Origin of the sequence: Secundilactobacillus silagei JCM 19001 (assembly GCF_002217945.1) — a bacterium.
GTDB classification, from domain to species: domain Bacteria; phylum Bacillota; class Bacilli; order Lactobacillales; family Lactobacillaceae; genus Secundilactobacillus; species Secundilactobacillus silagei.
On record NZ_BCMG01000005.1, the window covers coordinates 115344 to 170102 of the forward strand.

The following is a 54759-nucleotide window of genomic DNA, read 5'->3' on the forward strand; positions in this document are numbered from 1 at the left end:
AAGCGGCTTTAACAACAACTTCCAAAATATCTTTACTATTCATTAAAAATCCTCCGTTAATCTTTCAGTCCGCTTTGGGGAACCCAAGCGTTGTAAGTATCAATCGTTTTCGGATAAATCCGTTGATTATTTTCTAATAGGTACATCAAGGTATGCTTGGTCTGATACGCAACTGCTAGTTCAAGGCTTTGTGACGTCAGTAAACGCGCCTGCTCAACCCCATCGAAGTCGCGAGCCGGCTCAATGTAATCCGCCATGTAAATAATCTGCGCTAACGTCGTCATGTAACGGTTACCAGTGGTATGATAACGCACCGCATCCAAAATTTCTTCATCGTAGATGCCCAGCTCGCTCTTGATCAGTTCAGCACCGACCAGGCCGTGCCAGATGGCATTGTTCCAATTCACCAAGTCGGGATCTAGCTGATAGTGACGAATGGCCGCAATAAAGTCTTCATCCGGACGCTGTTTGGCGTAATCGTGAACCAAACCGGCAATCGATGCCTTTTCAACGTTTGCACCATACTGTTTCGCCAACTTGACCGCGGTGTGTTCAACGCGCTGAACGTGGGCAAACCGCGCCGGCTTTAACTGTTTTTCAATTTTAGCCAATAGCTGGTCACGGCTATCAGCTGTGTACCGACCCGTATACGTTACTTCTTCACTCATGATATAACTGTCGCTCCTTAATGTACTTTGCGACTGAATCCTTCACAAAGTACCTGATAGATTGTCCCTGTCTGATCCGGCTGCGGATCATGGATGAACTAATATCAATTAAAGGAATATCAACCCACAGGATTGGGTATTTAGATGACACCGGGTAGTTGCCGCGTCGCACACCAACGAATTGTACCAATTTAACTAAATCGTCGATCCGGTGCCATTTTGGCAAATAATCGACCATGTCACCGCCAATAATAAAGTAGTATTCATTTTCAGGATGCTTACGTTTCAATTCCAGCATCGTGTCATACGTGTAGCTGATACCGCCGCGCTGAACCTCCGCTAGTTCGATGCCAAAATTAGGGTTGTCGGCAATACTAGCCGCTACCATTTTGACCCGGTCAGCAGCATCAATTGCCACTTTCCGATCAACGTGCGGCGGATTAGCGTCCGGCATGAACAGTACCCGATCAAGTCCCAACTGCGTCATGACTTGGTCGGCCATGATCAAATGACCCACGTGCGGTGGATTGAACGTCCCTCCTAAAATACCAATGCGTTTCTTACTGACAGAAGCGGCTAACTGTTGCACAACCTTAGTCGCCGTTTGCTCGACTACCTTAACCATCGTGATTTCCCCTTACTTCAAACTTCAAAATGATTACGCTAATTTTTTAACTTGTAATGAAAGATCCTGATACTTCTCTTCTGATGCTGGTTGGAACAAGACTAATACCCGGCCAATCGTTTGGACCACTTGGATCCGCGTGTTGTTTTCAATATAAGCTTGAACCTCTTCGACCGTTTCATCAGCACTCTGCTGTAAATTGATCTTGATGAGTTCCCGCTTTTGAAGGGCACCGTCTAACTGGGCCAGCCAAGTTTGGTTAAGCCCGTTCTTACCAACGGAAAAGATTGGGTTTAAATGGTGTGCCTGCGCACGCAAAAACCGTTTTTGTTTACCTTTTAAATTCAAATTGATTTCTCCTTATATCATTGCTCGACGAACCACAACACCCACGCCTTCAGGGGCGTAGCCGGCAACCACCGTCCCAGCCGGAACGGTGATCCAGCCTAAGCCTTCAAAGACCAGGTCACTTTTATCAGTAATCTTAAACTCGTGTCTCACCAGTGGCGGCAGGTCATTATCGGGACTTTCTGGCGGTGTCAGCAGATCACCGACGTGCTTGTCATAAAAGTTATCGGCATTCTCTAACTTAGTCCGGTGCAGCGGTAACGTATTTTCAACGTACACGGTAAAGCCGTGCTTGGGACCAGAAACATAGTCAAACCGCGCAACCCCCGCTAAAAAGACCGTTTGCTGAGCGTTTAACTGATAAACTTTCGGCTTGATCTGCTTTTGCGGTGTCACGATTTTAAGTTCTTTGCCTGATAAATAATGAGCCATTTGTGACGGATGGATGATCCCTGGTGTATCCACTAACTTGTGGTCATCACCCAGTGGGATTTCAATCTTATCCAAGGTCGTTCCTGGGAACCGTGACGTGGTGATCACGTCCTTGGCACCGGTGCTGCGACGGATAATTTGATTGATCAAAGTTGACTTTCCTACATTAGTAACACCCACGATGTAAACATCCCGGTTACCACGGTGCTTATCGACCTTTTCTAAAAATTGATCCACTGATTGATTGGTTTTAGCCGATAATAGGGAAACATCAATGGGCCGAATCCCCTGTTCATTGGCACGTTGCCGCAACCAGTCACGTAACTTTGACCGGCGTAATGAACTTGGCAATAGATCTTCTTTGTTGCCCACTAACATGACCGGATTATCACCGACAAACCGGTGCAGGCCAGGAATGATCGAGCCGTTAAAGTCAAAAATATCGACCACGTAAACGATCAAAGCGTTAGCATCGCGAATTTGCGTCAATAACCGCAGAAAATCATCGTCTGTCAGGCCAACCGGCACGATCTCATTGTAGTGCCGTAACCGAAAACAGCGCTGACAGTAAAGCTCACCGGTTTCAAGCCCTTTATCTAACGCCGACTTTGGGGTGTAACCAGGACGATTTTTCTCCGTAGTCTGAATCTGGGCGCCGCAACCGATACAATAAACGGTTTCGCCATCAACTAACACTTCATCTTTATTTGTTTCGCTCATGAATTAAGTCCTTTCGAAACTTGAGTTCTGGATGTTTTTTGCGCATTGCGTGCATCACAAATCGTTCAAAGAAGCGATTGATCTTCGTGTTCCACGCATCGCTTTCAATGATTGGTCTCACTAAAATACTTGGGATGCCGCTAAAATTAGCAGCAGCCACATCTGTGAGTAATTGATCGCCAACCATCACAACTTCATCTTTACTAACGTGGTAGCGGCGCATTGCCCGCCGAATACCACCGGAAAATGGTTTGAGTGCACGGGAAATGAAGGGTAACTGTAAAGCAGCCACCGCCTTTTTAACCCGGCGATGGGAATTGTTTGACACAACCACCAACTGAATGTTCTCACGTTCTAACGACGTCATCCAGTCTCTTAGCTCTTCAGTCCCATAAGGATTGTTCCATGCAATGAGGGTGTTATCAAGATCTGTCAGTACCACTTTGACCCCTAATCGCTTCAATTCCTTAGGGTTAATATCATAAGTCGCATTGATCATCCAAGTTGGTGTAAATTGTGCTAACATTTACAGACTCCTTTATCCTATTACTGAAAGTTTATTATACGAGATTTTTACCGACATTACTACGATTATGGCGTTTCTCTACCGAATAAAACAAAAAACGAGGTTGGAAGTCTTCATCCAGCCTCGTTTAGGTTTAAATTATAATGCCTTTTTTGCTTCGTCAGCTAATGCCTTGAAAGCATCAGCATCGTTAACAGCTAAGTCAGCTAGCATTTTACGGTTAACTTCGACGTTAGCTTGCTTCAAGCCAAACATCATCTTGCTGTAGCTTAAACCGTTGATACGGGCTGCAGCGTTGATCCGAGCAATCCAAAGACGACGGAAGTTACGCTTGTTGGCCTTCCGATCACGGAATGCGTATTGGCGACCCTTCATGACTTGATCCTTAGCAACCTTAAACAAACGGTGCTTTGAACCACGGTAGCCCTTAGCTAATTTAAGAATCTTTTTGTGACGTGCGCGTGTTACTGTTCCACCTTTTACTCGTGGCATATTGAATTCCTCCTAATACTTACGGTTATCATCGTTATAAACGATTAAATTGTGTTCCCTCTTATCAGAATTACTTTTGCAGTAATTGACGGTAAGTTTTCTTAATCGTGTTAGATTTCATCATTGAAGTCCCACGTAATTGACGACGTTGCTTCTTAGTCTTACCGTGGAAACGGTGACTCGTATAAGCATTCGCACTCTTAATGCCGCCCTTGGCGGTAACCTTAAAACGCTTGGCACTGGCGCGGTTTGTCTTCATCTTTGGCATAATCGAAAATCCTCCTCAAATACTAAACAACTAGTCTTCTTTTTTTGGTGCAAGCATCAAAAACATGCTCCGTCCGTCCATCTTAGGGCGTTGTTCAACAGAAGCTACATCGCTTGTTTCTTCAGCCATCCGGTTTAGAACTTGACGGCCAATATCCTTATGGGTAATGGCACGACCTTTAAACCGAATTGAAACCCGAACTTTTTCACCCTTACCCAAGAACTTCTTAGCGTTCTTAAGCTTAGTATTGAAATCGTTCGTATCAATTGATGGACTTAAGCGAACTTCCTTAACGCTAACGACCTTTTGCTTCTTGCGGGCTTCACGTGCTTTCTTTTGCATCTCGAAACGGTACTTCCCGTAATCCATGATCCGGGCAACCGGTGGCTTTGCTTTCGCTGCCACTAAAACAAGATCTAAGTCTGCATCTTCAGCCAGTTGAAGCGCATCACGCTTACTCTTAATGCCCAGTTGTTCGCCATCATTACCGATCAACCGTACTTCACGAGCGCGGATTCCTTCGTTAACCATCATATCGTTTGCTATGGTCATTCACCTCCGAGTGAGTTTAAAAACAATCAAATATAAGTCTTGCCCAAATAAATAACGGGCACGCAATTGCGCACCCGTTAAATACCCAAACCCTTTCAGGTCCGGTTTATTTACGTATCAGCCAGGCAGCGTGAGCCACGAGGCGAGAAGCGGGTGCTTCTACTTACATTTTTTCAACTCCACTAATATACCATGACAGGCAATATTAGTCAAATCACTTGACTTTAAGCTCACGAATAACAAGTATATCCTTATTATTTTGTGTGTCAAGCCACTTTTCAAAAATGTTTAGCCCTTGTAATTACTGTAATGGGCAATGTCATCCAAAACTTCGTCTCTGAACTTGTCAGCGCTCATGGTCTCACTGTTTTGTTCACCATACTTACGAACACTAACGGCCTCATCAGCCATTTCTTGATCACCAACAACCAAGGTGTATGGAATCTTATGCGTTTGAGCATCACGAATCAAGTAGTTCATCTTTTCACCACGGTGATCAACTTCAGCACGAACACCGGCAGCCAACAATTTCTTGCTGAGGCTTTCAGCGTATTTACCATGTTTGTTGTCACTAACAGGGATGATCTTAACTTGCTTAGGAGCTAACCAAGTTGGGAAAGCACCCTTATAGATTTCAGTTAAGTAAGCAATGAATCGTTCCATAGTACCAACGATCCCACGGTGAATCATAACTGGACGGTGGTCTTCGCCATCAGCACCAACATACTTCAAATCGAAGCGGTCTGGTAACATGAAGTCCAATTGAATGGTTGACATGGTTTCATCATTACCCAAAGCAGTCTTAGTTTGGATATCCAACTTAGGACCGTAGAAAGCAGCTTCACCTTCAGCTTCGTAGTAGTCCAGGCCAAGGTCATCCATGGCACCCTTCAACATGGTTTGGCTACGGTTCCACATTTCGTCATCATCGAAGTACTTTTCAGTGTTCTCAGGGTCACGGTATGAAAGCCGGAAGCTATAATCGTTAATGTTGAAGTCCTTGTAAACGTCCATGATCAAACGCAGAATCTTCTTGAATTCGTCTTGGACTTGGTCCAAAGCAACGAAGGTGTGGCCATCGTTTAAAGTCATTTCACGAACCCGTTGCAAACCTGATAAGGCACCAGACTTTTCGTAACGGTGCATCATACCTAGTTCAGCAATCCGTAATGGTAATTCACGGTATGAACGAATGTGGTGGTTATAAATTTGAATATGGCTTGGGCAGTTCATTGGCCGCAGTTCAAGCATTTCGCCATCACCCATGTCCATTGGTGGGAACATGTCTTCACGATAGTGGGCCCAGTGACCAGAAGTCTTGTACAGGTCAAGGTTGGCAAGCACTGGGGTGTAAACGTGTTGGTAGCCATCGGCAACTTCTTTATCGATGATGTAACGTTCGATGGTCCGACGAATGGTAGCACCGTTTGGCATCCAGTATGGTAAACCGGCACCGACTTTAGGATCAACGAAGAAGAGATCCAAATCATTACCAATGACACGGTGGTCATGTTCACGTGCTTCTTGACGGGCTTGCAAGTCAGCATCAAGATCAGCTTGCTTGTAGAATGCAGTCCCGTAGATCCGTTGGAGCATTGGGTTAGATGACTTACCTTCAAAGTAAGCACCAGCAACGGATAACAGACGGAAGAACTTGATGTCGCCAGTGTTGTCGAAACTAACACCGCTAGCTAAGACGGAAACACCATCGATTTCGTAAAATGGAAATTCAGTCTTGTCACTGTCTTCAACCAGCTTAGCTTCGTATGAAGTGCCTTCAAGCTTCTTCAAGGCATCCGCCTTGCTGACGATCACGTGCTTGATAGCTAATTTTTGATTGATGAAAGCTTGGACCTTGTCAGTAACGGCAGGCAATGAATCAACACTGACCTGACCATCCTGCTTATCAGTATCCACGTAAAAGCCGTCTGCATCGCCGACTTCTGAACCGAACTGAATCTCAGGGAAGGTTTCCTTCAAAGCAACCTTAGTGAGTAAGGCAACGGATTGACGTAAAACTGCCAAGCCGTCTGCGCTGTCCTTCGTCACGATTTCGATCTTACCGTCGCGCTTTAGAGGGGCGTTCAAATCGATCAATTGACCATCTAATTTACCGGCAACCGCCTTTTTAGCTAAACTGATAGCGATTGACTGTGCCACATCCTTGGTCGTTGCATTGGCATCAAACTGTCGTTGCTTGCCATCTGGGAACTGTAACGTAATATCTGCCATTCTACTCTTCTCCTTTTATCTACTTGCTTCAAATGCTGAAAACCACCGAACCCGTGAAACTAAAAAATCCCGGTATGCACATTACTGTACATACCGGGACGTCTCTACGCGGTTCCACCCGAAATTCATCTGATTCATACTGCGAACCAAACCTTCATTCAGTGATAACGGGACAGCCGATGCGGTATTTCCACCGCACATTCGAGAAAGTGGTAACTTAGAATCGCTCACAAAGCACTTCCAGAAGTGGTGCTTCTCTCTTGGAGAGTTCAGCTAAATCTTGTCTTTCAAACATTTAAATTTCTTTGAATTTGATTACAATTCACATTAAACCACTTTGAAAAATAAGTGTCAACTCTATTTTTGTCGACGGTTTTCACCAATCATTTCAATTTCCTGCGATAAGAAGCGAATTCGCTCCATCAGCCGTTTGGCCTTCAAGGGCTCTACGTCGCCCTTTTGCGTCTCAGCCAGGTGCTCCGTTTCTAACTGTTTCATTGAAAAATTCGATGAAAAGAAAGTTGGTAATTCGTTTTGCATCCGGTATTCCAAGATGACACCGAGAATATCGTCACGGACCCAAGCAGACATCGCGTCAGCCCCAATGTCGTCGATCATCAAAATCTGCGCCTGCTTAACATCATCCAGCCGGCCAGCAACCTGATTGCTGGCAATGGCATTCTTCATTTCAACCGCAAAACTGGGGAAATGCACCAGCGTGGTCTTGATGCCCATATCGGCCAGCTGATTAGCAATCGCACCCAGTAAATAAGTTTTACCGACACCAAAGCTGCCATACAGATAAAGGCCCTGATGGAAATGCTTTTGATCCTTCGAATAAGCTTCAATGAAAGCCACCGCTGCCTGTAAGGCCTGCGTCCGATCCGCATCGTTAATAAAATCATCAAACGTGGCGTTTTTGACCAGTTTAGGCATCATGATGGCATTGACCCGGCGCTTCAAAGCCGCCTGTTTTAACTTGTCTTTTTGCGCATCCGTGGGCTGATAAGACACTTCAACCAGATGGTCGCTTAGGACTAATTTGGGTTCATAGCCGGGCGCAAACGTGGTTTCTCCCGCAGCCAGCTTATTGCGCTCGTTAACGTATTCATAAAGCTTAGCTGACGAACGGTCGATCTGTTCAGCATTCAGCTGATCCGCATGCTGCTTCAAAAAGGCCTGCACGTCAGCGTCCTGATACACGGTATTCATCAATTTCTGGTAATTAGCATTGAGCTGGTGCTGATCCATGTAACGTTTCATCGACTCACTGATATTTTCCATCGCTAATCACCTCCATTTCGCAGTTTTTTGAGTTTATTCAGCTGCGCGTTAAATTGCTCTTTGTCAGACTGAGTCAACGGCTTTTTAGTGGTTGGCTGATAGTCGTTTTTCGCCCAGTCTGGCAAAGTTTCCTTGATATTTTTCTGATTATTTCGGCGCCGGCCCACTTTTGGCTTCGCCCGTTCCGCCTTGAACTTGCGGATGCTGGCTAACGCGTCCTCCGGTGTCTTAACACCGTCTTGGGCCCAACGGTTAGCAACCGTATCCGTCAACCGCTGAGTAATCGTTGGATTATTCAGGTCGATCAGCACTTCGTAAATTAAAATGTTGATTACCGGGCTAGAAAAGATCTGCTTGCTGGCGATCTGTTCAACGATCCGCTGTTCACCGCTGGCAACGTAGCCGCCCTGCTGCTGCCTGATCTGCGCTAAGAAAGCCATCGGTTCGTACTGCTTAGCTGCGGCGATCAAGGCCGTTTCTTCTTGGCTTTCACTGGCTTTTTTGGCAGTGACCGCCTTTTGCGATGCCACCACCGGCGTCGTTTCGCTCTGATAAGCTGCTGCGACCGTTCGCTTGAACTGTGTCGCATCCAGTTTATTGGTCGCCAAATTAGTGGCATCGCCAATATAGCGCGCCATCTCAGTTTCATCGATGCCGTACAGCAGGTGTTCATTGATAATCAGCTGGCGATACTGCTGCAAATCGGTTAAATCAATGTAGGATCGTTTCAGCAGCTCAGAGAGTAACCCAAAATCAAAGTCGGGTGCCGTGGGCTGTTCAGGCTCCACAGATGTTTGGCCTTGGTCAAAAGCCGCCTTAGTAGTTTCAATCAGCTTCGGCGGCGTGGCAATTAGCCGATTATCCAGCGAAAAAACGTCTAAGAACGATTTCGAGATCTCATGCCACTTATCCCGTTTCAGTTGGCGTGGCAAAAAAGCCTGCCGCAGACGTTCAAATTGCCGTTCACCAACGACTTCTAATAGCAGCAGGCTTAACAGATCATCCTTGAAAAACATCTCACCGCTAACCGGTTGCTGCAGTTCATAGATCAACTCCGGCATGCGGTCTGGCTGATTTTCATACGTGCGCAATAGACTAGCTGCTTCTAACCGCTGACGGGCCGATTCAAGGGCCGTCATACTGATATTTAACAGTGCTAAGAGGTCCGTATGGGTAACCTCAACTTTTAAATCAGCCGTCAAAGCGACCTGGCGCCACATCACGGTTGCCAGGCTATAGGCTGACACGCCTAAGATTGGCTGATAGAGGAGGTCTAATACCCGTCGACGTTCATCTTGAAGCCGCGTCGTGGCCACAATGGCAACCGTCGTTTTTGGCATGAGTGGCTGTTTTGGCTCCACCATGATTATGCCCCGTTTCATTTCGACTTGTCTGATTGATCGGATTTATCAGAAGAAGTCCCTTTTTGCTTATCTTTTTTCATCACATCTTTGAGCTCTTCCAAAAAGACGCTCATATCCTTGAACTGACGGTAGACACTCGCAAAACGGATGTAGGAAATCTCATCGATATCCGCTAACCGTTTCATGACATATTCGCCGATCAGTTGACTGGAAACTTCATTTTCACCCAGCGCACGGACTTCGTTTTCAACTTCGTCCACCAGTTTGGTCATGACATCCATGCCCACTGGCCGCTTTTCCGCCGAGCGAATAATGCCCCGTAAAATCTTTTCACGATTAAATTCTTCACGGGTTCCGTTTTTTTTGATCACTAATAATGGTGTGGCTTCGATGCGTTCAAAGGTCGTGAAGCGAAAGCCGCAGTTTTCGCATTCACGGCGCCGTCTGATTACTCGGCCTTCATCCGTTGGCCGGGAATCAACGACCCGTGACCCATTATGGTGACAGTGTGGACAGTGCATAGTCTCACCCCTTATTCCTTATCATTCATTTTAGTTTTCAACACGTTTAGTTTTTTCTTTAATTAATGAGCCGAATCCGGCTTCATTCAGCCATCTTACCACTTGCGCTTTCGTTTTATCAACCGCATGACTGTTATCAATCACCACATCGGCTCGATTGGCTTTTTCAGCCAGTGGTAACTGCGCGTTGATTCGTGCCAAGGCGTCTTTTTTAGTCAGCTGATCACGGGCCATCAAGCGCTTTAATTGCAGCTGTGCTGGAATGGTAACGACCATAATCTCGTTGACGCCCGAAGCGCCGTGCGCCTCAAATAACGTGGGGGCGTCATACACGACCAACGGCACTTTACGTCTGCGATAGCCCTGCAATTTACGGACCACCGCCGTCTTGATCAGCGGCCCCATAATCTCATTCAACTGGGCCAAAGCTTTCGGCTGGCTGAACACCAAGGTGCCTAGCGCGTGCCGGTCTAGCGTGCCATCTGGTTGGATCATCTGCCAGCCAAAGGTACTTTGAATGGCTTTTAACCCCTTAGTCCCCGGTTCAACTACCTTACGGGAAACGAGATCCGCGTCAATGATCGGCACACCGTATTCTTTGAACAGGTCGCTAACGGCTGATTTGCCCGTTGCGATCCCGCCAGTCAGGCCAAGAACCATCGTCACGCCAGGATGTTCACGTAAGGCCTGGCAATCTGGGCAAAAATGAGTACCACGTTGGGCCACCTTGATTTTTTCAATCGGGGTCCCGCAACGAAAACACGGTTCACCTTTACGGCCATAGACCATCAAATGATTCTGAAATTCACCGGCTTCACCATAGGCCGTCGAGAACGAATGCACAGTGGTCCCGTGACCGGCAATTGCCCGGTTAATTTCCGTAATAATATTTTGTCGCAGCTGACGAATTTGAAATTCCGGGATCGTGTTAGCCGGCTGCTCCGGATAAATACGGCTTAACCACAGCGTTTCATCCACGTAAATATTGCCTAGACCAGCAATGTTACTTTGATCCAGTAAAAAGGGCTTAATCGCCTTTTTACTTTTACCAAAGATTTGTTTCATGTAGTCAACCGTCAGTGTTTCCGCCGTTGGCTCCGGCCCCATTTTTTTCAGACCAGAGACTAATTGCGTCTCCTCGCCCGTCTTTAACAGGTGCATCCGCCCAAATTTACGGGTATCGGTGTACCGCAGATCACGGTCGTCATCAAGATGGAACACCACGTGAGTGTGCTTTGTGATGGGGTTGCCAGCTGGCTGCACGTCGTACTTGCCTTCCATACGCAAATGCGACACCATGGTCAGTTCATCATTGAAGCGAAATAAGAGGTACTTTCCTCGCCGGTCGATGCGTTCAATCGTTTTGCCAGCGAGCATTTTTTTAAATTGATCAGCCTCAGGTGAGACCATTTTTTCATAATAAACATCCACGGTTGAAATTTTAGCGTGGCCCACTAGTCGTGTTAACCCCCGTCGAACCGTTTCAACTTCTGGTAATTCAGGCATCCAAGACACTTCCTTGTTTGGTTACTTTGCTTCATACCAAGTATTGCCATAATGGGATTCCACTTTTAATGGAATTTCCAGTTTAACGGCTGAATCCATCACGCTTGGCACTAATTTTTCCAGTGTGGGGATCTCCTCAGCAGGTGCTTCAAAGATCAACTCATCGTGGACTTGCAGCAGCATGGTCGCCTGCAGATCCTTGATCGCATCTTCCATGTTGATCATGGCAATTTTAATGATGTCAGCTGCACTGCCTTGAATCGGCGTGTTCATGGCCGTCCGCTCGGCAAATGACCGTTGGTTAAAGTTGCGCGCGTTGATATCCGGTAAATAACGGCGTCGATGGGCAATCGTTTCAACGTAGCCCTTGTCCTTAGCGGAAGCCACGATATCAGTCATGTATTTTTTAACGCCGGGATATTCTTCAAAATAAGTATCGATGAATTGGCGCGCCTGCTTACGGGTGATCCCAATATTTTGAGACAGCCCAAAATCACTGATCCCGTACACGATTCCGAAGTTCACGGCCTTCGCTTGCCGCCGCATATTCGGATCAATTTCGGCATCCGGTCCTAAGTGGAAAATACGCCGCGCGGTAGACGCGTGAATATCTTCACCTTCTCTAAAGGCTTCTTGGAGGTTGGCATCGTGAGTAATGTGCGCCAATACCCGCAATTCAATTTGTGAATAGTCAGACGAGAAGATCTGCCAGCCCTTGTGACTGGGGATAAACGCCTGACGAATGCGCCGGCCCTCTTCTGTTCGAATCGGAATGTTTTGCAGGTTAGGATCCACGGAAGACAGACGCCCAGTTTGCGTTAACGTCTGCAAGTAACGGGTGTGCACCTTCTGGTCGGTACTGTGAACCACTTTTAATAGCCCTTCAACGTAGGTCGACTGAATCTTAGAAATTTGCCGATACTTCAAGATGTTTTCAACGATTGGCGCTTCAGCGGCCAGCTTTTCCAGCACATCTACGGAAGTTGAATAACCAGTCTTGGTCTTTTTTATGGGCGTTAAGCCTAATTTTTCAAATAAAATGTGCTGCAGCTGCTTGGGCGAGCCAATGTTAAATTCTTCGCCGGCTTCTTGAAAAATGGTCTGCTGAGTCTGCGCTAACAGTTCAGTAAACTCACTTTGCATGGCTGTCAACCGGTCAGTATCCACCATGATCCCCGCAATTTCCATGTGCGCAAGGACGTAAGCCATTGGTAGCTCAAGGTCTCGATACAACTGAGTTTGTTCATTATTGTCAAGTTGCTTAAAGAGTGACTTCTTCAACGCTTCGATCGTGATGCCCTTGCGCGTTAAATGCTCAAAGAAGATTTGGTCATCGTCTGGAATGGCGCGTTTAGCACCCTTCCCGTAGACTTCTTCATCCGATTGAATCTGATGGTAGCCGTGCTGAAACGCTAATCGGCCAAGATCATTGCTGTTTTCGTTAGTATCCAGCAGATACGATGCCAGTAAGAGGTCAAAGTCAACGTGAGCCAAATGGATCCCCAACCGGTTTAAGCCAACGTAAGTCCGTTTGACGTCAAAAACGTCTTTTTGAACTTGTTCGCCACTTAATAAGGCCTTCAATGGGGCCTGTTTTAACAGGTCCACATCACGGCTCACAAACCACTTGTCGCCTTCACCGATCACAAAGCCTGCAAAAGTCGACGTATGATAATTCGCTTCAGGCATTTCTAGGTAAAACGATACGTGGTCGTTAAACTGGTCCAGGTCACTTAAATGATCAGCGGTCAGCACCGTGAACTTGACTGGTTTTAACCCCAAAACATCTTCATCACCAGAATCAGCGTTCATTTTATTTAAAAATGACTGGAAGTTCATTTCTTGGTAGAATTCGACTAACTCATCACGCTGATCACCCTTGTAAGCCAGGTCACTCAGTTTAATTTCAATGGGCGCGTCCCGGCGAATGGTTGCTAAATCACGGGATTGAAAGGCAGAATTCTTGTCTTCAATCAGGTGTTCCTTCATTTTTTTAGCGGTGATCTTATCAAGATTATCGTAGACCCCATCAATGGTATCGTACTTCTGAATCAAGGAAACCGCGGTCTTAGGACCGACACCGGTGACCCCGGGATAGTTGTCGGAAGTATCCCCTTGCAGCCCCTTGATTTCAATAATCTGGTTGGGGCGCACGCCTAATTTTTCTTCCACGTGTTCTGGGGTATAAGTTTCGACTTCGGTGACCCCTTTTTTAGACACGGCCACACTGGTTTTGTCAGAGGTCAACTGGGTCAAATCACGATCGCCAGTAAAAATGGTCGTTTCATAACCGGCTTCTTCGGCCTGCTTCGCCATGGTACCGATAATATCATCGGCTTCGTAATTTTTTAATTCATAAGATTTAATGCCACGAGCGGTCAATAGTTGACGGATCACTGGCATCTGCTCTAAAAGTTCTGGCGGGGTCTTGGAACGACCGCCCTTGTAGTCAGCATATTTTTTAGTCCGAAAAGTCACCTTACCCGCATCAAACGCTACCAATGCTTCGGTGGGCTTAACTTGTTCCAGCATAATGTCGAGCATCCGGTTAAAGCCAAAAATCGCATTGGTATGCAAACCGTCTGCGTTCGTGAAACTATTCAATGACGTGTACAGCGCAAAGAAAGCTCGAAAAGCCACACTGTTGCCATCGATAAGTAATAATCGTTTTGATTCAGTCATCGTTAGCCTCCGCAATTTGTCATAACTCTAGTTTACCAGAGAATTTAAGCAATTAAAAATCAGTTCAGTGGTAAATTAACCCGCTGTTATCTTAGCTTTCCAAATCAGCAAAAAAAGTAGCGCACAATGTACGCTACTTTTTTAAATGGTTACTGTTTTATTCAAATTAATCCCGGTCACCCATGCCACCAAAAATCTGCAGTAACAGGATGAACAAGTTAACAAAGTCCAGATAAAGCTGCATGGCACCGATAATTGCCAGCCCAGTCGAAGTGGTGGCACCGCCATCACTTTGTAAATAAAACCGCTTCATCTTTTGGCTATCTGAGGCGGTCAAAGCCGTAAAGATCACCACTCCAATGATGGAGAAGACAAACGCAATCAAAGAACTCTTCAGCCAAATGTTAATTAAAAAGGCAACGATCAATGCAATTAAAGCAGAAGTTGCTTGCGCACCAATTCGAGATAAATCACGCTTGGTTGCAACACCATAAACCGCCATCGCAATGAAGATCGTCGAGCTAGAAACAAACGCGCTGGCAATCGTCGTACCGGTGTAAACTAACGCGTACATCGACAAAATTCCACCGGTCAATAACGCGTAAACCATTAATAACACAAAACTAACGGCGGGTCGCTTCATTGCTTGACCACTAACTAGGAATGGAAAGACAAACCAAACAATGATTGGCACGATTCGATATGAACCGGTAAAGAGCGACATCAAGGATGGCGTGGTGGTGACGTAAAGTGCAGCCACTGCTGACAGCAGCACGGCTACCGCCATCCACCCGTACATCTTGGTTAAAAATTTGTTCAAGCCAACATCCGCATTGATCACGCGCCGCGGCTGTTCATCGAAATTGTTCATCAAGGTTCCTCCTTCTATGATCCTCATTAACGATACATTCTAACAATCTTAGAATAAAAAGCAATCAAAAACGATCGTCTGGGTTAGAAATAAGTTATCCTTTAGAAAATATTAATCATTAGTTATTCTTTAAAGACAAGTGACTCAATAATTCTTCATAAGCCCGTTCATACTTCTGAACATCGCCGGCACCCATAAAGACCACAACGGCATCATGGTAATCCAGCAGTGGTGACATGTTATCCAACTTCAGAATCTCGCCGCCCTTATTGATCTTCTTAGCCAAATCCGCACTTGAAACCTTACCGTTGGATTCACGAGCTGAACTGAAGATGTCAGTCAAGTAAACTTGATCAGCGTTATTCAAAGCCTTAGCAAAGTCGTCCATCAACGCAATCACCCGGCTGAAAGTATGGGGCTGGAAGACCGCAATGACCTTCTTATCGGGATATTTTTGACGAGCAGCGTCTAAGGTTGCCCGAATCTCTGAAGGATGGTGGGCATAGTCATCAATGATGGTCATGTCAGCGACTTTACGTTCAGCAAAACGACGCTTAACACCCTTAAAGCTTAGAATTTCATCTTTAATGGCATCCAGGTCGACCTCTTCAAAGTAAGCCACCGCAATAACCGCTAAGGTGTTCAAAACGTTATGTTCACCAAACAGCGGCACGTGGTAGTTGCCTAAAAATTCATCGTGATAGTAAACATCAAACTGTGAACCCTTAGTGGTCCGCTTAATATTGCGGGCTTGGAAATCATCCTTGTCACCGGTACCGTAATAGTAAATCGGCACATCCGACTTCAGCCGACGTAGATTTTCATCGTCGCCCCAAGCAAAAATACCCTTGGTCACTTGGTTAGCAAACGTCTGGAAGGCAGTGAACACATCGTTGATATCCTTGTAATAATCAGGGTGATCAAAGTCGATGTTGGTCATGATGGCATAGTCCGGCTTAGTGGCTAAGAAATGGCGCCGGTACTCGTCAGCTTCGTAAACAAAGAAGCGGGCGTTAGGTGTCCCCTTACCAGTTCCATCACCGATCAAGTAGCTGGTTGGTGCAATTCCGGACAACACGTGTGAAAGCAAACCAGTGGTGCTGGTCTTACCGTGGGCACCGGCAACCCCAATACTGGTATAGCCTTCAATTAACTTACCCAGGAATTCATGGTACCGGTATACCGGCAGACCCATGTCCCGTGCTTTTTTGATTTCTGGATGATCATCCGTGAAGGAATTCCCAGCAATGACCGTTAAGCCTTCGTGAATATTCGCTTCGTCGAATGGATAAACCGGAATCTTGGCCTGTTCCAGTCCGCGTTGGGTAAACGTGTACTGAGTAATATCTGATCCGGCTACCTTATAACCCTTGTCGTGTAAAATGAGCGCTAATGAGCTCATCCCTGATCCTTTGATTCCAACAAAATAATACGTGGTTGTGTTGTCCATCAAAATCCTCTTTTCATCGTTTCAATGATTTAATTTAGGCCGACTATTGCTGGTTAATCAGCCATCATTGGTCCATATCAATATTTTAGCAGAGCGAACACTTCTTGAACAGTGCATTTTATGCAATGTAACATGAGTGGCTTTCACTCTTTAATCGGTTCTGGGAGCCCGCATTTCAGCCAGCTGCTTCTCAGTGAGAAACACATCACGGGGTTTGGAACCGTTTTGTGCCGAAATATACTGCTTGTCTTCCAAAGTATCAATTAAGTTAGCTGAACGGTTGTAACCAATGGAAAAGACCCGTTGCAACTTAGAAGTCGAAACCGTCTTTTCCTGAACAATATAGTCCAAGACTTCCGGCAGTAACTCGTCTTGGCTCTCAGCGACTTGCTGTTTTTCCAGTAGACCATCCGGATCAAACGCATAGTGCGGTTTACCTTGCGTCCGGACAAAGTCAGTGACCCGGTCAACTTCCTTATCAACGTAGGTGCCTTGCAGCCGAACTGGTTGCGAAGCGCCGTTGCCGAGGAAGAGCATATCGCCCTTCCCTAGCAGCCGCTCAGCACCGGACGTATCAATAATGGTCCGTGAATCAACTTGTGACGAGACCATGAAGGCCACCCGCGTTGGAATATTGTTCTTGATGGTGCCGGTCACAATATCCACGCTTGGCCGTTGCGTGGCAATCAATAAGTGAATCCCAGCTGCCCGTGCCTTTTGTGTAATCCGCACGATGTAGTCTTGGACCTCACTAGAAGCCATCATCATTAAATCGGCTAATTCATCGATGACGATCACGATATATGGTAATTTTTGCACATCATTGCCCGTTAGTTCAGCGCGCTCGTTGTACTGTTCAATATTGCGAACACCAGCCGCTGCTAAGCGGTCATAGCGGTCATCCATTTCTTTGACCGCCCATTTAAGTGCTGCCGCTGCCGCCTTGGAATCAGAGATCACTGGTGACAGTAAGTGTGGCAGCCCATCATAAGGCGCTAATTCAACCGCCTTCGGATCGATCAGCAGTAACCGCAGTTGAGCAGGTGTTGCTTTGTACAGTAACGAAATCAGCAGACTGTTAATGAAGACTGATTTCCCGGACCCTGTCGCCCCGGCAATCAGACCATGTGGCATCTTGCGCAGATCATAGACTCTAGGCTGACCAAATAAGTCGACCCCAAGGGCCACAGTCAACGGTGACTTGCTGTCTTTAAAGGCTTTTGAGCCCAATACTTCTGACAGCATGACCGGCCGCGTCTTCGGGTTAGGAATTTCGATACCAACGGTGGTCTTGCCGGGAATTGGTGCTTCAATCCGAATGTCTTTCGCCGCTAAAGCCAGCTTCAGATCATCCGTCAAATTGGTAATTTTATTCACTTTGACACCCAATGCTAAATGAACCTGGAACTGGGTCACCGTTGGCCCCACCGTCCAGTCCACCACGTGTGCATCTACGTGAAAAGCCTGCAGTGTTTCATCAAGGACTTCACCTTGATGTTCGATCCATTCGTCTAACGCGCTTTCATCCGCCACGACGGGTTTAGTCAATAGCGACGTTGAGGGGAATTGATACCCCCGTTCATCTGAATTGACCTCACTCACTGGCTTGACCGTTGGCTTATCGTGAAATAATGCCAGTTTATTCATTTGCGAACTGGTATTTTCCTCTTGTAAAATATCGCCTAAAGAATGGCCCAAACCGTGTTCAGGCTGTGATTCTGGCTTCGACGGTGTTTTTTTCGGTGCTGGTGTTTTTGGTGTTGATGCTTTCGATTCCGCTGGTTTAGGCTCTGGCTGCTTATCAGCCGTCTGCACTGGTATCGCCGGTTGAGGATCAGTGACCGGCTGTTCCTGCTTGGGTTCGGTAACCGGTTTGGCTGCCAAAGCTGCAGCATTGGTCGGTTCAATCTGCGGTTGAACCGACTGTGATGAAACAGGTTCTTGATCTTCTGCAGAACTAGCTGTCTGATCTGAGACCTCATCATTTTCGTGAACTACTGCATCACTTGTCGTTGAAGCTGCTGAATCAGTGGTTGATTGCGCTGGTTGTTCTGCATCAACGGGCTTATCGGGTGCTGTTTCATCAACTGACTGTGTGGTTTGAATTTTCGTTTTCGATTGTTCATTATCACTAGTCTGAACCGGTTTCTGATCCTGGGCATGATTTTCTGATGTCTGCTCAGGCGCTTCTGATTGTTTAGTAGTAGCTGCTGACGTAACAGTCGAACTTTCAGGATCGTGATACTGGTCAGTTTTCGACTGTGGCTGAGCCTGCTCTAAATTCTGGTTTAAAGGCTCGCTACCATCGTCAAACAGGATCACTGCACTATCCTCTTTTTGAAAATAGCGTTTAATGATCGCCGGATAATCAATTCTCGGTGGCCGGCTCACGCTTCGATTAAGCTGCTGAGGAATCTTAGTTGGCCGAAACGGTGTCGAATTCCGCCTTTCATCTGGGCCTTGCGATTGCCTCTTAGACTGTCGCGGCACTTCACGTACCGGTGGTGTTTCGCGCTGACGTCGTTCTTCACGCTGGCGCTGTTCTTCTTGTTGACGGCGCTCTTCGTGCTGCAGCAGTTCTTGCCGCTGCGCCTCAGTTCGACGCATAATTGCCGGTTCTTCAGACGCCTCGTGTGACTGTTTACCAGGATCTTTAAATTGTGGTGACGCGGATTCTTGATCCGACTTGTCTGGTCGGCGATATCTCCGGTAAAAAGCTGGTCCATCATAGTGATTCATATTTAGTCATCCATTCAATATTCAAGTTAGTTAAGTTATCAATTCAGGGCAAAATAAAAAGGAGCCAAGGCCCCTTTCGCGTCGTTCATCTAACTGAATAAAGTCTGTGCCTTGTTAAAGTCAAATGGCGTTCCAACTTCGTAATCATCAGGTAAAATCAACGCGCCCGGCCGATCGGGTGCCCCAGGAATCTTTAATTCTCTTCCTGATGAAATCATACCATCACTTTCAACGCCACGCAATTTACCAGGCCAAATAATCTCGCCATTTGGCATCATTGCACCAACTTCAGCAACCACCACTTTAATATCGGCTTGCATGTTCGGTGAACCGGAAACGATTTGCAGTGTCTGCCCATCTTGAACCCGGGTCTTCGTCACTAATAAGTGGTTAGATTTAGGGTGCGGTTCAGCTGATTCGACATAACCGACAATGAATCTGGCGTCTAAATCGACCTTTAATTCCGGTTCAAAACCAGCATCAGCCAGCGCCTCATTCAGCGTGGCAACTTGCTTGGCTGATAAAAACACTTGGCCATTCTGATCGATAGGTCCTAAGATAGCTGACACATGAGCCACGTTATAGCCCAAGGTCGTATCAGTTTTAGGATCAAAAATCCGGGTAAAATCACCCTTAGTAACAACGGATTGTTCTTTGGCATCTGGTGCAACGTAGATAATCATCACGTCACCCAGTGCTTTTTGATTATAACTAGAAATTAACATGGAGCATCCTTTCAAAAGCAGGAGAACTTACAGTGCGTTAATAAAGTCTTCTACTTGCTGTTTTGTTTTGCGGTCTTTGTTAACGAAGCGGCCGATTTCTTCACCATTATTATACGCAATAAAGCTGGGAATGCCTAACACATTTAAGTCAACGGCCAGATCAATGTTTTCATCACGGTCAACGGCCAGGAATTTAAAGTCGGGATATTCAGCTTCAATTGCCGGCATTGCGGGCTTGATAAAGGCGCAATCAGGGCACCAGGTGGCTGAGAAGAACAGCATGTATCTGCCGTCCTTAATTTTTTCAGATAGTTGATCCTTTGTCATTTGCGGTAATTTTTCCATTGTGTACGCTCCTTTACTTACTTTTAATTAGTAAATTGATTATACATCATTTTTCAAAAAAAGACATTAATGTGGTATCAAAACGTAATTTGAGCTACCATAATACTAAACAACAGCGCAGGAGGAAACGCCTATGGAACTCAATGTCAAAGATTATCAGCAACTCAGTCTGCTATCCCTGTTAAGTATCTTATTTGGTTTTCTAATGGGAAAAACCGTGTTTACCCGTCAGTATCTGACACCGGATGCCATCCTAGCTCAGGTCAAACAGGCCTTTCGCAAGGAATCAACGATCGAGGGTACTTGGATCGATGAACATCCGCACAAGCACGCGCAATTTGCAATTCACACCATGGTTTATAGTGGCGGTCTTTCACGTCTGGAAGATAATCAGCTCGTTTCTTACGAGTTCATTGCGGATGCTAAGACCGGCAGCATTTTAAAAATGCAGCGTCTTTAATCGATTCGCATACGTCGTCAAATTAACTGAGCTGTTGACGTCATTTAATCATTAAATAATGCCCCACTGTAAATTTACAGTGCGGGCATTTTTTATTTAGAAATGCGCAACCAACTTATAAATGGGCCCTTTAGCGCTGAACTTTTCTTCGTATTCAGTCTGCACGTTGCCAACGTTACCGTCACTGTTATGCAGATCGAGCCAAACTTCTTCAAAGGTCATGCCGAAGTTGTTGAAGCTCATCAGCGAATATTCAAATAAACCGCGGTTATCCGTTTTAAACTGAATTCGGCCGGCTTTTTTAAGCACTTTTTGATAGTGAACTAAAAAGTTGGGTGCGGTCAGGCGACGCTTAGTATGCCGCTTTTTAGGCCAGGGGTCTGAAAAGTTCAAGTACAGTTTATCGACTTCCCCTTCAGCAAACAAGGTATCGATATTGGCGCCATCCGTTTCAACCAGCTGCACGTTTGTCAGCCCGCTTTCAACTAATTTGCGCAATGCAGTGGCGATCACCGATTCCTGAATTTCAATGCCTAAAAAGTTGATCTCTGGATTTTGGCGAGCCATTTCAATAATAAATTGTCCCTTACCGATTCCAATTTCAACCTGAATGGGTTGCTGGCTTGGAAAACGTTCCTGCCAGTGACCCAGCTGCGATGCCGGATCCGTTACGATCAAATCTGCGTGATCCTTAATGTAGGGTGCTGCCCACGGTTTCTTACGTACCCGCATGATATTTTCCTCCGGTTTCCAAGATAAAACGGCGAACTTAAATCAAGCTCGCCGTTTAAGATTACTGTTCATTTTAGGCAAACAAGCCAGTTCAGTCAACTGGTTTTTGCGTTTCACTACTTTTTCCGTTTCAATCTTAGCGGCAGATAATATTGCACCATCAAGACCACTTCCACTAATTCAATCACTAATGTAATCAGCCCCATTTGCCAATCTAGGTTAGCGATGATGACCATGATCAGAAATAAAATGGCTGTTAATCCCGTTAAGGCAAACATTAACCGTCTGAAACCGTTCACTCGCTGAGATTCGGCAATCGGATACAGATGAGTAAACACAATATCGTCGAACTGCCAGTAAAACGGAATCAGCTGGAAGCCGATCAGGTACAGGAACAGCGCCGCTAAAGCGATGGGCAACCAGGTCCCGCGCACGAAGTACAGCAGGATCATCCCCAAAATTGTGAGCCGTAAATAAAGGCCGCTAAATTCGCCGCTGCGCACAATACCGCGGCTATAGAGATAAAGGTAAGTGTTTTTCGGTGTCGCTTTGACGCTGTTTAACAGCCAGTCCAAATAACGGCGACGCTTGGCCACCCCTTTTAACATCGGCACGTTAGTAAAGAGGTTAAAGAACCGGTAAACGCCTAACATTCGGTTATTTTCTAAGCCAATAGCATGCCACCAGTCAAACGGTACCGCATTGAAGCGGCGATCAGCTACGCGCAGCCCAACTGCTAGAATTAACGCTAACAGCAGTCCAATCAATGGCATCCCGTAAACGCTGACCAGTAAAATGATCAGCGGGACTAACCACTTGAACCAAAATGTTTGTTTTAACCAACTGGCCTTGACCTGAAAACGACTGACGATGGCTAAACTAAACAAGCTGTCCTTTAGCAGTAATTGCGCGACCGCTATCATGGCCAGATCAAAGACTGGCATGCTATCGGTCACCTGAATGAAGGGTAATAGGATAAACATCCCAAACAGTTCATAAATGAAGGCTAGCCCCTCACTATACAACCGGGCACCTTTTAAATACTGGCGAATATCGGCTTCTCGCGGTAACAGGAAAACCACATCAGCGTCTTGGAACAGCGTGGCAAACCGGCCCAGCTGAAGGACCAGCAGCAAAACCACCACGATCACGGGTCTCGCCCACCAAAGATGGGGTGAAAGTCCCTTTAGCCCATTAGAGTAAGCTAGTCCGAGACCGCCGATAAAGATCAGCAGCGCAAACACAAAGTGGTCATTGAAGACCAGCCGCAGGTACTTAAACATTTCTTTTAAATGACTGGCTAAACGTTTTCGATATAAGTTATTCATGCTGATCAGCCCTCGTCATTGACATGTAGATGTCATCTAAGGATTCCCCTGCATCCGGCAAAGCCTTGCGCAACTCTGGCAGCGTGCCTTCTGTCTTGACCGTGCCGTCGTGCAGCAACACGAAGCGGTCACAGTATTTTTCAGCGGTGTCGAGCACGTGCGTTGACATCAGCACACTGGCACCCTTTTGCTTTTGTTCATCGATCAGGTCCAGCAGATCATGCACTGCTAGCGGATCCAGTCCTAAGAAAGGCTCGTCAATGATGAATAACGGTGCTTCCGTAATGAAGGCGCACACGATCATCACCTTTTGCTTCATCCCCTTGGAGAAGTTGGCTGGAAACCAGTCCAACTTGTTATCTAAGCGAAAAATACTGAGCAAGTGATTGGCTTTCTTCCACGCCTTATCCCGATCTAAGCTATACGCCATCATGGTCATTTCCAGATGTTCTTTTAGGGTCAGTTCCTGGTAAAGAATCGGGGTTTCTGGAATGTAAGCAATCTGTTTTTTATACGCATTTTTATCTTGATTTAAAGTAATGCCGTTAATTTTGATTTCACCCTTAAAAGGTGTCAATAGTCCGATAATGTGGTTAATGGTGGTCGATTTACCAGCCCCATTCAGTCCAATTAAGCCCACAAGTTCACCATTTTGAACGTCAAATGTCACTTCTTTTAAAACTGGTATCTGCGAATAGCCACCGACAAGATTCGTCACCTGAAGCGTCATAAACATCCCTCATTTCTCTGTTATTTTTAGTCAATTGGTTTCATTATATCATACGCAACGGTGTATAGAATTTGGGAATAATGCGGTATACTTAACCTAGTTTTATGATTTTTAAAGGAGGAACTGAAATGATTCATAAATATGATGATGATTGTATTTTCTGCAAAATTATTAAGGGTGATGTTCCCAGTTACACCGTCTACGAAGATGACGATGTCAAAGCCTTTTTGGATATTTCACAGGGTACCCCGGGTCACACCTTAGTGGTCCCTAAGACCCACGTGCCAGATATTTACGCCTACGACGCCGACTTAGCCGCCGCCGTTTTTAGCAAGCTGCCACTGATTGCCAGAGCCATTAAAGCCTCTAACCCAGAGATCAAAGGCTTAAACATTTTAAACAATAACGGTAAAGTCGCTTATCAGTCCGTCTTTCACTCTCACATTCACCTGATTCCCCGCTACACCGACCACGATGATTTTGGCATGACCTTTAAGGATAACTCCAGCAAGTATGACGAAAAAGCCTATACCGATATTCAAAATGCCATCAAAGCACAATTTTAAGGTGAGGTGAAAGTATGAAACGATTTTTAACCAGTGCCCTGCTCACAGCGGGGGCCTCGTTAGCGGTTCACCTTTACCGCAAACAGCAGTCCCCAAAGGCGTTCGTCCAAGAAACCGTTGACCACGTTCAAGCCCGTAAGGAAGCTTTAACCAAGGTGAACCAGCAAGCAGCTGACGTTAAGACCCGCTTGGCCGATTTTCAGGATGAACTTAAAAAAGCGCAGCCGGCCATTAACGGCATCGAAGCCGCAGTTGGCCAATTTCAATTTAAAATTCAGCCCCACGTGGACGAGATCAATGACCGTTTGTCAAAATTAGGGGATCCCAAATCGAATGAATAGAAGTATTCAATTTTTATTAAGTTCCCTTTACAACTGAAAATTGTTTTCAGTTTATGTTATATTAAGTAAGATGTCCCAACGGGATGAAACTAATCTAGAAAGAAATGGATGTGTTTTCGAATATGAAAAAATGGCTCGTTGCTCTTGCAGGTGTCATGTTATGTTTGACTCTTGCAGCATGTGGCAGTAAAACAGTTGCTACCACTTCAGGCGGTAAAATTACGGAAGATCAATTTTACAGCAGCCTAAAGAATACTTCTAGTGGTAAGCAAGTCTTACAGCAAATGATCTTGAACAAGGTCTTGCAGAAGCAATTCGGCAGCAAAGTTAAGGATTCAGACGTTACTAAGCAGTACAACAATTACAAGAAACAGTACGGCTCATCATTCAACTCTGTGCTTCAGCAAAGTGGTATGACGGCTTCTCAATTGAAGCAGCAGATCCGCAGCAACTTACTTTTGAAGGAAGCTGTTAAGGCTGATACTAAGGTAACTGATGCGCAACTCAAGAATCAATTCAAGAGTTACCAACCAAAGGTTACGGTTTCTCACATCTTAGTTTCTAAGAAATCTACTGCCGAAACGGTTATCAAACAGTTGAAGGCTGGCAAGAGCTTTGCTTCACTTGCTAAGAAGTACTCAACTGACAGTGCGACTAAGAACAAGGGTGGCAAGTTAGATCCATTCGACAACACTGATACGCAACTGGATGGCACCTTTAAGAAGGCCGCTTTCAAGCTGAAGACTAACCAGTACACCACTACCCCAGTTAAGACTTCTTATGGCTACCACGTCATCAAGATGGACAGCAACCCTGGCAAGGGAACTTACAAGCAACATGAATCTGAGCTGAAGAGTCAGATCTATGACAAGCGGATGAACGACAGCGCTACTTTGAAGAGCGTCGTTTCTAAGGTCCTCAAGAAGGGTAATGTTTCCATCAAGGATAGTCAATTACAAAACGTCCTTGCTGACTACTTGACTTCAAGCAGTTCATCAAAGGTTTCTAAGTAATTTATCCTTTAAAATAAGCAAAACAAAAGGTCGATCACATTGTGGTCGACCTTTTGTTTTGCTTATTTTTGATCATCTTGACTGCCGGCTTCTGGTTCATTCGGCCGGTAGAACGAACGGCCATCCATGGCAAACAGCCGTTCACCAAATTCACCGGGGGTCGTATTTTCAACGGCGTTCGTCATCATCATGATGGAAGCGTCCAATTCATCGAGTTGATGCAGGACTTCCGCTTCTAACAAGCGGGGCCGTACTGGCGATCCATATTCCATTAGGCCATGATGCGCCAAGATCATGTGCCGCAACAGCACCACGTTTTCGTTATGCACGTCAAACTTGAGTTCGTTGCAGGCCGATACGATCTCGCCGTCCACAATACTGATGTGGCCTAAGAGGTTCCCTTCCACCGTATACTGCGTGGAAACCGGCCCGGATAATTCGATCACTTTTCCAAGGTCATGCAAGATGGCACCCGCGTAAAGCAACGGGGCATTAACGGCTGGATACTGCTTCACCACGCTGTGTGCCAGCCGTAGAATCGATAAGGTGTGAAAGGCCAAGCCACCTTCAAACGCATGGTGGTTGTGTTTGGCCGCCGGATAACTGAAAAAGGCATCCCGGTGCTTCGCAATCAAGAAACGGACGATCCGGTTCCAGACCTGATTAGTGATCTCAAAGACTACTTGATTCAGTTCATCTTCCATCTCACTGGCTTTCATCGGCGCGTGAACCACAAATTCACTGGGATCTTGCGGTTCATCGGCATTGGCTAGCCGTAAAGCGCTGATCTTAACCTGTGGCGAGCCCTGATACATTTCCCGCTTGCCGGTTAAATGCACCACTCGGCCAGCTTTAAACCGTTCAATATCAGCGGCACTGGCATCCCAAAACTTACCAGTGATCTCACCAGACTGATCTTCAAAGGTCAGATCAAGGTACTGTTTACCATTTTTGGCGACCCGGACGTTCACGTTCTTCAAAAGTGCCATCAGCTTCATCTGTTCACCCACTGCATGGGCCATTAATTGTTTTTCTGCCATGGTTAATCCCCCTCGTTTAAGCTAAGTTTACCGTTTTTCAAACCGACTTTCCAGCCAGCTGATAGACCTCATGCGCGTCAACCAAGGCTAAATTATCATGATTAGCCGTCAAATAAATGATCTGACTGGTCTGGGCTAACTGTTTGAGCATCGTCAGTGCCGCTTTTGTCCGCGAACGGTCAAAGTTCACGAAGGCGTCATCAATAATGATCGGCATGGCGATCACATCCGCCATGACTTTCGTAAACGCAAACCGTAACGCAACGTATAACTGTTCCGCAGTTCCACTGGACAATTCCCCCACGTCAAAGGTTAAATCATCTTCGCGAATCACCTGAACCGTGGCATCCGTAAAATTAATCTGCCGGTAACGATTACCCGTTAACGCTTGAAAATACCGTTCCGCCACCTTGATAATTTTCGGCTGCCGGCCTTGTGAAGCATTGATTAACGTCTGGTCGATCCAGTTGATCAGTAACTTTTTGGTCAGCCAGTCATCCGTTAACCCGTTGATCTCAGTCTGTAGATCCGCTTGGTGCTGCAGCAAAGCCTGATACTTATCACTGGAAGCCAGCTGCTGCAGCTGATAATGCTGCTGGCTGGACTGGGTCAGCAGTTCTGATTGCTGCTGCTGTTTTTCCAGGTACTGCACGTGAATTTTCTGGCTGGTTTGTTCCAGGACAGTCTGAGAGGCAGCAGCATCTAAAATTTGCCGATCAGCCTGAGACAATTGCGCATTTAACACTTTTAGCCGTTCGTTTTGCTGCGCAGTTGCCTGATCCTGCTGATAACGCGTTTCAAACGCCGTAAACGTGGTTAACCCATACTGATCTAATAGTTGTGTCAGCGCAGCTTGCTGCGTCTCTAATTGCTGCTGAAGCTGGTCTTGACGCTTGGTACTGGTGGTCAAGGATTCATTGGCCCAATGCAGGCGCTGACCTTCATCGCGTCTGTCTGACAGGAACTGGCTAAGCTGCTGCAACTGCTGGTCACTGCTGCCCGCTAGACCAATCACGTCAGCCGCAAACTGCCACTGAGCTAAGAAGGATTGGCTCTTTTGACTCGTCTGGTCATGCTGTGCTTGAAGGGCGTTTTGCTGGGCTGTCGCTGCCTGATACTGACTAATGTCAGTTTGCAGGTCCAGCCACCGTTCGGGCGCAAACCCCTGCAAATGATGGTCGGCACCGAACTGGGTAACCTGCGCATCCGCATCGATCAGCTGCTGGTCTAGGTTAGCTAGCTGCTGACGATCCTCATCTAGCTGCGATGACAGTAACGCCAACTGTGAATCAATGGCTGACTGCTGATTGCCAGAGATGATCGGCTTAAAGATGCCGTAAGCCGCGATACCGATTCCAAGAATGCCACCAATGGTTTTCAGTACCCCACTGAGGGCAAATAAGGCGACCAGCACAACACCCACGCCCGCAACCAGCCATTTTAAGCTCATTCCAGAAGACGTATCCGTATCCGCTTGCTGCTGCAATTGTGCAAACGTTTTTTGATGGGCCTGTCGCTGATCCGCCCGGGAATCCCGTTCAATACTTAAATGTTGCTGCTGATCAAACGCAGCTTCAATTTGCTGCTGCTCGCTAGGAGTTAATGGGTTTAAGTCAGTTAGTGCTGACCCATACTGTTGGTTCAATGCCGTTAGCTGCTGCTCTAATTGTGCTAACTGCGCCTCAGTTTGATGTTGCTGCTGTTGCGATTGCTGCATAGCAGGCAGTTGCCCTGCTAGTTGATCAATGGTTTGCTGATGTGCCGTGTAAAATTGCTGAGCGTCACTGGCAACTTGGGTCGCTTTTTGCTGTTTAACCGTTTCCGTCTGCGTTGCCAGATCAGACTGCAGCTGTTTGACCGTGGTCGTTAACCGGGTCGCTTTTTGCCAATCAGCGGTACTGATCGGTTTTGCCGTTTGCACAGGTGTGTCGTTTTTAAATTGCTGATACTGCGGATACAGTGAAATTAAGCGCTGATATTGATCTTGCTGGTGGGTCAACTGCGTGAGCTGCTTTTGAACCGCGGTTAAGTCGCTTGATGTCTGCTGAGCATCGATCTGCAGTGTCTGGTACTGCTGAAACTGCGCTTTAGCGGCGGTAATTTTGGCCGTCAGATCATCATATTCATGAAGTAAGCGAACCAGTGGCTGAACACGACCCCGTGGTTTGTAGATCTCACCAGCCGTCGCCGTGAGTTTTTGGGTCAAGCCGATCCAGTTTTCACTGCCAATCGCCCCAATGCGCTGAATCCGTTTCACGAGATCAAAGCGGGTCAAATTAAAGACCGCCTGTAATTCCCGTTCACCAAAGCAAAAGATTTGATAGAATAATTCCTTATTTAAGGGCTGTAATAATTGGGATAAGTCATCTTTGGTCAACAGCGTATCAGTTGTTAAATTACGAAAGGTCACCTTACCGCCGTGCGTACCACCCACCCGTTTAAGCCAGTACTTAGTTTGGTCATGGGTAAAATACAGTTCGCCACCGTATTGCGAACCGGCTTTTGGCCGGTACATGGCATAGCGGTGCTTAGCGGTTTCAAAGCCGAACAGCAGACTGGTGATGAAGGCTACCAGAGTGGATTTACCCGCTTCATTTTCACCATACAAGAGTGTGAATTGATCAGGCAATTCGATGGTTGTATCGTGAAATTTACCAAACCCATAGATTTTAATTGTCGTGATCTGCATCGTTGTCATCCTCCAAGCGCGATTGCGCTAACAGTTCGTTCTTAGCCCGATCAGTTAATCTGGCAGTGGTTTGAGGATCGCGTAAATGGTCTGCAATGAATGGATACTGCATTAATTTGCCGGCGGTCATCTCCACGTTATCGGCCGTAAAAACCGTTGCTTGCGCCCGTTGCCAAAAGGCAGCATCTAATTTGGCGTACTGCACCGGCTGATCAGTTGGCGCAACGGTCACTTCGTAGACCCAAGTGTGAGATTGCTGATAAGTTCTTTTTTGAGTCTGATCAAAGCGTTCCAGCCAAGTGCCGTCGTTTAACCGGCTCAGCATACTGGCCGAAAGTTTTTCGATTCCGGTTAGTTTAAGTTCGATCAGTTCAAACACGTCTGGTTTGACTGCCTTAAGAGCTGCCTGCACGGTCTCAATTAACTTAACATCCGTAGTCGTCTCATCCACCGTTAACGATAGCGACGACCAGCGCAGCGAATCTGCCGGGACAAATTGATGGTTTAACTGCTGTCCTTGACTGCTGACCAGCTGATAACCGTGTTCACCCGATTCCAGTTTATGACGTCCCTGAAGCGTGCCCGCGTAAATGATCGGTGGCTGTTCGGATAGCACACTGGGCTTATGAATGTGACCCAAGGCCCAGTAATCATAGTGGGTCGCAGCTAATTCACTGACTGCAAACGGGGCGTAGTGATTGACCGCGCCCTGCTTAACGGCACCATGCAGCATACCGATTTGAAAGTCAGCTGTGCCACGACTTGGAAACTGCGGCACCACGTCTTCTTCCAGCCAGCGGTCAGCATAGCTAAACCCACTGATGGCCACTCGGGTATGGTCGTGCGTGGTAAGCATTTCAGTTGTCACGTCACTGCCAAAGACGCGGACCCCCTCAGGTAAAGATAGCTGCTGATCATCAGTTATGTAATCATGATTGCCAAATGAAACTAATACCGCAATCTTGGCATCGATTAGCCGTTGCAGCTGTTCATTTAAGAAGACTTGGGCCTGAACACTCTGGGTCTCGCGGTCAAATAAATCCCCCACCAGTAAAACGAAGTCGACTTGTTGGCCGATCGCGTCTGTAACCATTTTTTCGGTCGCCTTGAACGGTGCCTCGTGAACTCGTTGCCAGAGGGTTTTAGGCAAATGCTGCAGCCCTTCAAACGGACTGTCTAAATGTAAATCCGCTGCATGAATAAACTTCACTCTTTGTCACTCCTAAAAAACGCCGAAGAAAATTCTTCGACGTTTTTGATCTATTTAATCACTGATAAGACTCTGTTTTAGCTTTGATACAGGTCTTGAATCGGTTTTGTAATGTCGTTATTCAGTCTTGCCAGCAGTTGATTGACGTCCTTTTCTTTTTCCATCAAATCTTTGATAACGTCCTTAGCACCAACTTTGGTTGCCATATCTTGAGCCTGCTTCATTTCGTCTTGATCAGGCTGTTGACCCTGCATCTGTTTTTGCTGCAGCTTCAACTGTAATTCCTGAAACTTCTTGAATAGATCATAGGCTTCAGAATCAGCCTTCATTGTGTTATAAGCACTTTGTAATGCCGTAAATTCATCGGAACTAGCTAGCTCCTCACGTAATTCACCAGCGGTTTTTTCAATGTCTGCCATAAAAAGCATCCTCCTGTCTTCAATACTTTCATATTGTATCATGAATTGAAAGTGGGCGAAAGCTGGGGCATGAAAGTGCTTCAATTTTACCTAGCTAAACGTGTTTCGTCAGGCAGCGATACCTGCATATAGTAAGCCCCACCACAAACCCAAAAACGGAGAGCTCTTTAATCTTACCTAGCTTAAACGTGTTTCGTCAGGCAGCGACCTGCATATAAGCCAGCCCGCCACAAACCCAAAACCGGGGTTTATGGCGGGCTGGCTTATACACCGGTCGCTAGACGCCTGACTACACACTCTACCCAAACGTATTCTGCCACCACTTTTTAACGGTGTTTGCAGCGTTATTAGCACCCTGCTGAATTTGATCACCCACGCTGCCAGCGCCCTGCTGCACGTTGTCCCATAAATTATTATCAGACTTCGACGCCTTTGCCAAGGTTGAAGCATCCTGCGTATCAAAATGAGTTTGTTTCGTATAGGGTAAGATTTCTTCCATTTCCGTCTTGAACAAGGGACCAACACCCGTACCACTCAAGTTTTCCAAATGGTGGCTGCTGTTAGTACTGTCAAAACCTTCCCAGGTCGTTAAGACCACGTCTGGTGTGTATCCCACGATCCATTTATCACGGGTCGCATCACCATCACCCGTGGCATCGGCCTCAGTACTCCCGGTTTTACCGGCGACTGAGTACCCGTATGGCTTAGCGTCAACACCAGTTCCGCTATTGAAGACGCCCAGCATCATACTGGTCATTTGCTTGGCAACCTTTGGTGACATGACTTTATGGGTTGTCACCTTCGGATTATCAACGACCACATTACCTGAAGCATCCACGATCTTACGGATGTAGTGGGTATCTGTCCGCGTCCCGTTATTGGCAAACGCCGTATAAGCTCCCGCTAATTCCTGTGGCGAGACCCCTTTGCTCAAGCCACCCAGCGCCAAGGCCAAGTTCTTATCAGACTTGTTAACTGGTAGCCCGAACTTTTTAACTGACTCATAGCCCTTATTAACACCGATTTTATTTAACAGCCAAACCGCGGGTGCGTTGACACTGTTGGCCAGTGCCTCGTACATTGGAATCTTGCCAGAATAAACGTTGTTATAATTTTTCGGCGTGTAGTGGTTAGTACCATACGACGTTTTTTTATTTTGTAATTGCGAATCATAGAAATAGCCGTTCTCAAGTGCTGGTGTATAGACCGCTAAGGGTTTAATCGTCGAGCCTGGCTGCCGTTTGATCTGAGTTGCCCGGTTATAGCCCCGGAACACGTGCTTGCCACGGCCACCGACCACGGCCATCACGCCGCCATTATTTGGATTGACCGCTACGGAAGCTGCTTGAACCTTGGTGCCGTCAGCAGCGTTTTGCGGGAACAGATAACCGTTCTTAAAGTTTTCCTGCAGCCGTGACTGGTAATTTTGATCCAAATACGTGTAAATTTTGTACCCATGATTCATGATGTCTGACTCCGTTAACCCATACTTAGAAATCGCCTCGTCGATCACGGCATCAAAGTAGTAAGGATAACGGTACGAATCCTTATACTGATACGTGTCCGCGGTGGTTAACGGTGTTTGTTGATAAGTAGTTGCCTGAGATTTAGTGATATCGCCCGTTTCAGCCATCAATCCCAGGACTACGTTACGCCGGTCCTTGGAGGCTTGCGGATGATCAATTGGGTTAAACCCGCTTGGTGAAGTCAGCATCCCGGCTAACACCGCTGACTGCGGTACGGTCAGATTTTCTGCATCCGTTCCAAAATACTTGTGTGCCGCATCCTGGACACCCCAGACACCGTTGCCAAAGTAAGCATTATTCAGGTACATGGACAAAATATCCTGCTTTGAATACACGTTTTCAACTTCAATGGCTAGAAAAATTTCCTTTAATTTACGCGTCATGGTCTGCTGCTGCGTCAAAAACGCATTCTTCACCAATTGTTGTGTCAGCGTACTGCCACCGCCGCTAATATAGTCGCGATGAAGTAACTTATTTTTAGCAAGCAGGAAAAAAGCCCGCGCAATCCCTTTAACCGAAAAACCGTGTTCGTGATAAAAATTACGGTCTTCAGTAGAAATCACCGCATGTTGCACGTTTGGTGAAATTTTTGCTAAGGGTACATACGTCCCTTTTTGAGCGTAAAGCGAGCCCGCCTTGTGACCACTTTTATCATAAATATAAGTAGTCTTTTCCAGTTGTGCCTTCAAATCGCCCACATTAGCCGTCTTAGCTTGAAATGTCAGCGTCGCACTGACGACAAAGATCAGCGCTAAAATGGCGACAATAATCCAGCGGGTCAGCTGATAACGATGCCAAAACTTACCAAAATGACTTTTAAACCGTTGATAATACGGCGACATCATCGCTTTAAACCCTTGATTTGATTGATTTCCCCGATTATTCTTCATTCGTTTCCCTCAAATAAGTAAAAGATTTGCTTCATCAATTCTATCATATTATGTAAATGCAGCTAAATTACGCTCCAAATTTTAACAGTCCTTAAACAAAAAACACGCCAATGGTGGCGTGTTTTATACCCGTAAGCGATTAATGAACAATATCTGGGTTCATATTTTCAGCGATTTCATCGTTTAGTTGCTGAGCAACTTCAGCATTTGGACTAATAACTAAAATCGTATCATGCCCCGCTAACGTCCCCACAACCTCAGGTAACTTTAAATCATCTAAAATTGCGGCTAACAAATTGCCATTACTGGGTAACGTTTTGATCACGTTCATAAATTCGATTCGTGTCAAACCGATAACCACTTCGTTAATAGTTTCGCGCAGGTGTTCTTCTTCAGATTTATTGCCGGGTTTAAAAATCGTGTAACGCAAGTGTCCATGGCCATCTTGGGCTTTGACAACCTGCATCTCGCGAATATCACGTGAGATTGTTGCTTGCGTCGCCTTAATCCCAATTTCATTTAGATGACGCATTAGGTCTTCTTGTGTACCGATCGGATACTGATTGATCAATTGTTCAATCCGTGATTGACGAATACTTTTTTTCATCCTAATGCAGCCCCCTTCAACTGAACTAAATACTGTGATTATTATAACAAAATGAAAAACGAAAAGAAAGCAAGATTTTAAATAAGTATTCAATGTTAGTATAATTTAGAATATAAATTAGTCACCTGAAAGTTAAAATTCGGTTTACTGTCCCCAATTTGTCTTCACAGTAACTAATATAAATGCAGGAATACTTGGGTTACTACTCGACCGATCACGACATCAGCCTAATCCGTTTCTAATATTGGCACAACCCAAAAATGCGACTGGAATTTCTTCCAGCCGCATCAGTATATATAAAGTTAATTACATTTCGTCCGGAGCTTCAACGCCTAATAGACGAAGGGCTTCTTTCAAAACAGTTGAGACACTCTTAACTAACGCCAAACGGGCAGGCTTTTCTGCGTCGTCAGCCAAAATCTTAGAGTGCGCGTAGTATTTGTTGAAGGCCTTAGCTAACCGAATCGCGTATTTGGCAACATCTGAAGGTTCAAATTCCTTTAGGGCTTCCACAATAACATCGGGGAAGTCGGCCAACGCCTTTATGGTTTCCCAAGCTTCTGGGTCAGAGATCTTAGCGTCACTGGTTGGAACGGTTACGTCACTTGCTTTACGCAAGATGCTTTCAGCACGGGCATGCGCATATTGAACGTAAGGACCAGTTTCGCCTTCAAACTTCAATTGTTCTGCCAGGTTAAAGTCAATGCTGTTCATCCGTTCGTTCTTCAGATCACCGAAGATAATGGCGCCAACACCGACCTGCTTAGCCACCTGATCCTTGTTAGGTAAGTCAGGGTTCTTCTCCGCAATCTGCTTTTGCGCCATTTCAATCGCATCATCCAGCACGGCATCCAGCAAAATAATCCGGCCAGAACGCGTTGACAGCTTCTTACCGTTAACGGTGATCAGACCAAACGGAATATGGTGCAGGTTCTTAGCGGATGGTAAGCCCATTTCAGTTAAAACGGCCTTTAACTGCTTAAAGTAGTACATTTGTTCAGAACCAACCACATAAAGGTTCATGGCTGGGTGATAGGTGTTTTCACGGTAAACCGCGGTCGCAATATCTCTGGTGATGTAAAGTGAGGCCCCGTCACTCTTTAAGATCAATGCGGGATTCAAATTATACTTTTCCAGGTCAACTACTTGGGCGCCTTGAGATTCTTTTAGCAGACCCTTTTGCTTTAAGTCATCAATGACGGCTTGCATCTTGTCATTGTAGAAAGCTTCACCATTGTAGGTGTCAAATTTAACACCCAACTTGTCATAGATGGTCTTGAAGGCCTTTAAGGATTCATCACGGAACCATGACCAGAGGTGACGCGCTTGTTCATCACCGTCTTCAAGCTTCTTGAACCATTCCCGGGCTTCATCGTCCAACTCTGGATGTTCAACGTCTTCTTTATGGAACTTCACGTAGTATTTAACCAGGTTAGTGATTGGGTCTTTCTTAACGTCGGCTTCGTTCCCCCACTTCAAGTAAGCGGTGATCAGCTTACCAAACTGAGTGCCCCAGTCGCCCAAGTGATTATCCTTGATCGGGTTGTAGCCGTTTTTCCGTAAAATTTCAGCAATCGAATTACCAATCACGGTTGAACGTAAGTGACCCATGGAAATTGGCTTGGCAATGTTAGGTGATGACATGTCGATCGGCACGTTACCGTTATTACCGGACTGATTTTGACCATAGTCTGCACCAGCCGTCAAAACTTCGCCTAGAATTTGCGCGCTAAAAGCGGCCTTATCCAAGAAGAAGTTCAGGTAAGGACCAGCAACTTCAACCTTCTCAAATTTACTGGTATCAATTTTTTCAACTAGGTCGCTAGCAATTTGCTGCGGGGCCTTCTTAAAGGTCTTAGCTAAGGTAAAGGCTGGAAAAGCGTAGTCCCCTTTGCTCGTATCCTTGGGCCGTTCAATTTTTTGGTAGATGTCTGCTGCTGAAAGCACATCCGTTAATGCTGGTGCTAACGTATCAGCAACGACTTGTTTGTAATCCATAATATTAACTCCTCACGTAATAAATTTTGACTGCGGTTAAACTCCTTGTAATATCGGGGCAATAAAAAAAGTCCCCCTCCTACACTTAAACATGTAAGAGACGAGACTACCCGCGGTACCACTCTTGTTGATATTACTATCCACTCAACTTATAACAATGTCATTCTAAAAAGCGCGCTTCATCAGCGTGATCATTCGGCTTCCATCATCCCGAACTCGCTGTCCATCACTAACCGACTACTCTTCTTTTATGATCGAACTGGGCTACCGTGGTAACCTCACTTGTTGCATTCTATAACATCTCGATATAAAGCACAAGAAAAATAGTGATTTTTTGTCATTATCGGTTTTAGAAAACGCTTTATTAAATCAATTCTCATTTAACATCTCTTTTTATTAAAATTTGATGTATAATAGGATATTATATTCATGTATTAATATTTTATTCATTTCATGAAAGGAGTTTGGAAATGGATCATAAAAAGAAAACTTCCACGCTCTTCCTTCGTAAAGACATCAAAACTGATCTTTATAAGAAGACTGGGCTGGAAAAGTCCCTTACAGCTTTTAGTCTGATTACAATGGGCGTCGGCGCAATCGTTGGTGCTGGGATTTTTATTACTCCCGGAATCATTGCCGCCAAGTATGCGGGGCCCGGTGCGTTTTTGTCGTTCGTTGTGGCCGCAATCGTTTGTTCGTTGGCCGCACTCTGCTATTCGGAATTTTCATCAACCATTCCACTAGCTGGTAGCGCATATACATACATATACGCTGTTTTCGGGGAATTTATCGCTTGGATATTAGGCTGGGCGTTAGTTTCGGAATACTTATTCTCCGTTTCAGCGGTTGCAGCAAGCTGGTCGTCGTATTTTCAAAACATCTTAGCTGGTTTTCACTGGTATCTGCCAGAGGCGTTTCGGGCAGCGTACGGCACCGCTGGTATGCCTCACGCCATCTTTGACCTGCCTGCCTTTATCATCATCATGTTGCTTTCGTTCCTATTGATTGGCGGGGTTCGTGAATCAGCACAGATCAACGCCATCATGGTAATTCTTAAAATTATCGTGATCATCTTGTTCATCGTTGTCGGGGTCTTCTACATCCGACCTGAAAACTATCATCCCTTCTTGCCATTTGGCATGAAAGGCGTGGTTTCAGGAGCTGCCGTTGCGTTTTACGCCTACATCGGGTTTGACGCGGTCTCTACCGCGGCCGAGGAAGTCAAGAATCCGCAAAAAAACGTCCCACTTGGCATCATTGGCTCCCTGTTGATTGCTACGGTGCTCTACATCGCCTTATCACTTGTCCTTGTGGGGATGGTCAAGTATACGCACTTAAACGTGGCTGATCCAGTGGCTTACGCACTGCACTTTATCCACCAAAACTGGGTCTCCGGTATCGTGTCCTTAGGGGCCGTGATTGGGATGACCACCGTGCTCATGGTGTTCTTATACGGGGGTACGCGACTGGTCTTCGCCATTAGCCGTGATGGCCTTCTGCCACGGGTCTTCAGTCGGTTAAGTACTAAAACTCACGTGCCAGTGACGAACACCTGGCTGTTTGGTATTTTGGGCAGTTTCTTCGCCTGTGTGATCCCAATCGATAAGATCACTGAACTGGTCAACATCGGGACGCTGTTTGCCTTTGCGATGGTCTCAATCGGAATCGTCTTTCTACGGCGGAACCCTGAATTTAAAGAACTTGATTCAGCCTTCAAAGTGCCCTTTTATCCCGTTCTACCAATCGTTTCGTTTATCCTGTGTGTCATTTTAATGTTTGAATTGAAATCATTCACTTGGATTGCCTTCTTCATTTGGCTGGTGATCGGTTTAATCTTCTACTTCAGTTATGGCTACCGCCACAGTGTAGTACGGAATCGATACCATTCAGAAAACAAATAAATCAAAAAGAACCTGGAAATTAAATTTTCAGGTTCTTTTTGATACAATCTTAGCGATTTGTTAACCGCTCAATCGGTAAGACTTTAAACACGATTGAGATCACAACCGTATAAATGGCAAACGAGAGTAATTCTTGCGGTACTCGAGTGGTGAACAGGACGTTCCAGGTCATTCCGTACATGATATGGAGCCAGAGACTATTCAGAAACAGGTTCCAACCGATCGTCACAATGAATGATGCTGTGATGATTCGCCATAATTTAACCGGCTTTTGGTAAAATAATTTGCCAAACGTGTAGCCTGTAAGCGCGGCGGTAATCAGAAAACCAAAGAAAAAACTAAATTTAGGAAATAATAGCATCCCAATCAAATTAGACATGGCCGTGGCAGTAGCCGTTAATTTCGGCGGAAATAACCGCGCCATAATGGCCGTGACAATAAATGAAAACGTAATCTTAGTGATCAAAAATTGAATCGATAAAAGACTGCCAAGCACGACTTGCATCGCCATTAAAACACTTATCGCAGCGACGGTGTACGCTGAATTAATCCTAAGCTCTTTCAACCCTAATCAACTTCTTCCCTCTTTTATAATAACCGCTATCCGAACGGTTATATCTATTATTTAACAATAGTTCGGCTAAATTGCCAACTATTTTTAAAATTTAAGACAAAAAAAGCGGCTTGCACCGCAATTAGTAAATAATTAAATTTCTGATTATAAGACTTACAACCCTATTCTTGCTTCTTCATCACCATCAGACTACCACCCACCACAACGGCGATAATCACAACGACCCCCGCAATTAGCAATGGCCCGCGAGAAGTTACTTGACTGTGATCTTTTTTGACCGCTGCAATTTTTTGGGTGTTAGCTGACGGTTGTTTAGTCTTGGTTGCAGGCGTTGTCTGACTTGAAGCTGACGACGAATGAATAGTTGATGGTTGGCTTGAAACAGCCTGTTTGCTGGCTGATTTACGCTGATCTAGCTGCTTAACCTGTCTGTCCTTGGGCCGACTGCTCTTAGACCGTTTATTGCCCGTTATCCGCTGACTCTTATTAACCGCAGTCGTACCCGTCACTTTTACTGTAGCGGCAGTGACAACCGCTTTACCTTTTAAACTCGGTAACCCTTTCGTATTGAATTTGAATGAGATCAAATGTTTGGCATGGTATAGCATTGGCACGTTAATCGCTAATTTGGCAGTGATTCGTTGCTTCAGATTAGTTGTCGTAAATGAATAATACAGGTTGGTGTTGCCTGCATGATCCTTCACTCGACGCACGTTTTTGGGTGCACCACCGTTAATGGATAATACTTTGACTGGATCCGTAGATAATTTTTTAGCGGTCTTAATTCGCATAGTGACCACGTATTTATGATGTACCACTTTAACACTAGCCGGTTTCACAAAATAACCGCTAGCCATTGACGTTTGATTCGTCTGATATTTTAAAGCCTGATAGTTGATTGCCTTGGCTTGAGCAGTTGTGCTGGCCACTGAAAACAGTAATCCCAAGGTGAGAAAAGCTAACCAGCCGATCACCCACTTTAGATGTTTCATGATCTTACCTCGCTTCCTAATGAACAAACCGTATTTCACTCTTAAAACCATCACACCAAAATAAGCTGGGATAGTATTTTGACTGAAACTATTGAGCTGATTTCTTTCTAATCATTGCCGTCGTCACCACTAAGACCAGACTGATAATGCCAACCACTGCTGTGCCACTTTGCACATCACTAGTTTGTGGTAATCTGCTGGACGAACGCGCTACTACGTGGGCTTTAGCCCCTGAATTGGCACTTCGACCTGAAACCGCACTAGTGTCGGGAACAGTTGTCTTTGCTGCACGAGTTGTATCAGTACCACCAGTAGCAGAAGCGCCAGTAAAATGATAGTAAACCTCAAAATCAGAACTAATGCTCATCATTGGCACTGACACATGAATCGTGCCTTTAACGGGGGCCTGAGTCAATGCGTCAAGTGTGGGAACAGTGAAGCTGAAGCTATCGGTATACGTTTTAGCCGTCGAGCCATAATTAACGTGAGAAACTTTTTGGCCATTCACTGTCAGTGGCGTAAATCCCTTAGCTGACATACCGGAATTTTTACCGTATTGCACGTGCATGGTGACTTGATAAGACCCATTGGCCAGCTTTTTCACATCCGCTTCATGGGTATAGAATTTATTAGCCTCAGAAGTTGATTTATCGTTGGCTTGAAGGACCGTGTAACGCATTTTGCTAACTTTATGCGTGTCGGTTACTGAAGTAGATCCTGATGATATGGAAGGACTACCAGTACCAGGAGTTGAAGAATCATTAGTACCGGAAGTAGTTGTCTTCGCCGCCTTGGTTGTACCAGTTCCACCAGCAGTAGAAGCATCAATAAAATGATAGTAAACATCAAAATCAGAACTCATACCCATCGTTGGCACTGATACATGAATCGTACTTTTAACGGATGCTTGGATTAGTGCATCAAGTGTCGGAGCGGTGAAACTAAAACTAGCAGTATACGCTTTAGCCGTTGACCCATAGTTAACGTTAGAAACCTTTTGATTATTCACTGTCAGTGGCACAAAGCCCTTAGCTGACATGCCGGAATTCTTATCATATTGCACGTGCATGGTGACCTGATAAGATCCATCAGCTAATTTTTCAACTTCTGCTTCATGAGTATAGAACTGATTGGCCGCAGAAGTTGATTTGTCGTCGGCTTGAAAAACCGTGTAATTCAATTTACTAACTTGAGCCGTATTGGGTCCTGATGGTAATGAATTGCTAACACTTGAAGATGAAAAACTACTCGATGATGAAGAACTGCTCGATAATGCAGAACTACTTGACGATGAAGATGAGAAAACGCTCGATGATGAAGAACTGCTAGCGCTTGAAAATGCAGAGTTACTTGACGCTGAAGAACCGCCTACATTGGTAGTTGAAGAATCCAAACTACCCGAACCCTTGACAGCCATCACCTTTGACCAATCAAACGCTTCATACGCAGAAGTTGTCTTATCAAGATGAAGCATCGCAACTACGATGTGGTAATCGACTTGGACTTTCGGTGTTTCATCAGACATCATAAACGTTAAGTTCGAACCATCTAAAACTGAACTTTGACCAACAGAGGCACTCTTTAAAGCGGCTTGCCCCATCGAAGTTATCGGCACTGATATCTTGTAGGTCCCATTATTTACAACAACGTTTGCTGTGTCCCCGAGAAAGGCCCCGGCTGCACTAGAACCCCCCGTATCCTTATTAATGGCTTCCGCTGGTACAGTATACGACCCATCCGCCAACGCAGCTGCCTTAACTTGACCTAAGGTACTTACACTTACTAGTGCAAAAATGAGCAATAGAGTGTCCCTAAATACCCTTTTAACCCAACTCTTCTTCATCAATAATTCCTCCCACGTGAGCATCATCAATTTATGGCTTAACCAGTCTGCTCACTTTATAAAAGCGATAATGCATTTTCTACGTTGAAAAGTATAACTCAAAATCATTAAAATATAAATCTAAATATTCCAAATAGATATATTTTTTTAAGCTGTGAGGATAGTAAATCAGCTTCTTATTGTTTGTTGTTTTCTAATGATAAGTTTCACTTAGGAAGAAATCATTAATTTTATCTATAAGTTTACAATTACTTCCACCTAACGATTCCTGGTATTAATCAGTCTATTTTCTACACCAAGGCAGTGCGTAAAAAAGGTCACAAAAAAAGCCCACCGAAATGAGCTTTATCAGTAACTATCCTAATTTAAACGGTGTGGAAATCGACACGTTGATTGCCTGATGGCCATTAGCCACACACGATTGGGCAACGTGACTGAGTAAGTGATGCGACTGGATATAGGTCCTAAACTCTGACAATTTTGGTACCTGTAACTGCAGCCGGTTAGCCGATTGATCAACTTCGATTCGATCAAGCTTGCACTCTTGATTAAGCCGCAAAATCACGGTTTCAATAATGCCTAACACAAACTGACTGTTCGTCAGATAGTTAACGTTGGCAGTTTCAAGATTGAATTTCATTGACCCCGTCGTTAAATCCTTCTGTTCATCATCCATTGTGGCGCGATATGAAACCACGATATCGCGTGAAGTTACCTTGTTGCGAATCTTCAACGTATAAGCAATCAAAAGACCATCTCCTATCGCACTACTTTAGAATAATTTATCACTATCAGCATTAGAACGTGCGCCAACAAAGATCACGCTACCTGCCATAAATACCAGCTGCAGGGCTGGGAAGAAGCGCAGGGCTAACACATCCAAAATGACTAACCCAACGATGTACCACCAATTGGTTAAACCTCGATACATCGGCATCGACTTAATCTTTTCCGCTGCCTCATCAGCATGAGCCAGATGGTTGGCCTGAATCAGCGAACGGCTCAGCAAAATATAAGAGATCGTCCAAATCACGTAAACAATCGTATAAAAAGCTTCTGGACCAAAGGCGTTCAGACCACGGCCAACCCAAGCAGTTGCGACTGGCAAAAATGACGTTGAAAATAACCAGAAGTTGTTCATCCAGTACACCTTTTTGGTGATCCGTTTAGAAACCGAAAACATGTAGTGATGATTGTACCAAGCAACACCCACAAAAATATAGCCCACAACATACGACGCAAAATAAGGCAGATTTTCGTAAACTGCTGAGAATTGAAGTGACTCTGGTGTTTTAAATTCCAAGATCATGATGGTCAAAATGATGGCCACGACAGCATCCGTAAATGCTTCAACTCTACCCTTATTCATGTAATCCCCCCAACAGGATTCATTTCATACCTATATGTTACTAATTTCACACAGCAAATTCAAACCTTTTTTATCGATACGATTCGCTATTTTGAATATAAGTAATTTCGTCAAAGGAAATCCGCTGCTGCAATTTTTCTGCGAGATCCGCGGAAATATCGCCCTTAGCGATTGCCCGCTGAATCAGTTCATATTCCGCATGGAAGGCACGCATGAAGAGCTGGTAGACCATGTTGGGATCGACATCCCCGCCACGAATTCGACGGTGGCGCGTCCGATAAAAGCGCCGAACAAGGTTAGTTTCAACCCCATTTTCACCGCTATTACGCTTCAGATAATCCATCACCGCTTCAAAACCGGCTTCTTCAATGGGTAAAATATCTTCGCCATGTTTTTCAAACGCCTCACGCCAATAAACTTCTTCCAGCGCCACCGGGGCAGTCAAAAAGGCTTCCTGTGCGCGGTGCAGGTCTTTGTAGAGCGTCCCAATATGGAGACTAAAGCGAATTCGCAGCCACACGTTCTTCCAGACTTTTTCATCTGCGGAAAAATGGTTTAGCTCTAAGAATTTATTGTAGTAAGTCATTTCATCTTCTGTGATTTGACCCTTTTCAAACATTTCCTGGATCTTTTGGCTTTCAACTTTGTGTACCTGTTTCATAATTTGCCGTTCGATCCGTAAATTCGGTGTCGCATCCAAGATCAAGGCCTGCTGAAGTGAATCAATGACGATCTGAGCCTCTGCTGGATGTTCCTTTTCCGCAACTAAATCACTGATACCGGCTTGAATCATCCGCCGAACCCACTTATACCGTGGCTGCGTTGACTTCTGACTTGGCAGTAGTAACGGTACAAAAATGGTTGGCAGCAGTAAACTGGTTAAAATCACGACGGCGGCCAGAAAGATCAACGGTCCCCGCAACAAGAACGCATGCCCGTTGACCATGGTTGGAATTGAAAAAGCCAAGGACAACGTAATCGTCCCGTTAGCTCCACTCAGTGCCATGACCAAACTATCACGCCAGATATGATCACTCTTCGTCCGCCGTTTGAGTAAAAAGCGGGTCCATAACAAGCGAATAATGCCCTTTAAAGCATACAAGAAAAGGCCTAATAATAATAACTTAGGAATCGTGATCTGCGTATCCGCGTGGGCGTTTAAAGCCCGAATCACGTCTGGTAGCGAAAGCCCTAAGAGCACGAACACCGTCCCGGATAAAACGCCACTGAGAATTTCCCAGACGTTGCTGGTCACGATCTGCATTCGCGATGACGTCAAGCGCAATTTATCCCGTTCGGATCCCTGAACCATTCCGGCTGCAACAACTGCCAAAATACCGGACAAAGCCAATTTTTCAGCTAACAAATACACCAGAAATGGTGTTAACAGCTGAATCAGTACCATGATCAACGGTGTGTCATCGTTATGCCGAATCAGAAATAGTCGCGAACTGACCACCATCACACCGATGAAGGCACCAAATAACAGGCCGCCAAGAAATTCCCAGGCAAACATGCCAACGGCCGTGCCAATTGAGAACTTGCCTGACATATAAGCCGCCAAGGCCATATCAAAAATAACGATCCCGGCAGCATCGTTAAACAGCGATTCATGCTGTAAAGTGGCCGCCTGTTCTTCCGCAATTGGGTTCGCTTCGAAAATCGAGTTCACCGCAGAAGCATCGGTAGGCGCCACGATGGCAACCAAAGCAAAACTTAAGCTCAGCGGCAAGATTACGTAAAGCGCATGAACACTCGTCCCAACAATGAGCACCGTGACCACTACCAGTCCAACGGCTAACGACAAGATATTAGTAATCGAGCGTCCGATCCAAAACCGGGAGCTGTTCTGCGCTTCATTGAATAGCATCGGGGCAATAATCGCAAACGCAAACGTTGATGGGTCTAAATGAAACCCCTTATAAGCTGGTAGTAATGCCAGCAGTAACCCCAATATAATTAGAAAAAATGGCAATGGAATAGCCGTGACGTGCCGCGACAAAATATTGGCGAGCACCACCACAGCTAAAATAATAATTAATAACAGTACTTGATCCATAACTTACCCTCACCCCACTCTTATAAAACCAGTATAACGGTGTTAATGGGATTTGCCACAAATTTTGTTTACTTTTGAAAAACTGTTTAGAGGACCTACTTATAGGTACTTAGCGTCTCTAACCGGATCCTGAGAAGTCAAGATTTTCGGTCCGTCCTGAGTAATCACTAAAGTATGCTCAAACTGAGCTGATGGTTTCCCGTCAGCAGTGACATAGTATTCCCAAGAATGGTCAGCCGTTTCCATTGACCGAATCTCACGGGTGCCTAAATTGACCATGGGTTCAATGGTAATGGTCATCCCCTCGCGCAATCGCAGGCCCTTACCCGCCACACCATAGGCTGGCACGTCCGGTTGTTCATGCATTGTGGGCTGAATCCCGTGACCAATTAATTCACGCACATCGCCCATGTGGTTTTCCGTTTCCACATATTGTTGAATGGCTGCACCAACATCGCCCAGGCGGTTACCGATCACGGCTTGATCAATACCGCGGTACAGTGATTCCCTAGTAACATCAAGCAGACGTTGGCTGTCTTTTGAGATTTCACCCACAGCGTAACTACGACAGGCATCACTCAAAAAGCCGTTCAGGTTCACAACCAGATCGACTGCAACCACGTCACCGGACTTCAACATCAAGGCCTTTCTAGGCGTTGCGTGGGCCACTTCATCGTTGACGTTCACGCAAGTCGCGTATTTATAACCTTCAAAGCCCTTTTCTTCCGCAGTAGCGCCGTGGCCTTCAATGTAAGAATTGGCAAATTTTTCAATTTCCCAGGTTGAAATGCCCGGTTTAATAACGGCTTCAAGACCATTTAAGACACCTGCTAAAACCGCGCCTGATGCGCGCATCTGTTTAATTTCACGTGCTGACTTTAATGTAATCATATGCTGCTCCTTTATTTTTACTTACAACTTTTAAGCTGACCTCATGCTTCATCTACCAGCAGACCATTATACGCCAACCTGCAACTAAAGGCGCTATTAACACCCCTACTAGATTGGCATTATGGTAGGACAATTTTAGCCACTGATTTACCCTGACCTACTGGCTGAACTTGAATCTGGTAAGGGATGGTTTCTTGTAACAGTGTCACGTGGCTGATAATACCAATCATGCGATTGCTGGACTCAACGTTTTCCAGGGCTTTCATCGCCGTTGACAGCGATTCTTGATCCAGTGAACCAAACCCTTCGTCAATAAATAAGGCGTCAATGCTGATGCCACCAGATTCATTTTGAATCGATTCACCAAGTGCCAGTGCCAAACTCAAGGCAGCAATGAAACTTTCACCGCCTGACAGCGTATGGACGCTCCGTACTTGACCGACATTGTCATCATAAACGTCAATTTCCAGGCCCGTATTCTTTTGATAGGCCCCGGCTTCCAAATGAAGCTGCATCGAATAACGGCCAGAACTCAATTGCTTCAAATGCTGATTAGCAATGACCAAAATTTCAGCTAACTGGGCTCTGAGGACATAACGTTCCAACCCCAGTTTATTATCACCGCCACCCGCGACGGTTTCAACTAATAGCTGAAGTTCATTCAATTCATCTAACTGAGCCGCAACTTGGTGCGTGGTAGTTTTTAATTGTGCCAAAATATCACCGTTTACGGTAACCTGCTGCTGTCTATCATCAGCCAGTTTCTGGGCTGTCTTCAACTGTGTCTTAGTCTCATTTAACTGTTGCTGAATAACGGTTAAATCAACGGTCTGCTTATCACCAACTAACTGCTCATAAGCCGCGACATCCGCCTTGGCAGCTGTCATCGCTTGCTGGAAATCTTGCAGCGTTTGTTTAAGTGCCGATATTTCGTCAAGCTGACCCATTAACCCTATAAATTGAGTCATTTGATCTGCACCTAGATGGACTTTTACGGCCTGTTCCAAAGTGCCGGTAAGCTTGGTCAGCCGTTGTTCGGTTACCTGCAACGTTGATTCTGTAGTATGCAAATTAGCTTGCGTTGTCGCTATTTGTTCCTTACATTGCTGTAAGGCTTGATGATTCGTTTGAACTTGTTGCTGGTAGTCAGCAACTCGCTGACGCTGTTGCGTCAAATAATCATCAAGCGCGGTCAAATCGGCAAATTGGGCCGGTAATTGCTTTTGAGCTGCGTCCAGTTTAGTCTGAGTGGTTTGCTGGGTTAATTTGGCCGACTGAACTCGTTGCTTCAGCGTTTGAATGGTTTGCTGCTGGCGTTCAATTTCAGCGGTTTTGGTTTGCCGTTCCGCAATTGCCTGGTCAATTTGCAAGAGCTGCTGTTTAACCGCACCAAGCTGCTGTTCAGTTTGGGCTTCTTGTTCAGTCACTTGTGAAAGCATATCGGTCACTGTCACACTAGCTTGAACTTTAAGCTGCGTCCGTAAGGCTTGAGCCTGCTGCTTAACGACCTGAGTTTGTTTTTCTAAGACCTGCTGCTGATTTGATAAATCAGCCAGCGCCTTTGTTTGCTGATCTTTTAATTGCTGGAGTGCCTGCTCAGCCGCCTTGATAGTTTCATTATCAACTAGCTTCGTTTCGGTGACGGCGTGGGGTGCTGGGTGGGCCACACTGCCGCAGACCGGACATGGCGTCCCGGGTTTCAGCTGACTGGCCAATACCGCAATTTGCCCCGCCAACCACTGATTTCTGAGATTCTCATAGTCAGCACTGGCGGTTTTAACTTTTTGACTGATGGCCGTCACTGCTGATTGGGCATCTGCCACCAACTTTTTTTTCTCAGCTAGTTGTGACTGCTGATCAAACAAATCGCTCACCCGTTTTTCCTGAGCCGTCTGATCAGCCTGCAGTGCTGTTAACTGCGCACTGGTTTTTAGCAGCTCTGACTGGTGATCAATTTGCGCATTCAATTGTTTGAGCCTGTCCTGCTGGGTCACCGTATCCGTCTGAGCCTTTGACAGCGCAGCCGTTGCTACTGTGTACTCGCTGGTTTCTTGATCCAACTGAACGTTGAACTGCCGGACCTGTTCGTACAGTGGCCGTTGCTCTGTGAGAACAGCTATTTCAGACTGAATACCCGTCATTTTTTTAGCGTTCGCGGTCAAATCTTTTTGCTGCCCGTCAAGTTTTTTCGAGTCTTGGGTTTGGGTGGTTAAATTATGAGTTAAAGTAACTTTTTGCCGTTTCAGTTGTTCTTGCTGCTTTGTTAATTCTTGTTGCTGTTCATAATCGTGCTGTTGCTCATGCACCCAGTTCAATGTGTCCAAGCGCTGCTGTTTCTGATCAATTTTGGACTGCTCAGCTTGAAGCTGCTGTTCTGCTTGCCGTTTTGCGGCCAATTTTTCAATGTTTTGGTTCATTTTTTGAGCCGTTTCAAGTTGCTGGTTCAACTGATTAACTTGCTGCTGGGTCTGGTCTAACACCTGTTTGGCAGTTGTTAACTCCGTCTGATCTTGCTGGTACTGACCTTCTAGCTGAGTAAGGTCATGGTCACCATCAGAATCAGTCCAGCGCACCCGTTTCAGCCCACTGTCAATCACCGACCGTGCCGATTTAATCTGTTCTCGTTGGGTATTCAGCTGCTGTTTGAGTACCGTTGCCCAACGTTGAAATAACTGGGTGCCAAACACTTTTCTGAGGATGGCTTCTTTGGCACTGGAATCCGAAACCAGAAAACGTCTAAATTCACCTTGCGGGAGCAGGACAATTTGAACAAACTGTTTGCGGCTGATCTGCAAAATATCGGTCAGTTTCAGGTTAATCTCCTGCATCCGGGTAATTTCATCAGTCTTAATCCCGTCTTTAAAAATCATCAATTTACCGCTGCTGGGATAGTCACGGGTACCCGTACCGCGCTTCTTAGCTAGGGTTTGCTTGGGTTGACGCGTGACCTCATACTCTAACCCCTTATGCTCAAACTTCAGCGTCACTGCCGTGGGTTCATCCGCTTCGGCGAAATCTGAGCGTAACGCTGAAGGATCACGGTCATCACTGGCACTTTCGCCGTATAGCGCAAACGTCATCGCGTCAAAGAGCGTGGTTTTCCCACTGCCAGTTGGACCAGCGATCAAAAAGATCGACGCCTCGTCCAACTGGGTAAAATCAATCGTTTGCTTGGCGTACGGGCCAAAGTTCGTCAGTTTAAGCTGCAGTGGTTTCATGCTTGATCACCGCCTTCATTTGCCTGCTTGAGTGCTGCTCTCGCCCATTTTTCCTGTTGCGAAGTTAAGTTCTCCTTAGCCACTTGTTCGTAAAAATCTCCCAGCAACGCCATTGGAGACTTTTGCTGAATCTGCTGACTCGTTTCCCCATGGTAGCGAACCTGTGATTCAAAACCAGCTGCCCGTCCTAAAGTGACGATTCGCGGAAAGACTGCTCGTAATCGTGCCATAACGTTAGGAATCGGCTGCCTATCCGTCAAAGTGATGCCAACATAGTCCTCGTGATTGATCGAATCATCATCGGCAGACGCGATCAGGTCATCAAAACTGCTGGTTATCTGTCTGACGTCATGGATCGGTGTAATTGGCTTAAACGTCACTTTGACTGGTGTCTCATCCGTATCCACGATCCAGACCCCCTTGTGCTGGTTAGCCTCCGACAGCGAAAACTTAACTGGCGAACCACTGTAGCGAGCATTGGGCAAGTGCAGCGCGTCCTTACCGTGCAAATGTCCCAAGGCAACGTAGTCAAAATCCGCTAATAGATCCGTTGGGACCGCGGCTAGACCACCAACCGTTAGATTCGTTTCCGAGTCAGTGGTTGAACTGCCAGCCACAAAAAAATGCGCCACTAAGAGGTGCTTCTTAGCTGGATCAAAGTGTGTCTTCATCTCCGTAACCACCCGTGCAAAAGCCTGGTCTAGGTGCTGGATAGACTCATCGTTAAAATATTGCTGCGCCGCGAAGGGTTCAAAATAAGGACATAGGAAAAGCTGCGTATCCGTTAATTCAATCGGGGTAAAAGCCTGACTCAAATCCGTGTGCAGGTACAAATGAGTAGCTTTAAACCAAGGTGTCCCCGTTGCTAATCGTGTCGCACTATCATGGTTACCGGAAATTGCGTAGAGGGGAATCTGGTCAGTTAGATTCAGTTGCTGCAACATTTGGTTAACCATTGCCACTGATGCTTCGCTGGGCAGCCGTCGGTCATAGACATCGCCGGCAATAATCAGGCCATCAACTTGTTCGGCCTGGGCAATTTGTTCGATTTGGTCAAAGGCATTTTGCTGCTCATCGGTCAGATCAAAACCATGAAGCCGTCGACCAATGTGCCAATCCGCTGTATGTAGCAATTTCACTATTATCGATCTCCGTTCGTATTAGATACTATTTATTTTAGCAAATTAACCGCCCTTGGAAAAGATAACGGGCGAACAGATTTTCGATTTATTTGCCATCACTTGCCAAATTCATCAAAATAGCCTAATCTTCAGATAAATTATAAAGGAGCTGATGACATGCTGCAGACAACTTATGCCTCACCATTAGGTCAACTGATCCTGTTGGCGGATACCTCACACTTGCTGGGTGTCTGGTATTTTGACCAGACGCATTTAGGCGCCAATTACCCGCTTGAAACGATCAAACATGGCACTTCCCCCGTGCTAAAACAAACGGCTGAGTGGTTGATCGCTTATTTTAATGGTCAAAAGCCAACCATTGATAAGCTCTCGTTGGCACCAGAGGCCACACCCTTTCGCCAACAGGTCTATCGTGTTTTGACAACGATCCCCTATGGTCAGACCATGACCTACCAGCAAATTACCGAGCGACTGTCTGAACTAAACGGCCACCCAACTGGCTCCGCTCGAGCAGTTGGTGGCGCCGTGGGTCATAACCCAATTTCAATTATCATTCCCTGCCACCGAGTCGTCGGGTCTAATGGCAGCTTGACCGGTTACGCTGGGGGATTAGCACGAAAAAAGGCGCTGTTAGCGCTGGAACGGGCTTAAATGCCGTTAATTGCAATATACAATGATACTTACAAAATGCTTGATAGCAACTTTTAGGAGGCAGTTGAAATGATCCAAAAAATTGCGGTTTACTGTGGTGCATCAACCGGAAATTTACCGATTTACCAACAAGCGGCTGCTGAACTTGGCGGATACCTGGCGAATCACCAGCTAGAATTAATCTATGGTGGTGGCAATGTCGGTCTAATGGCCGTATTGGCAACTGCCGTGATCGATGCTGGTGGAAAAGTCCACGGTGTCATGCCTCAAAACCTCGTCGACCGCGGTGCTGCAGCTCACAACCTCACAGATCTGACAGTGGTTGATAATATGGCGCTGCGTAAACAGCGGATGTTAGCCATGGCTGATGGCTGTATTGCCCTGCCAGGCGGTCCAGGAACCTTAGAAGAAATCGTGGAAGCCTATTCTTGGGCACGAATCGGCGATAACCCTAACCCCTGTGTTTTTTATAACGTCAATCACTACTACGATCCGTTAAAAACCTTTTTTGATCAAATGGTCCAGCAAGGCTTTTTGACTGCTGAGCATCGCAGTAAAGTTTTGTTTACCGATCAGCTCACCGAGATCTTTAACTTCATGGCGCATTACACCCCACCAACCGTTAGAACCAACTATCAACACTAAAAGTCCTGCCAGTTATCAATTGGCAGGGCTTTTTAGTGTTCAATTTGCTAGATTCTAGTTATAATCATGTAAAAGTAAAAAGTAGCTATATTATGAAAGGGGCTGTCCATCATGCTTTCCAATGTGCGCTACTCAACACAAGTACACACGGATGTTTTTCAGGGGCTCATTACGTTAGATAAGCAGGCAACACGTCATTTTTTAGCAACCTGCTCACAACTGGTCTGTTTGGTCGTCTTATTAGCATCGACACTTGGCATGGTGAGCGTGCAGCCACTTTCATCAATGAACTATACGGCTGTTAGTCTGCAAGCGGTTTGGGCCGCTCCGGCCGAACGCTTATTTATGTTCTTAATCCTAGGTTCATTTGGTATCTCATGGATCTTTTGGCTTCGCGACCTTAAATATCAAACTCTGGCTGCAAAATACGATCAGCTTTATCAGGAACACTTAGCCATGATCAAAGCTTCAGCTCCCCTAACGGAACTGAATGCCCACTATCGCTATCTGATGGCATTGGCCAATCATTTTACACTGACTAGCAATGTGATCTTACTAGCATACGCAGCAGCAATTATTATTTATCATCTTCAGCCCTGAAGCGATCAAAAGCGGGACGATCAAGCCAAATACTTGACCTTGTCCCGTTTTTTTGCCATACTCATCGTGAATTTAACCTTTGGAGGTGGGTAAGATGCAAGTGAAACATGATATTGTTTATGATGAAAATCGCCATTTAACACTGGACGCTTACCACGATGGCACTAAGCCGTTTTTAGGACTGATTATTGATATCCACGGTGGGGGCTGGTTCCGTGGCGACAAAAGTAAGGATGCGGATTGGGCATCTCGTTTAGCTGACCTCGGTTACATGGTATTAGTCCCCAATTATCGTATGACCCCAGATGTTTATTACCCAGAACCGTTATCTGATATGGCTTCCCTAATGGAGTGGATCTCGCGCAGTGAATACAACCAGATGCCAATTGGTGTAGTCGGCTCTTCCGCAGGGGGTAACATGGCGGTTGAAATGGCCATTCGATACGGCATTCCAGCGGTTTCGCTTTCCGGTATTTTGGATATTGATGACTGGTTGGCCAACCATAAAGATGTGGTCGCTGCTGAAGGCGACACCAGTGGCTTTAACCAGCAGGCCAGTTCAACAATTAATCAAAATGGTGCTAACGACGCCTTTTACAAGTGGTTTGTGATGAACTACTTTAACCAGCGCACAGATGAATTAACCGCCGCCACACCCGTTCACCGGGTAACCAGCGAAACTGGTCCAATGTATCTGGCCAATTCCTTAAATGAATTTGTCCCAACCAGCGGAATTTTATCAATGGCCGATGCCTTGACGGACGTTGGTGTCCCCTTTGAATTGAATATGGTACCAGGTACGCGTCACGCTAAGGGTTATTTAGATGATGTTTACGATGAAACCGTCGACTTTTTAAAACACCATGTCTTAGTTGAACACGTGGATGCTAAATGAAAAATTAACCCTGTTCAAACGCATCATTATCGTGTATGCTAACGTTAATTAATTCCGATAGCAGGTCAATACCTGTCATGTTACTAGCAGAGCACTTCTCTAGGCGGGAATCGTCTAAGGAGTGTTTTTTTATGTCTCACAAAAACGTTTTATTATTAATGGTGACTGCCGCTAATTTACGACTTTCAGTCACCGCCGTCACCCCGTTATTCGCACTTATCCGCCGTGGCTTACACGTAAACAGTGTTATCACCTCGTTACTGGTGACCCTGCCACTAATCTGTTTTGCACTGGGCGCACTTTTTGCACCCCAGTTAATTCATCAATTCGGTTTAAAGCACACGTTGATCAGCGTCGATAGTCTCCTGCTGCTGGGAAATATGCTTCGGCCGTTTGGTCAAGTTCAGTTAGTGCTTGGTACCCTCATGATTGGCATCGCAATTGCCATCCTAAACGTTGCTGTACCAACCCTCATTGCGCATTTTCCACTGTCGCAAGCCACCCATCTGACCAGCCAATATGCCGTCATGATGAACCTAGTAGCAGCCATCGCCACCGTGCTCGTAATGCCGCTCGCACAGCTATTCAACTGGCAAACCGTCCTTGGCGGTTTTGGGCTGCCCGCCTTGCTGGCACTGTTAGCCGCTTTATTGATCCCACAAGAACAGTCGCAACCCGTTAATGTCGTTAAATCACCTTCACAGTCCGTTTGGTCCGATCCTGTCAGCCTGCGCTTAGCCTTGTTTATGGGTTTGCAATCACTGATCTTTTACAGTTTGATTGCCTGGCTACCAACGTTATTTCAAGCACAGGGCGCTTCTGCAGCCGAGGCCGGTACACTGCTGTCAGTTTTCCAATTCGTAGGTATTCCTGCCGGTTTGCTGCTGAATCATTTTGTTAATTTTAAGCGACTGTTATTAATCCTATTACTGGGTTACCTCATCGGTGAATTGAACTTTGGCGGCGGGCAATTAGGTTGGTGGCTAGCAGCTATCAGTCTTGGCTTCACCTGCTCACTCATTTTTAGTCTCGCACTCACCTTGATTGCGACCAGTAGCGACGACCCTGAAATCGTCACAAAACGTTCTGGCTTCGCACAATCTGCGGGTTACGGACTAGCTGCAATTGGACCAGTGATTCTAGGAACGGTTCATCATCTCAGCGGTTCCTGGACGTTAGTACTCGGTTTAATTGCCAGCTTAATGCTGGTCACAATTTTAGTTGGCTGGGTCGTCATTGACCGCCAATGATTCCGTTTTTGGCCTTAATCCGTATTAAGTCAGTCGCCTGTCACATAACAAAAGAGTAGCGTTGGTAACCCCCATTCAGGTTGCCAACGCTACTCTTTAATTAAGCCTTTAGAGCTTCAACGATTGCTGGTTCGATTTTTTCTGGCTTAGTCACTGGTGCATACCGGCTGATCAGCTGCCCGTCTCGGCCAATCAAGAACTTCGTAAAGTTCCACTTGATTCGGCCATGGCCAGCAGTGTCTTTCAAGTAGGTAAACAACGGGTCTTCCCCGTCACCGTTAACTTGAACCTGCTTCGTCATTGGAAAAGTCACGCCATAGTGTAATTGACAATATTCCTCAGTGGCTTCGTCGGAATCGAGTTCCTGATGAAACTGGTTTGATGGCAGTCCCAATACTTCAAACCCCTGTTCATGATACTGCTGATAGAGTTTTTCAATGCCTTCAAGCTGCGGTGCCAGGCCACATTTACTAGCGGTATTCACGATCATCAAAACCTTACCGGCATAATCGCCAAAGTTGATTTCTTGTCCGCTCATTTCGGTTTCTTTAAAATCATATAGCTGACTCATATTTCATTAAACCTCCCTTAAATAAACAGATTGTGTACAATCAATATACTGCTTTTAGCTTCTTCTGGCAAGCCACTGTTAATTTAAAAATAACCTGCCAAACAGTCATCGCTGTTAGACAGGTTATTTATTGAAGTTTAAATGGTTCTATCATATCTGTTGTTGGTCATGTCACAAGACATGATCGACAACAGATTTTTCTTTCTGTAATCTATGTATGTTGACACGAAAAAAGGATATCGCCATTGCTTTATCCTTC

50 protein-coding genes, 1 pseudogene and 1 other annotated feature (1 of these 52 cut by a window edge) are annotated in these 54759 nt (G+C 45.8%); of the genes and pseudogenes, 10 read left to right on the forward strand and 41 right to left on the reverse strand.

Annotated elements, in window-relative coordinates; genetic code table 11:
- From rsfS to CES79_RS06260, 21 genes and pseudogenes are all read right to left on the reverse strand, one after another.
- On the reverse strand, positions 1 to 43 hold the start of the coding sequence (rsfS, locus tag CES79_RS06165) for a ribosome silencing factor (RefSeq protein ID WP_054655001.1). It extends 314 nt beyond the left edge of the window; the window shows 43 of its 357 coding nt (coding positions 1-43); its start codon is at positions 41 to 43; its stop codon lies beyond the left edge, outside the window.
- Between the two features lie 13 nt (positions 44 to 56).
- On the reverse strand, positions 57 to 668 hold the full coding sequence (yqeK, locus tag CES79_RS06170; RefSeq protein ID WP_089136630.1) for a bis(5'-nucleosyl)-tetraphosphatase (symmetrical) YqeK: 612 nt from the start codon (positions 666 to 668) through the stop codon (positions 57 to 59).
- The gene (locus tag CES79_RS06175) at positions 661 to 1293 is read right to left on the reverse strand and encodes a nicotinate-nucleotide adenylyltransferase (protein ID WP_089136631.1); all 633 of its coding nucleotides are present in this window, start codon (positions 1291 to 1293) and stop codon (positions 661 to 663) included. The genes yqeK and CES79_RS06175 overlap by 8 nt, the downstream gene beginning before the upstream one ends.
- Before the next feature lie 33 nt (positions 1294 to 1326).
- Entirely contained in the window at positions 1327 to 1641 is a 315-nt protein-coding gene (gene yhbY / locus CES79_RS06180; protein WP_089136632.1) for a ribosome assembly RNA-binding protein YhbY, read from the reverse strand.
- Positions 1642 to 1653: 12 nt separating this feature from the next.
- Positions 1654 to 2793 carry a ribosome biogenesis GTPase YqeH gene (yqeH, locus tag CES79_RS06185; protein ID WP_054654999.1) on the reverse strand — a complete coding sequence of 380 codons (1140 nt, stop codon included), beginning with the start codon at positions 2791 to 2793 and terminating at the stop codon, positions 1654 to 1656.
- Positions 2777 to 3319: a YqeG family HAD IIIA-type phosphatase gene (locus CES79_RS06190; protein WP_089136633.1), complete on the reverse strand. Its 543-nt coding sequence runs from the start codon at positions 3317 to 3319 to the stop codon at positions 2777 to 2779. The genes yqeH and CES79_RS06190 overlap by 17 nt, the downstream gene beginning before the upstream one ends.
- Positions 3320 to 3457: 138 nt before the next feature.
- Positions 3458 to 3811 (reverse strand): 50S ribosomal protein L20, encoded by a 354-nt coding sequence (rplT, locus tag CES79_RS06195; protein ID WP_089136634.1) that lies wholly within the window; start codon positions 3809 to 3811, stop codon positions 3458 to 3460.
- A gap of 70 nt (positions 3812 to 3881) precedes the next feature.
- On the reverse strand, positions 3882 to 4079 hold the full coding sequence (rpmI, locus tag CES79_RS06200) for a 50S ribosomal protein L35 (RefSeq protein ID WP_054654993.1): 198 nt from the start codon (positions 4077 to 4079) through the stop codon (positions 3882 to 3884).
- 30 nt (positions 4080 to 4109) lie between these two features.
- Positions 4110 to 4631 carry a translation initiation factor IF-3 gene (gene infC / locus CES79_RS06205; RefSeq protein ID WP_089136635.1) on the reverse strand — a complete coding sequence of 174 codons (522 nt, stop codon included), beginning with the start codon at positions 4629 to 4631 and terminating at the stop codon, positions 4110 to 4112.
- A 40-nt stretch (positions 4632 to 4671) separates the two neighbouring features.
- Positions 4672 to 4802 (reverse strand) — a sequence feature (ribosomal protein L20 leader region).
- A 117-nt stretch (positions 4803 to 4919) separates the two neighbouring features.
- Positions 4920 to 6863 (reverse strand): threonine--tRNA ligase, encoded by a 1944-nt coding sequence (thrS, locus tag CES79_RS06210; RefSeq protein ID WP_054654991.1) that lies wholly within the window; start codon positions 6861 to 6863, stop codon positions 4920 to 4922.
- Positions 6864 to 7220: 357 nt separating this feature from the next.
- Complete coding sequence (gene dnaI / locus CES79_RS06215) at positions 7221 to 8147, reverse strand: primosomal protein DnaI (protein WP_089136636.1); 927 nt, start codon at positions 8145 to 8147, stop codon at positions 7221 to 7223.
- 2 nt (positions 8148 to 8149) lie between these two features.
- Positions 8150 to 9511, reverse strand: a complete 1362-nt coding sequence (locus CES79_RS06220; RefSeq protein ID WP_159459468.1) for a DnaD domain protein — start codon at positions 9509 to 9511, stop codon at positions 8150 to 8152.
- Positions 9512 to 9525: 14 nt separating this feature from the next.
- Complete coding sequence (gene nrdR, locus CES79_RS06225) at positions 9526 to 10032, reverse strand: transcriptional regulator NrdR (RefSeq protein WP_089136638.1); 507 nt, start codon at positions 10030 to 10032, stop codon at positions 9526 to 9528.
- 30 nt (positions 10033 to 10062) lie between these two features.
- The gene (coaE, locus tag CES79_RS13080; RefSeq protein WP_225362334.1) at positions 10063 to 10692 is read right to left on the reverse strand and encodes a dephospho-CoA kinase; all 630 of its coding nucleotides are present in this window, start codon (positions 10690 to 10692) and stop codon (positions 10063 to 10065) included.
- Between the two features lie 36 nt (positions 10693 to 10728).
- Positions 10729 to 11538, reverse strand: a pseudogene (gene mutM, locus CES79_RS13085) (bifunctional DNA-formamidopyrimidine glycosylase/DNA-(apurinic or apyrimidinic site) lyase); the annotation flags it as partial.
- 21 nt (positions 11539 to 11559) lie between these two features.
- Entirely contained in the window at positions 11560 to 14220 is a 2661-nt protein-coding gene (polA, locus tag CES79_RS06235; protein ID WP_089136640.1) for a DNA polymerase I, read from the reverse strand.
- 166 nt (positions 14221 to 14386) lie between these two features.
- A complete protein-coding gene (locus CES79_RS06240) occupies positions 14387 to 15091 on the reverse strand; it encodes a Bax inhibitor-1/YccA family protein (RefSeq protein ID WP_054654983.1) in 705 nt (234 codons plus the stop codon).
- Between the two features lie 118 nt (positions 15092 to 15209).
- Positions 15210 to 16541, reverse strand: coding sequence for a UDP-N-acetylmuramate--L-alanine ligase (murC, locus tag CES79_RS06245; RefSeq protein WP_089136641.1), 1332 nt, complete (start codon positions 16539 to 16541; stop codon positions 15210 to 15212).
- A gap of 150 nt (positions 16542 to 16691) precedes the next feature.
- Positions 16692 to 19280, reverse strand: a complete 2589-nt coding sequence (locus CES79_RS13165) for a DNA translocase FtsK (RefSeq protein WP_089136642.1) — start codon at positions 19278 to 19280, stop codon at positions 16692 to 16694.
- Positions 19281 to 19369: 89 nt separating this feature from the next.
- A complete protein-coding gene (gene ytpR, locus CES79_RS06255) occupies positions 19370 to 20005 on the reverse strand; it encodes a YtpR family tRNA-binding protein (protein WP_089136643.1) in 636 nt (211 codons plus the stop codon).
- A gap of 27 nt (positions 20006 to 20032) precedes the next feature.
- Positions 20033 to 20350, reverse strand: coding sequence for a thioredoxin family protein (locus CES79_RS06260; protein ID WP_089136644.1), 318 nt, complete (start codon positions 20348 to 20350; stop codon positions 20033 to 20035).
- A 133-nt stretch (positions 20351 to 20483) separates the two neighbouring features.
- On the opposite strand from CES79_RS06260, the gene CES79_RS06265 reads away from it, so the two are divergent.
- Positions 20484 to 20810 (forward strand): PepSY domain-containing protein, encoded by a 327-nt coding sequence (locus tag CES79_RS06265; protein ID WP_054654979.1) that lies wholly within the window; start codon positions 20484 to 20486, stop codon positions 20808 to 20810.
- A 96-nt stretch (positions 20811 to 20906) separates the two neighbouring features.
- On the opposite strand, the gene trmB is transcribed toward CES79_RS06265, so the two are convergent.
- The 3 genes from trmB to CES79_RS06280 form a co-directional block, all read right to left on the reverse strand.
- A complete protein-coding gene (gene trmB / locus CES79_RS06270; RefSeq protein WP_089136645.1) occupies positions 20907 to 21542 on the reverse strand; it encodes a tRNA (guanosine(46)-N7)-methyltransferase TrmB in 636 nt (211 codons plus the stop codon).
- 116 nt (positions 21543 to 21658) lie between these two features.
- On the reverse strand, positions 21659 to 22870 hold the full coding sequence (locus tag CES79_RS06275; protein ID WP_054654977.1) for an ABC transporter permease: 1212 nt from the start codon (positions 22868 to 22870) through the stop codon (positions 21659 to 21661).
- On the reverse strand, positions 22863 to 23600 hold the full coding sequence (locus CES79_RS06280) for an ABC transporter ATP-binding protein (protein ID WP_089136646.1): 738 nt from the start codon (positions 23598 to 23600) through the stop codon (positions 22863 to 22865). Before CES79_RS06280 ends, CES79_RS06275 begins: the two co-directional genes overlap by 8 nt.
- Positions 23601 to 23728: 128 nt before the next feature.
- Between CES79_RS06280 and CES79_RS06285 the strand changes: the two genes are divergently transcribed.
- The 3 genes from CES79_RS06285 (at position 23729) to CES79_RS06295 (ending at position 25520) form a co-directional block, all read left to right on the forward strand.
- Entirely contained in the window at positions 23729 to 24166 is a 438-nt protein-coding gene (locus CES79_RS06285; RefSeq protein ID WP_054654975.1) for an HIT family protein, read from the forward strand.
- A gap of 14 nt (positions 24167 to 24180) precedes the next feature.
- Complete coding sequence (locus tag CES79_RS06290; RefSeq protein ID WP_089136647.1) at positions 24181 to 24507, forward strand: hypothetical protein; 327 nt, start codon at positions 24181 to 24183, stop codon at positions 24505 to 24507.
- A gap of 122 nt (positions 24508 to 24629) precedes the next feature.
- Positions 24630 to 25520, forward strand: coding sequence for a peptidylprolyl isomerase PrsA (locus tag CES79_RS06295; RefSeq protein ID WP_089136648.1), 891 nt, complete (start codon positions 24630 to 24632; stop codon positions 25518 to 25520).
- 62 nt (positions 25521 to 25582) lie between these two features.
- On the opposite strand, the gene CES79_RS06300 is transcribed toward CES79_RS06295, so the two are convergent.
- From CES79_RS06300 to argS, 7 genes are all read right to left on the reverse strand, one after another.
- Positions 25583 to 26542: a 3'-5' exoribonuclease YhaM family protein gene (locus CES79_RS06300; RefSeq protein WP_408005812.1), complete on the reverse strand. Its 960-nt coding sequence runs from the start codon at positions 26540 to 26542 to the stop codon at positions 25583 to 25585.
- A 55-nt stretch (positions 26543 to 26597) separates the two neighbouring features.
- Complete coding sequence (locus CES79_RS06305; RefSeq protein ID WP_159459469.1) at positions 26598 to 29249, reverse strand: ATP-binding protein; 2652 nt, start codon at positions 29247 to 29249, stop codon at positions 26598 to 26600.
- The gene (locus CES79_RS06310; RefSeq protein ID WP_089136650.1) at positions 29230 to 30459 is read right to left on the reverse strand and encodes a metallophosphoesterase family protein; all 1230 of its coding nucleotides are present in this window, start codon (positions 30457 to 30459) and stop codon (positions 29230 to 29232) included. Before CES79_RS06310 ends, CES79_RS06305 begins: the two co-directional genes overlap by 20 nt.
- A gap of 77 nt (positions 30460 to 30536) precedes the next feature.
- The gene (locus tag CES79_RS06315; RefSeq protein ID WP_054654959.1) at positions 30537 to 30878 is read right to left on the reverse strand and encodes a YlbF family regulator; all 342 of its coding nucleotides are present in this window, start codon (positions 30876 to 30878) and stop codon (positions 30537 to 30539) included.
- Between the two features lie 298 nt (positions 30879 to 31176).
- Positions 31177 to 33294, reverse strand: a complete 2118-nt coding sequence (locus CES79_RS06320) for a transglycosylase domain-containing protein (RefSeq protein WP_089136651.1) — start codon at positions 33292 to 33294, stop codon at positions 31177 to 31179.
- A 139-nt stretch (positions 33295 to 33433) separates the two neighbouring features.
- Positions 33434 to 33901: an arginine repressor gene (argR, locus tag CES79_RS06325; protein ID WP_089108245.1), complete on the reverse strand. Its 468-nt coding sequence runs from the start codon at positions 33899 to 33901 to the stop codon at positions 33434 to 33436.
- 306 nt (positions 33902 to 34207) lie between these two features.
- Positions 34208 to 35899, reverse strand: coding sequence for an arginine--tRNA ligase (argS, locus tag CES79_RS06330; protein WP_089136652.1), 1692 nt, complete (start codon positions 35897 to 35899; stop codon positions 34208 to 34210).
- Between the two features lie 470 nt (positions 35900 to 36369).
- Between argS and CES79_RS06335 the strand changes: the two genes are divergently transcribed.
- Entirely contained in the window at positions 36370 to 37800 is a 1431-nt protein-coding gene (locus CES79_RS06335; RefSeq protein WP_089136653.1) for an APC family permease, read from the forward strand.
- 49 nt (positions 37801 to 37849) lie between these two features.
- Here the strand turns inward: CES79_RS06335 and CES79_RS06340 are convergent, their stop codons facing one another.
- The 9 genes from CES79_RS06340 to CES79_RS06380 form a co-directional block, all read right to left on the reverse strand.
- A complete protein-coding gene (locus CES79_RS06340; protein ID WP_225362329.1) occupies positions 37850 to 38365 on the reverse strand; it encodes a folate family ECF transporter S component in 516 nt (171 codons plus the stop codon).
- A 170-nt stretch (positions 38366 to 38535) separates the two neighbouring features.
- Entirely contained in the window at positions 38536 to 39366 is an 831-nt protein-coding gene (locus CES79_RS06345; protein ID WP_089136654.1) for an NEAT domain-containing protein, read from the reverse strand.
- An 88-nt stretch (positions 39367 to 39454) separates the two neighbouring features.
- On the reverse strand, positions 39455 to 41209 hold the full coding sequence (locus CES79_RS06350; protein WP_159459470.1) for an NEAT domain-containing protein: 1755 nt from the start codon (positions 41207 to 41209) through the stop codon (positions 39455 to 39457).
- A 355-nt stretch (positions 41210 to 41564) separates the two neighbouring features.
- Positions 41565 to 41957 (reverse strand): hypothetical protein, encoded by a 393-nt coding sequence (locus CES79_RS06355; RefSeq protein WP_054654951.1) that lies wholly within the window; start codon positions 41955 to 41957, stop codon positions 41565 to 41567.
- Between the two features lie 24 nt (positions 41958 to 41981).
- The gene (locus CES79_RS06360; protein WP_054654949.1) at positions 41982 to 42578 is read right to left on the reverse strand and encodes a TMEM175 family protein; all 597 of its coding nucleotides are present in this window, start codon (positions 42576 to 42578) and stop codon (positions 41982 to 41984) included.
- A gap of 70 nt (positions 42579 to 42648) precedes the next feature.
- Entirely contained in the window at positions 42649 to 44637 is a 1989-nt protein-coding gene (locus CES79_RS06365) for a cation:proton antiporter (protein ID WP_089136656.1), read from the reverse strand.
- Between the two features lie 99 nt (positions 44638 to 44736).
- On the reverse strand, positions 44737 to 45528 hold the full coding sequence (map, locus tag CES79_RS06370; protein WP_054654947.1) for a type I methionyl aminopeptidase: 792 nt from the start codon (positions 45526 to 45528) through the stop codon (positions 44737 to 44739).
- 119 nt (positions 45529 to 45647) lie between these two features.
- The gene (locus CES79_RS06375) at positions 45648 to 48746 is read right to left on the reverse strand and encodes an AAA family ATPase (RefSeq protein ID WP_089136657.1); all 3099 of its coding nucleotides are present in this window, start codon (positions 48744 to 48746) and stop codon (positions 45648 to 45650) included.
- Positions 48743 to 49885, reverse strand: a complete 1143-nt coding sequence (locus CES79_RS06380) for an exonuclease SbcCD subunit D (RefSeq protein ID WP_089136658.1) — start codon at positions 49883 to 49885, stop codon at positions 48743 to 48745. The genes CES79_RS06375 and CES79_RS06380 overlap by 4 nt, the downstream gene beginning before the upstream one ends.
- Before the next feature lie 159 nt (positions 49886 to 50044).
- On the opposite strand from CES79_RS06380, the gene CES79_RS06385 reads away from it, so the two are divergent.
- From CES79_RS06385 to CES79_RS06405, 5 genes are all read left to right on the forward strand, one after another.
- A complete protein-coding gene (locus CES79_RS06385) occupies positions 50045 to 50539 on the forward strand; it encodes a methylated-DNA--[protein]-cysteine S-methyltransferase (RefSeq protein ID WP_089136659.1) in 495 nt (164 codons plus the stop codon).
- Positions 50540 to 50611: 72 nt separating this feature from the next.
- Entirely contained in the window at positions 50612 to 51184 is a 573-nt protein-coding gene (locus tag CES79_RS06390; protein WP_089136672.1) for an LOG family protein, read from the forward strand.
- A gap of 111 nt (positions 51185 to 51295) precedes the next feature.
- Positions 51296 to 51784 carry a hypothetical protein gene (locus CES79_RS06395; RefSeq protein ID WP_089136660.1) on the forward strand — a complete coding sequence of 163 codons (489 nt, stop codon included), beginning with the start codon at positions 51296 to 51298 and terminating at the stop codon, positions 51782 to 51784.
- Positions 51785 to 51869: 85 nt separating this feature from the next.
- On the forward strand, positions 51870 to 52679 hold the full coding sequence (locus CES79_RS06400) for an alpha/beta hydrolase (protein WP_408005810.1): 810 nt from the start codon (positions 51870 to 51872) through the stop codon (positions 52677 to 52679).
- 131 nt (positions 52680 to 52810) lie between these two features.
- A complete protein-coding gene (locus CES79_RS06405; protein ID WP_054654935.1) occupies positions 52811 to 53929 on the forward strand; it encodes an MFS transporter in 1119 nt (372 codons plus the stop codon).
- Positions 53930 to 54029: 100 nt separating this feature from the next.
- Here the strand turns inward: CES79_RS06405 and CES79_RS06410 are convergent, their stop codons facing one another.
- Complete coding sequence (locus tag CES79_RS06410; protein WP_089136663.1) at positions 54030 to 54500, reverse strand: glutathione peroxidase; 471 nt, start codon at positions 54498 to 54500, stop codon at positions 54030 to 54032.
- Positions 54501 to 54759: the final 259 nt, after the last annotated feature.

Bases quoted from the DNA above. Each gene is read 5' to 3' on its own strand.
- yqeK (WP_089136630.1), bottom strand. From the start codon at position 668: ATGAGTGAAGAAGTAACGTATACGGGTCGGTACACAGCTGATAGCCGT.
- CES79_RS06175 (WP_089136631.1), bottom strand. From the start codon at position 1,293: ATGGTTAAGGTAGTCGAGCAAACGGCGACTAAGGTTGTGCAACAGTTA.
- yqeH (WP_054654999.1), bottom strand. From the start codon at position 2,793: ATGAGCGAAACAAATAAAGATGAAGTGTTAGTTGATGGCGAAACCGTT.
- CES79_RS06190 (WP_089136633.1), bottom strand. From the start codon at position 3,319: ATGTTAGCACAATTTACACCAACTTGGATGATCAATGCGACTTATGAT.
- rplT (WP_089136634.1), bottom strand. From the start codon at position 3,811: ATGCCACGAGTAAAAGGTGGAACAGTAACACGCGCACGTCACAAAAAG.
- rpmI (WP_054654993.1), bottom strand. From the start codon at position 4,079: ATGCCAAAGATGAAGACAAACCGCGCCAGTGCCAAGCGTTTTAAGGTT.
- infC (WP_089136635.1), bottom strand. From the start codon at position 4,631: ATGACCATAGCAAACGATATGATGGTTAACGAAGGAATCCGCGCTCGT.
- thrS (WP_054654991.1), bottom strand. From the start codon at position 6,863: ATGGCAGATATTACGTTACAGTTCCCAGATGGCAAGCAACGACAGTTT.
- dnaI (WP_089136636.1), bottom strand. From the start codon at position 8,147: ATGGAAAATATCAGTGAGTCGATGAAACGTTACATGGATCAGCACCAG.
- CES79_RS06220 (WP_159459468.1), bottom strand. From the start codon at position 9,511: ATGGTGGAGCCAAAACAGCCACTCATGCCAAAAACGACGGTTGCCATT.
- nrdR (WP_089136638.1), bottom strand. From the start codon at position 10,032: ATGCACTGTCCACACTGTCACCATAATGGGTCACGGGTCGTTGATTCC.
- coaE (WP_225362334.1), bottom strand. From the start codon at position 10,692: ATGGTTCTTGGCCTGACTGGCGGGATCGCAACGGGCAAATCAGCCGTT.
- polA (WP_089136640.1), bottom strand. From the start codon at position 14,220: ATGACTGAATCAAAACGATTATTACTTATCGATGGCAACAGTGTGGCT.
- CES79_RS06240 (WP_054654983.1), bottom strand. From the start codon at position 15,091: ATGAACAATTTCGATGAACAGCCGCGGCGCGTGATCAATGCGGATGTT.
- murC (WP_089136641.1), bottom strand. From the start codon at position 16,541: ATGGACAACACAACCACGTATTATTTTGTTGGAATCAAAGGATCAGGG.
- CES79_RS13165 (WP_089136642.1), bottom strand. From the start codon at position 19,280: ATGAATCACTATGATGGACCAGCTTTTTACCGGAGATATCGCCGACCA.
- ytpR (WP_089136643.1), bottom strand. From the start codon at position 20,005: ATGTTAATTTCTAGTTATAATCAAAAAGCACTGGGTGACGTGATGATT.
- CES79_RS06260 (WP_089136644.1), bottom strand. From the start codon at position 20,350: ATGGAAAAATTACCGCAAATGACAAAGGATCAACTATCTGAAAAAATT.
- CES79_RS06265 (WP_054654979.1), top strand. From the start codon at position 20,484: ATGGAACTCAATGTCAAAGATTATCAGCAACTCAGTCTGCTATCCCTG.
- trmB (WP_089136645.1), bottom strand. From the start codon at position 21,542: ATGCGGGTACGTAAGAAACCGTGGGCAGCACCCTACATTAAGGATCAC.
- CES79_RS06275 (WP_054654977.1), bottom strand. From the start codon at position 22,870: ATGAATAACTTATATCGAAAACGTTTAGCCAGTCATTTAAAAGAAATG.
- CES79_RS06280 (WP_089136646.1), bottom strand. From the start codon at position 23,600: ATGACGCTTCAGGTGACGAATCTTGTCGGTGGCTATTCGCAGATACCA.
- CES79_RS06285 (WP_054654975.1), top strand. From the start codon at position 23,729: ATGATTCATAAATATGATGATGATTGTATTTTCTGCAAAATTATTAAG.
- CES79_RS06290 (WP_089136647.1), top strand. From the start codon at position 24,181: ATGAAACGATTTTTAACCAGTGCCCTGCTCACAGCGGGGGCCTCGTTA.
- CES79_RS06295 (WP_089136648.1), top strand. From the start codon at position 24,630: ATGAAAAAATGGCTCGTTGCTCTTGCAGGTGTCATGTTATGTTTGACT.
- CES79_RS06300 (WP_408005812.1), bottom strand. From the start codon at position 26,542: ATGGCCCATGCAGTGGGTGAACAGATGAAGCTGATGGCACTTTTGAAG.
- CES79_RS06305 (WP_159459469.1), bottom strand. From the start codon at position 29,249: ATGCAGATCACGACAATTAAAATCTATGGGTTTGGTAAATTTCACGAT.
- CES79_RS06315 (WP_054654959.1), bottom strand. From the start codon at position 30,878: ATGGCAGACATTGAAAAAACCGCTGGTGAATTACGTGAGGAGCTAGCT.
- CES79_RS06320 (WP_089136651.1), bottom strand. From the start codon at position 33,294: ATGAAGAATAATCGGGGAAATCAATCAAATCAAGGGTTTAAAGCGATG.
- argR (WP_089108245.1), bottom strand. From the start codon at position 33,901: ATGAAAAAAAGTATTCGTCAATCACGGATTGAACAATTGATCAATCAG.
- argS (WP_089136652.1), bottom strand. From the start codon at position 35,899: ATGGATTACAAACAAGTCGTTGCTGATACGTTAGCACCAGCATTAACG.
- CES79_RS06335 (WP_089136653.1), top strand. From the start codon at position 36,370: ATGGATCATAAAAAGAAAACTTCCACGCTCTTCCTTCGTAAAGACATC.
- CES79_RS06345 (WP_089136654.1), bottom strand. From the start codon at position 39,366: ATGAAACATCTAAAGTGGGTGATCGGCTGGTTAGCTTTTCTCACCTTG.
- CES79_RS06350 (WP_159459470.1), bottom strand. From the start codon at position 41,209: ATGAAGAAGAGTTGGGTTAAAAGGGTATTTAGGGACACTCTATTGCTC.
- CES79_RS06360 (WP_054654949.1), bottom strand. From the start codon at position 42,578: ATGAATAAGGGTAGAGTTGAAGCATTTACGGATGCTGTCGTGGCCATC.
- CES79_RS06365 (WP_089136656.1), bottom strand. From the start codon at position 44,637: ATGGATCAAGTACTGTTATTAATTATTATTTTAGCTGTGGTGGTGCTC.
- map (WP_054654947.1), bottom strand. From the start codon at position 45,528: ATGATTACATTAAAGTCAGCACGTGAAATTAAACAGATGCGCGCATCA.
- CES79_RS06375 (WP_089136657.1), bottom strand. From the start codon at position 48,746: ATGAAACCACTGCAGCTTAAACTGACGAACTTTGGCCCGTACGCCAAG.
- CES79_RS06385 (WP_089136659.1), top strand. From the start codon at position 50,045: ATGCTGCAGACAACTTATGCCTCACCATTAGGTCAACTGATCCTGTTG.
- CES79_RS06395 (WP_089136660.1), top strand. From the start codon at position 51,296: ATGCTTTCCAATGTGCGCTACTCAACACAAGTACACACGGATGTTTTT.
- CES79_RS06405 (WP_054654935.1), top strand. From the start codon at position 52,811: ATGTCTCACAAAAACGTTTTATTATTAATGGTGACTGCCGCTAATTTA.
- CES79_RS06410 (WP_089136663.1), bottom strand. From the start codon at position 54,500: ATGAGTCAGCTATATGATTTTAAAGAAACCGAAATGAGCGGACAAGAA.